Annotated in this window: 47 protein-coding genes (1 of these 47 running past the window's edge); 18 read left to right on the forward strand and 29 right to left on the reverse strand. The window is 70.2% G+C overall.

From position 1 onward, the window contains the following. Window positions 1–169 (reverse strand): NAD-dependent epimerase/dehydratase family protein (locus VM685_RS00740; RefSeq protein ID WP_414693330.1); only part of this gene is annotated, 169 nt, incomplete at its 3' end. Window positions 170–274: 105 nt separating this feature from the next. On the opposite strand from VM685_RS00740, the gene VM685_RS00745 reads away from it, so the two are divergent. Further along, window positions 275–2,539: a family 1 glycosylhydrolase gene (locus VM685_RS00745; protein WP_325458191.1), complete on the forward strand. Its 2,265-nt coding sequence runs from the start codon at window positions 275–277 to the stop codon at window positions 2,537–2,539. Window positions 2,540–2,548: 9 nt separating this feature from the next. On the opposite strand, the gene VM685_RS00750 is transcribed toward VM685_RS00745, so the two are convergent. The 6 genes from VM685_RS00750 to VM685_RS00775 all read right to left on the reverse strand — a co-directional run bounded on the left by VM685_RS00750 (window position 2,549) and on the right by VM685_RS00775 (window position 7,447). Next, window positions 2,549–2,761, reverse strand: coding sequence for a hypothetical protein (locus VM685_RS00750; protein ID WP_325458192.1), 213 nt, complete (start codon window positions 2,759–2,761; stop codon window positions 2,549–2,551). A 47-nt stretch (window positions 2,762–2,808) separates the two neighbouring features. Continuing rightward, complete coding sequence (locus VM685_RS00755) at window positions 2,809–3,432, reverse strand: 2-dehydro-3-deoxy-6-phosphogalactonate aldolase (RefSeq protein ID WP_325458193.1); 624 nt, start codon at window positions 3,430–3,432, stop codon at window positions 2,809–2,811. After that, complete coding sequence (locus tag VM685_RS00760; RefSeq protein ID WP_325458194.1) at window positions 3,429–4,346, reverse strand: 2-dehydro-3-deoxygalactonokinase; 918 nt, start codon at window positions 4,344–4,346, stop codon at window positions 3,429–3,431. The genes VM685_RS00755 and VM685_RS00760 overlap by 4 nt, the downstream gene beginning before the upstream one ends. Then, window positions 4,346–6,070 carry an IlvD/Edd family dehydratase gene (locus VM685_RS00765; RefSeq protein ID WP_325458195.1) on the reverse strand — a complete coding sequence of 575 codons (1,725 nt, stop codon included), beginning with the start codon at window positions 6,068–6,070 and terminating at the stop codon, window positions 4,346–4,348. The genes VM685_RS00760 and VM685_RS00765 overlap by 1 nt, the downstream gene beginning before the upstream one ends. Window positions 6,071–6,166: 96 nt before the next feature. After that, window positions 6,167–6,532, reverse strand: a complete 366-nt coding sequence (locus VM685_RS00770; RefSeq protein WP_325458196.1) for a hypothetical protein — start codon at window positions 6,530–6,532, stop codon at window positions 6,167–6,169. A 78-nt stretch (window positions 6,533–6,610) separates the two neighbouring features. After that, window positions 6,611–7,447 (reverse strand): SMP-30/gluconolactonase/LRE family protein, encoded by an 837-nt coding sequence (locus VM685_RS00775; RefSeq protein WP_325458197.1) that lies wholly within the window; start codon window positions 7,445–7,447, stop codon window positions 6,611–6,613. A gap of 173 nt (window positions 7,448–7,620) precedes the next feature. Here VM685_RS00775 and VM685_RS00780 point away from each other — a divergent pair, with 173 nt between their 5' ends. The 4 genes from VM685_RS00780 to VM685_RS00795 all read left to right on the forward strand — a co-directional run bounded on the left by VM685_RS00780 (window position 7,621) and on the right by VM685_RS00795 (window position 10,656). Then, a complete protein-coding gene (locus VM685_RS00780; RefSeq protein WP_325458198.1) occupies window positions 7,621–7,860 on the forward strand; it encodes a hypothetical protein in 240 nt (79 codons plus the stop codon). Between the two features lie 124 nt (window positions 7,861–7,984). Beyond that, the gene (locus tag VM685_RS00785) at window positions 7,985–9,271 is read left to right on the forward strand and encodes a family 1 glycosylhydrolase (protein WP_325458199.1); all 1,287 of its coding nucleotides are present in this window, start codon (window positions 7,985–7,987) and stop codon (window positions 9,269–9,271) included. 3 nt (window positions 9,272–9,274) lie between these two features. Further along, window positions 9,275–10,345: an aldose 1-epimerase gene (locus tag VM685_RS00790; protein ID WP_325458200.1), complete on the forward strand. Its 1,071-nt coding sequence runs from the start codon at window positions 9,275–9,277 to the stop codon at window positions 10,343–10,345. Window positions 10,346–10,386: 41 nt separating this feature from the next. Then, window positions 10,387–10,656 carry a hypothetical protein gene (locus tag VM685_RS00795; protein ID WP_325458201.1) on the forward strand — a complete coding sequence of 90 codons (270 nt, stop codon included), beginning with the start codon at window positions 10,387–10,389 and terminating at the stop codon, window positions 10,654–10,656. A gap of 1 nt (window position 10,657) precedes the next feature. Here the strand turns inward: VM685_RS00795 and VM685_RS00800 are convergent, their stop codons facing one another. Beyond that, entirely contained in the window at window positions 10,658–12,724 is a 2,067-nt protein-coding gene (locus VM685_RS00800) for a response regulator (RefSeq protein ID WP_325458202.1), read from the reverse strand. A 1-nt stretch (window position 12,725) separates the two neighbouring features. Beyond that, window positions 12,726–18,599, reverse strand: a complete 5,874-nt coding sequence (locus VM685_RS00805; RefSeq protein ID WP_325458203.1) for a HAMP domain-containing protein — start codon at window positions 18,597–18,599, stop codon at window positions 12,726–12,728. Between the two features lie 411 nt (window positions 18,600–19,010). Between VM685_RS00805 and VM685_RS00810 the strand changes: the two genes are divergently transcribed. Continuing rightward, window positions 19,011–19,790, forward strand: coding sequence for a hypothetical protein (locus VM685_RS00810; protein ID WP_325458204.1), 780 nt, complete (start codon window positions 19,011–19,013; stop codon window positions 19,788–19,790). Then, entirely contained in the window at window positions 19,774–20,535 is a 762-nt protein-coding gene (locus VM685_RS00815; RefSeq protein ID WP_325458205.1) for a metallophosphoesterase family protein, read from the forward strand. The genes VM685_RS00810 and VM685_RS00815 overlap by 17 nt, the downstream gene beginning before the upstream one ends. On the opposite strand, the gene VM685_RS00820 is transcribed toward VM685_RS00815, so the two are convergent. Further along, window positions 20,532–21,074, reverse strand: a complete 543-nt coding sequence (locus tag VM685_RS00820) for a DUF1003 domain-containing protein (protein ID WP_325458206.1) — start codon at window positions 21,072–21,074, stop codon at window positions 20,532–20,534. The two genes, VM685_RS00815 and VM685_RS00820, sit on opposite strands and share 4 nt — an antisense overlap. Window positions 21,075–21,168: 94 nt before the next feature. Here VM685_RS00820 and VM685_RS00825 point away from each other — a divergent pair, with 94 nt between their 5' ends. Beyond that, a complete protein-coding gene (locus tag VM685_RS00825; RefSeq protein ID WP_325458207.1) occupies window positions 21,169–22,257 on the forward strand; it encodes a CgeB family protein in 1,089 nt (362 codons plus the stop codon). 5 nt (window positions 22,258–22,262) lie between these two features. After that, complete coding sequence (locus VM685_RS00830; RefSeq protein ID WP_325458208.1) at window positions 22,263–23,003, forward strand: nucleotidyltransferase family protein; 741 nt, start codon at window positions 22,263–22,265, stop codon at window positions 23,001–23,003. Here VM685_RS00830 and VM685_RS00835 read toward each other — a convergent pair. Genes VM685_RS00835 through VM685_RS00880 form a run of 10 tightly spaced genes read right to left on the reverse strand, consistent with a single transcriptional unit; the run spans window position 22,987 to window position 33,586 of the window. Then, complete coding sequence (locus VM685_RS00835; RefSeq protein ID WP_325458209.1) at window positions 22,987–24,204, reverse strand: MFS transporter; 1,218 nt, start codon at window positions 24,202–24,204, stop codon at window positions 22,987–22,989. The two genes, VM685_RS00830 and VM685_RS00835, sit on opposite strands and share 17 nt — an antisense overlap. A gap of 31 nt (window positions 24,205–24,235) precedes the next feature. Beyond that, window positions 24,236–25,669 (reverse strand): phosphomannomutase/phosphoglucomutase, encoded by a 1,434-nt coding sequence (locus tag VM685_RS00840; RefSeq protein WP_325458210.1) that lies wholly within the window; start codon window positions 25,667–25,669, stop codon window positions 24,236–24,238. 13 nt (window positions 25,670–25,682) lie between these two features. Next, window positions 25,683–26,690 carry a UDP-glucuronic acid decarboxylase family protein gene (locus tag VM685_RS00845; protein ID WP_325458211.1) on the reverse strand — a complete coding sequence of 336 codons (1,008 nt, stop codon included), beginning with the start codon at window positions 26,688–26,690 and terminating at the stop codon, window positions 25,683–25,685. A 54-nt stretch (window positions 26,691–26,744) separates the two neighbouring features. After that, window positions 26,745–27,836 (reverse strand): CgeB family protein, encoded by a 1,092-nt coding sequence (locus VM685_RS00850; protein ID WP_325458212.1) that lies wholly within the window; start codon window positions 27,834–27,836, stop codon window positions 26,745–26,747. Further along, entirely contained in the window at window positions 27,833–28,927 is a 1,095-nt protein-coding gene (locus VM685_RS00855; RefSeq protein WP_325458213.1) for a CgeB family protein, read from the reverse strand. The genes VM685_RS00850 and VM685_RS00855 overlap by 4 nt, the downstream gene beginning before the upstream one ends. Beyond that, entirely contained in the window at window positions 28,927–30,036 is a 1,110-nt protein-coding gene (locus VM685_RS00860) for a CgeB family protein (RefSeq protein ID WP_325458214.1), read from the reverse strand. Before VM685_RS00860 ends, VM685_RS00855 begins: the two co-directional genes overlap by 1 nt. Beyond that, entirely contained in the window at window positions 30,033–31,163 is a 1,131-nt protein-coding gene (locus VM685_RS00865) for a glycosyltransferase family 4 protein (RefSeq protein WP_325458215.1), read from the reverse strand. Before VM685_RS00865 ends, VM685_RS00860 begins: the two co-directional genes overlap by 4 nt. Beyond that, window positions 31,160–32,230: an SDR family NAD(P)-dependent oxidoreductase gene (locus VM685_RS00870; RefSeq protein ID WP_325458216.1), complete on the reverse strand. Its 1,071-nt coding sequence runs from the start codon at window positions 32,228–32,230 to the stop codon at window positions 31,160–31,162. The genes VM685_RS00865 and VM685_RS00870 overlap by 4 nt, the downstream gene beginning before the upstream one ends. Next, window positions 32,227–33,339 (reverse strand): NAD-dependent epimerase/dehydratase family protein, encoded by a 1,113-nt coding sequence (locus VM685_RS00875; protein WP_325458217.1) that lies wholly within the window; start codon window positions 33,337–33,339, stop codon window positions 32,227–32,229. Before VM685_RS00875 ends, VM685_RS00870 begins: the two co-directional genes overlap by 4 nt. A gap of 7 nt (window positions 33,340–33,346) precedes the next feature. Then, window positions 33,347–33,586 (reverse strand): hypothetical protein, encoded by a 240-nt coding sequence (locus tag VM685_RS00880; protein WP_325458218.1) that lies wholly within the window; start codon window positions 33,584–33,586, stop codon window positions 33,347–33,349. Between the two features lie 286 nt (window positions 33,587–33,872). On the opposite strand from VM685_RS00880, the gene VM685_RS00885 reads away from it, so the two are divergent. From VM685_RS00885 to VM685_RS00920, 8 genes are all read left to right on the forward strand, one after another. Continuing rightward, window positions 33,873–34,994 carry an inositol-3-phosphate synthase gene (locus VM685_RS00885; protein WP_325458219.1) on the forward strand — a complete coding sequence of 374 codons (1,122 nt, stop codon included), beginning with the start codon at window positions 33,873–33,875 and terminating at the stop codon, window positions 34,992–34,994. Next, a complete protein-coding gene (locus VM685_RS00890) occupies window positions 34,991–35,587 on the forward strand; it encodes a histidine phosphatase family protein (RefSeq protein ID WP_325458220.1) in 597 nt (198 codons plus the stop codon). The genes VM685_RS00885 and VM685_RS00890 overlap by 4 nt, the downstream gene beginning before the upstream one ends. Next, the gene (locus VM685_RS00895; protein ID WP_325458221.1) at window positions 35,584–36,384 is read left to right on the forward strand and encodes a TIGR04290 family methyltransferase; all 801 of its coding nucleotides are present in this window, start codon (window positions 35,584–35,586) and stop codon (window positions 36,382–36,384) included. The genes VM685_RS00890 and VM685_RS00895 overlap by 4 nt, the downstream gene beginning before the upstream one ends. Next, on the forward strand, window positions 36,381–37,304 hold the full coding sequence (locus VM685_RS00900) for a beta-xylosidase (RefSeq protein WP_325458222.1): 924 nt from the start codon (window positions 36,381–36,383) through the stop codon (window positions 37,302–37,304). The genes VM685_RS00895 and VM685_RS00900 overlap by 4 nt, the downstream gene beginning before the upstream one ends. 4 nt (window positions 37,305–37,308) lie before the next feature. Then, window positions 37,309–37,833, forward strand: a complete 525-nt coding sequence (locus tag VM685_RS00905; protein WP_325458223.1) for a protein-tyrosine phosphatase family protein — start codon at window positions 37,309–37,311, stop codon at window positions 37,831–37,833. Window position 37,834: 1 nt separating this feature from the next. Further along, window positions 37,835–39,355: a hypothetical protein gene (locus tag VM685_RS00910; protein WP_325458224.1), complete on the forward strand. Its 1,521-nt coding sequence runs from the start codon at window positions 37,835–37,837 to the stop codon at window positions 39,353–39,355. 44 nt (window positions 39,356–39,399) lie between these two features. Continuing rightward, entirely contained in the window at window positions 39,400–39,570 is a 171-nt protein-coding gene (locus VM685_RS00915) for a hypothetical protein (protein ID WP_325458225.1), read from the forward strand. Window positions 39,571–39,698: 128 nt separating this feature from the next. Continuing rightward, complete coding sequence (locus VM685_RS00920) at window positions 39,699–40,256, forward strand: DUF4142 domain-containing protein (protein ID WP_325458226.1); 558 nt, start codon at window positions 39,699–39,701, stop codon at window positions 40,254–40,256. Between the two features lie 4 nt (window positions 40,257–40,260). Here VM685_RS00920 and VM685_RS00925 read toward each other — a convergent pair whose 3' ends face one another. The 9 genes from VM685_RS00925 to VM685_RS00965 all read right to left on the reverse strand — a co-directional run bounded on the left by VM685_RS00925 (window position 40,261) and on the right by VM685_RS00965 (window position 56,338). Continuing rightward, window positions 40,261–41,712: a glutamate synthase subunit beta gene (locus VM685_RS00925; protein WP_325458227.1), complete on the reverse strand. Its 1,452-nt coding sequence runs from the start codon at window positions 41,710–41,712 to the stop codon at window positions 40,261–40,263. 25 nt (window positions 41,713–41,737) lie between these two features. Beyond that, window positions 41,738–46,390: a glutamate synthase large subunit gene (gene gltB / locus VM685_RS00930; protein WP_325458228.1), complete on the reverse strand. Its 4,653-nt coding sequence runs from the start codon at window positions 46,388–46,390 to the stop codon at window positions 41,738–41,740. Between the two features lie 175 nt (window positions 46,391–46,565). Next, entirely contained in the window at window positions 46,566–48,191 is a 1,626-nt protein-coding gene (locus VM685_RS00935) for an alginate O-acetyltransferase AlgX-related protein (RefSeq protein ID WP_325458229.1), read from the reverse strand. A 3-nt stretch (window positions 48,192–48,194) separates the two neighbouring features. Continuing rightward, entirely contained in the window at window positions 48,195–49,637 is a 1,443-nt protein-coding gene (locus VM685_RS00940; RefSeq protein WP_325458230.1) for an MBOAT family O-acyltransferase, read from the reverse strand. 24 nt (window positions 49,638–49,661) lie between these two features. After that, window positions 49,662–50,366, reverse strand: a complete 705-nt coding sequence (locus tag VM685_RS00945; RefSeq protein WP_325458231.1) for a hypothetical protein — start codon at window positions 50,364–50,366, stop codon at window positions 49,662–49,664. 216 nt (window positions 50,367–50,582) lie between these two features. Then, entirely contained in the window at window positions 50,583–51,854 is a 1,272-nt protein-coding gene (locus VM685_RS00950; protein WP_325458232.1) for an MFS transporter, read from the reverse strand. Between the two features lie 54 nt (window positions 51,855–51,908). Further along, on the reverse strand, window positions 51,909–54,143 hold the full coding sequence (locus VM685_RS00955) for a TonB-dependent receptor (protein ID WP_325458233.1): 2,235 nt from the start codon (window positions 54,141–54,143) through the stop codon (window positions 51,909–51,911). Between the two features lie 177 nt (window positions 54,144–54,320). After that, window positions 54,321–55,568 carry a serine hydrolase domain-containing protein gene (locus tag VM685_RS00960; protein WP_325458234.1) on the reverse strand — a complete coding sequence of 416 codons (1,248 nt, stop codon included), beginning with the start codon at window positions 55,566–55,568 and terminating at the stop codon, window positions 54,321–54,323. 80 nt (window positions 55,569–55,648) lie between these two features. Beyond that, window positions 55,649–56,338, reverse strand: a complete 690-nt coding sequence (locus tag VM685_RS00965; RefSeq protein ID WP_325458235.1) for a TetR/AcrR family transcriptional regulator — start codon at window positions 56,336–56,338, stop codon at window positions 55,649–55,651. 107 nt (window positions 56,339–56,445) lie between these two features. Here VM685_RS00965 and VM685_RS00970 point away from each other — a divergent pair, with 107 nt between their 5' ends. Next, window positions 56,446–57,431 carry the 5' portion of a tetratricopeptide repeat protein gene (locus tag VM685_RS00970; RefSeq protein WP_325458236.1) on the forward strand. The gene runs 166 nt beyond the window's last position, so only the first 986 of its 1,152 coding nucleotides appear in the window; the start codon lies at window positions 56,446–56,448; its stop codon lies off the right edge, out of view.

A 57,431-nucleotide genomic window follows, 5' to 3' on the forward strand; every position in this document is an offset into this window, starting at 1 on the left:
GCACGAACGCGCCCCAGCGGACGGCCTCTCGGAAGCCCGAGCTCAGGCTGTCGTAGACGACCGGAAAATAGCCCTGCTCGTGCAGGGCTTTTGCGGTGTGTGCGCCGATGTAGCCGGCTCCGCCCGTGACCAGCACGGCGGACTTAGATCCCCGATCCATGAGGTTCATAATTCACCGCCCGGAGAACCGTTCCAGCATCAAAAGCAAGGCGGTGGAACGATTTGCTGAAACCACGGCTTTAGTTTTCGGGCTGTGACGGGAAAGCCAGGGTGTATGCCTGAACTTGAGCTGTGGGGCGGTCACGAATGCACGGTGAACCGTGTGGGCGGCGCCTTCCACGACCAGACGATCCGCTCCGGCCACCAGCACCGTCCCGAGGACCTGGAGCGCTTCGCAGCGCTCGGCCTCAAGGCGCTGCGTTATCCGGTGCTGTGGGAGCGCGTAGCGCCGCAGCGGGACCGCTTCGACTGGAGCTGGACGGACGAGCGACTCCCCCGGATCCGTGACCTCGGGATGCGACCGATCGCGGGCCTGCTGCACCACGGCAGCGGCCCACGGTACACGAGCCTCGTGGACCAGGGCTTCGTCCCGGCCTTCGCCGCCTACGCCCGGGCCGCCGCCGAGCGGTACCCGTGGATCGAGGATTGGACGCCGGTCAACGAGCCGCTCACCACCGCCCGCTTCTCCGCCCTCTACGGCCACTGGTATCCGCACCTGGCCGACGAGCACATGTTCTGGGTCGCGCTGTTCAACCAGATCGACGCCACGCGGCTGGCCATGCGTGAGATCCGGCAGGTCAACTCCGCCGCCCGGCTGATCCAGACCGAGGATCTCGGGCGCACCTATTCCACCCGCGCGGTGAAGCACCAGGCGGACTTCGACAACGCCCGGCGCTGGATGACCTGGGACCTGCTGGCCGGCCGGGTCACGCCGGGCCACCTCCTGTGGGACCGGCTGGAGAGCTTCGGGTTCGGCGACCGGCTCCGGGCGATCGCAGACGATCCCTGCCCGCCGGACGTGGTCGGGGTGAATCACTACCTGACCTCCGACCGTTTCCTCGACCACCGGCTCGACGACTATCCGCCCGAGCGGCACGGCGGGAACCAGTACATGGCCTTCGCCGACGTGGAGGCGGTGCGGGTCGCCCTGCCGGCTCCCGGCGGACTCGAAGGCGTGCTCGACGAAGCCTGGACGCGCTACGGCCTGCCGCTGGCCGTCACCGAAACGCACAACGGCTGCACGCGCGAGGAGCAGGTGCGCTGGCTGCGCGAGGCCTGGGAGGCGGCGCACCGGCTGCGCGGCCGCGGCGTCGACCTGCGCGCGGTCACCGCCTGGGCGCTGCTCGGGACCTACGACTGGAACAGCCTGCTCACCCGCCACATCGGCCACTACGAGGTGGGAGCCTTCGACGTCCGGGCCGAGCCGCCGCGGCCGACCGCGCTCGCCGCCGAGCTGACGCGACTGGGTTCCGGCGCCGAAACGCCGCATCCCGCCACCCTCGGCCCCGGCTGGTGGCGACGTGACATCCGTATGGAGTTCCGGCCCGTGTTCCGCACCGTCGACTCTCCCGAGCCTCGCCCCGAGTGGCGCACCGGCCAGGCGCCGGCGCGGCCGCTGCTGATCGCCGGCGCCACCGGCACCCTGGGCAAGGCCCTGGCCCGGGCCTGCGAATGGCGCGGGATCGACTACCGCCTGACCGGCCGGGGCGAGCTGTCGCTCGCCGATCCGGACTCCATCGCCCGCGTGCTGGACGCCTGCGAGCCCTGGGGCGTGATCAACGCGGCCGGCTGGGTGCGGGTGGACGACGCGGAGGCCGAGACGGCCGCCTGCCTCGCCGCCAATGCGGAGGGCGCGATCCAGCTGGCCCGGGCCTGCCGCGATCGCGGCATTCCCTTCGTCGGCTTCTCCAGCGACCTGGTGTTCGACGGCCGCTCCGACCGGCCCTATGTGGAGAGCGACGCGCCGGCCCCGCTCAACGTCTATGGCCTCAGCAAGGCCCGGGCGGAGTGTGAGATCCTCGACCTCGGCGGGCGGCCCCTGATGGTCCGCACGGCGGCCTTCTTCTCCCCCTTCGATCCCTACAACTTCGCCGCCCATGTGCTGCGCACGCTGGCCGCGGACCAGGACTTCCACGCCGCCGACGACCTGGTGGTCTCGCCGACCTATGTGCCCGACCTGGTCGATGCGACCCTGGACCTGCTCATCGACGGCGAAACCGGCATCCGCCACCTGGCCAACGGCGGGGAAGTCTCGTGGGCGGAATTCGCCCGCCGCGTCGCCGCCGCGCTGAACCTGGATGCGCGCCGGGTCATCGGCCGCCCGGGGCGCAGCTTCGGCTGGCCCGCGCCGCGGCCCGCCTACGCCCCGCTGGGCACCGAACGCGGTCTCGTGATGCCGACGCTGGAGAACGCCATCGGGCGCTACGCCGCCATCGTCACCGAGGCGGAGTTCGCGGCCGAGGCCGAGGCCATGGTGGACGGCGCGCCGCCCGACCTGTTCATGCGCGCCGGCCGACGCCAGCCGCGCGAGGACGCCTAGCCTGAGCGGCTAGCCCAGCGGCTTCTGGTAGGTTGGGGCGTCGTCCTCGACCTCGAACAGTTCCTCCTCGTGCTCGGAGAGCAGGTCGTCGAGGGCGTCGATGACGGCGTCGAGCTGTTCCGGGGAGGCGGCGAATTCGTGCTTGGTCCCGGAATCGTCCTCCAGGGTCAGCAGGAAGTCCTCGTCGCGAACGTCGATCGCGAAGCGGGTGAGCTGTTTCATCGGGTGTCCCTCCGTTCAAGAGCTAAACCCGCAGGCCACGCCGAGGTTCAGCCCAGGGCGCGGGCGGCCTCGACCACGCGGCTGGCCTTGTCGCGCGTCTCCGCCACGGACTGGCCGGCCCTGTAGAGCTCGCCGCCAAGACCGAAGGCGCGCGCTCCCGCCGCCCACCATGCCTCCATGCTGTCGGGCCCGACGCCGCCCACCGCCCAGACCACCGCCTCCGGCGGCAGGACGGCCCGGAGCTGCTTCACGTGCGAGGGCCCGTAGGTCACCGCGGGGAACAGCTTCAGATGCCGCGCGCCCGCGTCGATGGCGGCGAAGGCCTCGCTCGCCGTGGCGAAGCCGGGCGCAGGCTCCAGGCCCAGTTCCACCGACCGGCGGATCACGGACGGCTGGGTGTTCGGCGAGATGACGATCCGCCCGCCGGCCCCCGCCACCGCCTCCACCCGCTCGGGCGTGAGCACGGTGCCGGCGCCCACGACCATCCGCACGCCGAACTCGGCGGCCAGCCTGCGGATGCTCTCGATCGGGTCGGGGGAATTCAGCGGCACCTCGACGCCGAACACCCCGGCCTCCAGCAGGACCGTGGCATGGTCCAGCACCTCGTCGGGCTTCACGCCGCGGACGATGGCCACCACCGGACAGTGGGCGAGCGCTTCGTCGAGGGTCATCGGGCCGCTCCCAGGCTGTAGAGGGCGAAGAGGCCGGCCACCGCCGCCGCCTCCCCGTCGAAGGTCTCATGCGCCACGCCGCGCCGGGCAAGCGCTCGGGAGTAGAGGCTGCAGAGCCTCTCGTCGCCCAGCAGGACCACCGGCTCGTGGGCAGCGATCCCGAGCAGGCGCGGCACGGCGGCGACCTCGGCCGCGATCAGCAGGCCCGACAGGTAGCTCGGCGTGCTTTCAGCGGACGCACCGCCGCCGACCACCCGCGAGCGGGCGGTGAACAGGCGTGCGGCCAGGGCGTCGCCCTCCCCCGCCGCCACGAGCCCCATCTCAAACGCCGGTATGTCATTCGCCGGGGCCTCGCTCTTCAGGACGCTGTGCTTGCCCAGGACCGCGAACAGCTCGCCGGTCATGGCGGTGACGAAGCGGACCAGCCGGCCGTCCTCCACCAGCATCCACTTGGCGTGGGTGCCGGGGTGGCAGATGACCCGCCGCCCTGAGCGCCGGTCCGGGTGCTCGGCAAGCCAGCCCATCAGCTGGGTCTCCTCCCCGCGCATCACGTCCGGCGCGCCGGCGAGGCCCTGGCTGCGCACGCCCGGGACGATGCGGGCCCAGGCGCCGTGCGCCTCCACCGGCGCCAGGCAGGCGGCGAGCTCATCGAGGCCTACGGGGCAGTCGGCGTAGGGCGCGACCGTCCAGCCGAGGTTGGAGCCGACCATGCCGCAGAGGATCGCCGGCAGCCCCTGGGCCCCGAACGCCGGCTGCACCTCCGCCTCGAAGCGCTTCGCCGCCTCGCCGGGCGCCAGCCGGGAGACGCCGAGGTCGAACTCCTTGTGCGCCACCACCTGCCCATCCGCGTCCAAGGTCCAGGCGCGCAGGTTCGTCGTTCCCCAGTCGCAGGCCAGGAGCGCCGGCTTGCCCATCAGTGGCTTTCCCGGGTGACCTCGCTGGAGGACTTGCCCACCAGGAAGTCGAGGTCGGCCCCACGGTCGGCCTGCATCACCGTGTCGATGTAGAGACGGTACCAGCCGCGCTGGAACTCGGAGGGCTTTCGCGCCGCCTCCCAGGCCTCGCGGCGGCGGCGCAGCTCGGCGTCGTCGACCAGCAGCTCGAGCGTGCGGTTCGGCCCGTCGAAGGCGATCTCGTCGCCGTTCCGCACCAGCGCCAGCGGTCCACCCGCCTCGGCTTCCGGCGAGACGTGCAGGATCACCGTGCCGTAGGCCGTACCGCTCATCCGCGCGTCGGAGATCCGCACCATGTCGCGCACCCCCTTCTGCAACAGCTTCGGCGGCAGGGCCATGTTGCCCACCTCCGGCATCCCGGGATAGCCGCGCGGCCCGCAGCCCTTGAGGACGAGGATCGACGTCTCGTCGACCTCCAGGTCCGGGTCGTCGATGCGGGCGTGGTAGTCCTCGATGTCCTCGAACACCACCGCGCGACCCCGGTGGGTGAGCAGCTCGGGCGAGGCGGCGCTGGGCTTCAGGATCGCCCCGTCGGGACACAGGTTGCCGCGCAGCACCCAGACGCCCGAGGACGGACCGATCGGGGCGTCGCGCGTGCCGATCACCTCGCGGTTCCAGACCTCGGCCGCGTCCGCGATCTCGCCCTGGCTGAGACCCGACACGGTGAGCGCCTCGCGCCGCAGCACCGGACCCAACTCGTTCATCACCGCCGGACAGCCGCCGGCGTAGCAGAAATCCTCCATCAGATAGCGGCCGGACGGCATCAGGTTCACCAGCAGCGGGACCTCCCGGCCGATGCGGTCGAAATCCTCCAGCGTCAGGTCCACCCCGACCCGGCCGGCGAGGGCCAGCAGGTGGACCACCGCATTGGTGGAGCCGCCGATCGCCGCGTGCATCAGGATGGCGTTCTCGAAGGCCTCCCGGGTCAGGATGTCCGACGGCTTCACGTCCTCCTTGACCAGCTGGACGATCCGGTTGCCGGTCAGATGGGCAAGAGTCTTGCGCCGGCTGTCCACGCCCGGCAGGGCCGCGTTGTTCGGCAAGCTGATGCCCAGGGCTTCGATGAGGCTGGCCATGGTCGAGGCCGTGCCCATGGTGTTGCAGACCCCGTGGCTGCGGCTCATGCCCGCCTCGGCGGAGAGGAAGTCTTTCAGGCTCATCTCGCCGGCCCGCACCGCCTCGGAGAAACGCCAGACGTCGGTGCCGGAGCCGATGTCCTTGCCCTGCCACTTGCCGTTCAGCATGGGGCCGGAGGAGACCACCATCGCCGGCAGGTCGACGCTCGCCGCGCCCATCAGCTGGCCGGGGGTGGTTTTGTCGCAGCCGCCCAGCAGCACCACCCCGTCGATGGGATTGGCGCGGATCGACTCCTCCACCTCCATGGCCAGCAGGTTGCGGAACAGCATGGCCGTCGGCCGCATCTGGGTCTCGGGCAGGCTCATGGCCGGGAACTCGATCGGCACGCCGCCGGCCTCCCAGACGCCGCGCTTCACGTACTCGGCGAGGTCGCGCAGGTGGAACTGGCAGGTGACCAGCTCCGACCAGGTGTTGCAGATGCCGATGATCGGGCGGCCGTCGAAGACGTGGTCGGGCAGGCCGGTGCCCTTGATCCAGCTGCGGTGGATGAACCCGTCCCGGTCAAGCTTTCCGTAGCTCTTCTGGCTGCGCAGCGGTTTGTCGGCCATGCGCCTGGACCCTCGATTTCCCCGGAGATGCCTCACCTTAACCCCTGAGCGGCGGGGTCGGTTCAGGCGTTTCACCGACGGTCGGGGGTGCGGCCGCTACGGCAGGGTAAAGGAGGCCGTCCCCTCGCAGACCTGCCCGGGCATGACGTCCTCGTAGAGCTGTAGGCGCTTCATCTTGCTGATGCCGCGGTCGAGGTAGCAGCCCACCAGGTAGACGCCTTCGCCGTTGAACGGGATGCGGAACCGCCAGGAGAGGTTCAGCGTCGCCTTCGGCTCGTGCCAGCCCAGCGCGATGATAATGCCCTGCTGGCCGGGGAACTGCGCCTCGCTCCAGATGGTGACTGGCTGCCCGTTCAGCGTCAGTTCGTCGAAGTGCGCGTCCGGGTAGGCAGGCCGGTGGCCGAGCACCAGCGACACATGGATGAGCTTCAGGTCCTCGTCGCGCGCCGAAAGTTCGTCCACTGAGCGTCCCCTGTCTGGAACGAGCAGCTAAGCTTGGCCTGCCGCGGGGCGCAAGTCGGGACGACGCCGTTATGCGGTCTACCCGGCGAACTCCGGCAGCGGCATCCCCGTCACCCCGGGCTCGAAGGCGAACAGGCCGCCCGCCAGGGGCTGCTCGGCCCTCTGCTGAGGGAACAGCTCGTCCCAGGCGCTGGTGACGTAGAGGGTGGAAAGGTCCGGGCCGCCGAAGGCGCAGCTGGTCGGCTGTTCCACGGGCACCCGCACGATGCGGTCGATGCGCCCGTCGGGGGCGTAGCGGACGATCCGCCAGGCGCCCCACTGGGCGTTCCACAGGTAGCCCTCGGCGTCGATGGCCGAGCCATCAGGCGATCCGGCCTCGCCGCGGGTGTGGGCGAACTCGCGGACCTGGTCCAGCCGGTCCACGTCGTGCGCGAACAGGGTCTGCAGCTTCGAGTCGGCCATGTAGAGCGTCCGGCCGTCCGCGCTGACCGAAATGGTGTTGGGGATGTGGATCCCCGTCAGCACCCGCACCGTCTTCATGTCCGGGCCGGTGCGGAACACGGCGCCCGGCCGCTTCCCGCCATCGTCGTCCATGGTGCTCCACCAGAACCGACCCTGAGGGTCGATCTTGCCATCGTTGGTGCGGAAGCCCGGGCCAAGGTCGTAGGGTTGGACGATCGCGAGGGTCCCGGCATGCGGGTCACAGACCGCCAGGCCCTTCTCGGTGGCCAGGAGCAGCCCGCCTTTGGCCCTTGGGGCTGCGGCGCTAGCGCGCACCGGCAGGGCGAACGACCCACGCGCATCGGTGGAGGGCTCGTACCAGGACAACCTCAGGCCCTTGATGTCGAACCAGTACAGACGGCCTTCCCGCGCCGCCCAGACGGGCCCTTCTCCAAGCTGATCAGAGGCTTGCACCACACAGCGCACGTCCAAGGCCTACTCCTGCGGTCAAGGCGTCCGCGAATCGTGTGAAGGTTCCGCGAACACTGTTGTCTATCGACTGCGACATCCTGACGTCCGCGTTTGGCTTACGTTCAGAGTCTGGGGTCTACTATCTTAGACGACAGAATCGGGAGGGGATCCCACAGATGTCGTTGTCCAGTTATTCCGACGTTTTCTCTATCAGCCACGAGCGCGAGTACGAGGAGGATATCCAGGCGGGCGACCTCGTCCGGACCGGTCCGAACCTCTTCCCGCACTTCGAGGTGGTCGCCGTCCACGGCGACAAGGCCTGGGTGCGCAACGTCGTGAACGGCGCTGACCATCTGGCGCTCCTCTCGCGCTGCCGCAAGATCAACGGCCAGCCGCTCGCGGAAGCCGCCGAATAGGCCTTCCCTCCGCCGGAGCCTCGGCGGAAAATACTGAACCCAGCGTGCGCCCCGGAGTTCTACCGGCTTCGGGGCGCCGCCATTTAAGCGCGGCAGTTCGGAGGAACTCGCCATCTCCGCCTTCATGTTCGCCACCGGGATCGAGAACAGCATCCCGAAGATCAAGAACGGCCGCGTGCGCGTGGACCAGATGGAGTCCTGCGGCCATTACCGGCACTGGCGCAAGGACTTCGACCTGGTCGAGGAGCTGGGCCTCCGGTTCCTCCGCTACGGGCCGCCGCTGCACACCAGCCTGCTCGGCCCGGACAAGTACGACTGGGAGTTCTCCGACGTCACCTTCGCCGAGCTGAAGCGGCGGGACATCGTGCCGATCGTCGACCTCTGCCATTTCGGCGTGCCCGATTGGATCGGCGACTTCCAGAACCCGGACTTCCCCGAGGTGTTCGCCCGCTACTCGGCGGCCTTCGCCCGGCGCTTCCCGTGGGTGCAGCTCTACACCCCGGTCAACGAGATGTTCATCTGCGCCCAGTTCTCCGGCAAGTACGGCTGGTGGAACGAGCAGGGCACGACGGACCTGACCTTCGTCACCGCGCTCAAGCACATCGTGAAGGCGAACGTGCGGGCCATGCAGGAGATCCTGAAGGTCCGGCCCGACGCCATCTTCATCCAGAGCGAGTCCTCGGAGTACTTCCACGCCGAGAACCCGGCGGCCATCAAGCCGGCCGAGATCGAGAACTCCCGGCGCTTCCTGTCACTGGACCTGAACTACGGGCACCGGGTGGACTCGGAGATGTACGAGTACCTGCTCGACAACGGCATGACCCGCGAGGAGTACCACTTCTTCCTCGGCAACGCCCTGCACCACCACTGCATCCTGGGCAACGACTACTACTGGACCAACGAGCACCGCGTGGCCGCCGACGGCTCCAGCCGGGCCTCTGGCGAGATCTTCGGCTACAACGAGATCACCCGGCAGTACTACAACCGCTACCGCCTGCCGGTGATGCACACCGAGACCAACATCGCCGAGGGTCCCAACGGCGACGAGGCGGTGAACTGGCTGTGGAAGGAGTGGGCCAACGTGCTGCGCGTGCGCAACGATGGCGTGCCGACCGTGGGCTTCACCTGGTACTCGCTTACCGACCAGATCGACTGGGACACCGGCCTGCGCGAGGACAACGGCCGGGTCCATCCGGTTGGCCTCTATGACCTCAACCGCGAGATCCGCCCCGTGGGCCGCTCCTACAAGCAGCTGATCGCCGACTGGGGCGAGGTGCTGCCGACCCAGAGCGTCTGCCTGTCGGTGCCGATCGTGATGCCGTCCGAATACGAGGAGCCGGCCGCCGAGCGCCACCGGCAGGAGGCCCGCCACCTGCGCGCGGTGGAGCTGACCGTCGGCGAGAGCGGCTAGGCCGTGTCCGGGGGGCTCCGGATCGGCGGCGCGCCGCTCGTCACCCTGCGGGCGCGGGACCTGCCGCCCGAGGGCCCCGCCTTCACGGAAGCCCAGGTCCTGCCCGGCCGCGGCATGATGCTGCTGCAGGCGCGGCTGCGGATGCCCGACGGCCGCATCGTCGACGGCCTCTTCGCCCCAGAGCCGGAGGACGCCGCCCGGGAGCTTTCCGGCGGCCCCGACGACTTCGCCGGAAACCGCGCCTTCGCCTTCGGCGGCTGCCTGCTCGCCCCCTACGCCAATCGCATCCGCGGACGGGCGCTGGCGGACTCGCGCGAGATCGAGACGGTGGTCGACGGCCGCGCGGTGCGCCTGCCGCGCAACTGGGGCGGCAAGGCCCCGGGCGCCGAGCAGTACGCCATGCACGGCCTGATCCTCGACGCCTGTGTCCCGTTCGAGGCCTCCGAGGACGCCGTGACCGGCCGCCTGGACGCCGGTGACTTCGGCGGCCGCTGGCCCGGACAGCTGCAGCTCGAGATCGCCTGGGCCCTGCGCGGCGGCGCGCTCCTCCTCTACGTCACCGCGCGGAACACCGGCTCCGAGCCCCTGCCCCTGGGCCTCGGCTGGCATCCCTACTTCCAGCTGCCCAGCGGCGACCGCGCCCAGGCCCGCCTGCGCCTGCCGGCGCGCCTGCGCTGCGAGAACAACGACTATGACGAGGTGCTTCCCACCGGACGGCTGCTGCCCGTGGCGGGGACGCCCTACGACTTCAATGGCGGAGCGGCGCTGGGCGACCTCTATCTGGACGACTGCTTCACCGATCTCGTGCGGCAGGAAGGCCAGACGGTGGTCGAGGTGCTGGATCCCGCCGCCGGGATCGGCCTGCGTATCGCCTCCCCGACACCGGAGGTGAAGGCCGTGCAGATCTATGCGCCGCCGGACAAGCCGTTCGTGGTGGTGGAGCCGCAATTCAACCTTGCCGAGCCCTTCGCGGCCATCTGGCCGCCCGGGACGGACACCGGAATGGCCCGGCTTTCGCCCGGCGCAACCCTCGCCTACGAGGTCCGCCTCGCGGTCTTCGCCTTAGGAACCTGAGTTAGGTCGAGGGGTTACGAGGAGCCGACGACGAGGGCTCCATGGAACGTGCGCAACGACCGGCCGAGCCGAAAGGCACGGCCGACATCATCGATTTCGAAGAGGCCCTGCTCGACGCCTGTCCGGCGGAGCTGCGGGCCGATCTCCTGACCGAAGCCTCCATGCTGGCCGACGCCTTCGCGCCCGAGGGCCGGGCCGAACAGCTCGAGGCCATGGCCACCGCCCTCTCCTCCGGAGAGCGTGACGCGGAGATGGGTCGGACGCGGGCCCGCCGGCTCGCCGCGGCCCTGCGCCGCCTGGCGCGGACCTGACCTACTCGGCCGCCGCCGCGCCCTCGCGCTGCTTCTTGCGCCGCCCGGGCTTGTCGAGGAGCTTGCGCAGCTTCGCCGCCAGCAGCGCCGTCTCGTAGGGCTTGTCGAGCAGCGGGAACTCGGCGTTCTCGATGACCGCCCCCTCGCCCACGAAGCCCGAGGTGAGGAGCACGCGCAGGTCCGGACGGATTTCCCGCGACGTCCGCGCGAGGCTGACCCCGCTGACCCCGCCCGGCATCACCACGTCCGTGAACAGCAGGTCGATCTTGGCGTCGGAGTGGACGACTTCCAGCGCCTCGGCGGCGTTGGTGGCGGTCGTCACGTCGTAGCCCAGGCCGGTCAGCATATCGAGGGTGAGCGCCAGGACCGTGGGATCGTCCTCGACCAGCAGGATCTTCTCGTCGCCGCCCTCGATGGTCTTGGCGCGCTCGGCCGGCTTCACGACCTCCGCCGGAGTCGACGACGCCGGCAGCAGGAGGCTGAAGGTCGTGCCCTTGCCGGGCGTGCTCTCCAGGCGGACCTCGCCCTCGGACTGCTGAACGAAACCGTACACCTGCGAGAGGCCCAGGCCCGAGCCCTTGCCCACCTCCTTGGTGGTGAAGAAGGGCTCGAAGACGCGGTCGCGGACGTCCTGCGACATGCCCACGCCCGTGTCGGTGACCTCGACGCCGATGCGCTCACCGTCCCGGCGGGTGGCGATCTCCAGCAAGCCGCCGTCCGGCATGGCGTCGCGGGCGTTGACCGCCAGGTTGAGCAGCGCCGTCTCCAGCTGCGTCGGGTCGACGTGCGCGCAGAGCATCTCCTCGGCGAACTTGAGGTCCACCGTCACGGCTTCGCCCACGGCCTGGCGCAGCAGCGGCGCGAAGTCGTGGATCAGGGCGTTCACGTCGATGGTCACCGGCGTCAGGTGCTGGCGGCGCGAGAAGGCCAGGAGCTGGCGGGTGAGGTCGCGGCCGCGCTCGGCGGCCTGGCGGATGGCCTCGATCCGGCGCGTTCGGCGGGCCTCGTCCTCGGCCTTGCGGGCCATGATGTCGACGTTGCCCAGGACGACCGTCAGCAGGTTGTTGAAGTCGTGCGCCACGCCGCCGGTGAGCTGGCCCACGGCTTCCATCTTGCGGGCCTGGGCGAGCTGCTCCTCCAGGCTGTGGCGGTCCGTGGCGTCCAGCATGACGCCGAAGATCTCCCGCGGCTCGCCGTCGACGCTGGGCGCGATCACGCCCTGATCCTGCAGCACCTTGTACTGGCCGTCGGCGCACAGCCAGCGGAACTCCACCGAATAGCGGCCGGTCTTCACCGCCCGGCCGATGGAGTCCACGACCCGGTCCAGGTCGTCGGGGTGGATGCGGCTGGAGCCGAACTCCGCCTCCTCCACGAATCGCGACGCCGGGAAACCGGTGATGTCCTTGATCGACTCCGACACGAACTGCGGGGCGAACGGCGGCTCGATGCTGCGCGAGGTGAAGACGATCGGCAGGGACTGCAGGATCGCCTCCTGCCGCGCCTCGGTGCGCCTGAGCGCCTTCTCCGTCTGGGCCTTCTCCGCCTTCACCCGCGCGTGCTCGTCGAGCAGCCACTGCTGGTAGGCGGACTGCCGCTTCACCTCCTCGGTCTTGAGATAGAGGTCCGTCAGGACCGTCACCTTGGACTTCAGGATGAAGGGGTCCACGGGCTTGAAGACCACGTCCACCGCCCCGGCCGAATAGGCCTGGAAGACGTGGGCCTCGTCCCGGAAGATCGCCGTCAGGAAGACGATCGGGGTGTCCTTGGTCCGCTTGCGCGTGCGGATCAGCTCGGCCGTCTCGTACCCGTCCATGCCCGGCATGTGCAGGTCGAGCAGGATGAGCGCAAAATCCTCGGTGAGCAGGCGCCGCAGCGCCTCCTCGCCCGACCGGGCGACCACCAGCTCATGGCCCAGCCCCTCAAGCGCCTGCACGGCGGCGAACGCGTTGCGCTCGTCGTCGTCGACGATGAGGATCCGGGCCGTGAGCGGCGTCTCCAGGTCGGGCGGCGCCGGAGGCTCCGCCCGCCAGGCTCGCGTCACGACGCTGGCGGGTGAGACTCGGGTCACGTCAGCTCGCTTGCGGCATCAGGGACACCACCGTGTCGCTGGCCAGCTTCATGGCGTCCGCCCGCTGGATCGACACCCGCAGGACCGAGACCAGGTGGTCGATGTCCACGGGCTTGGAGACATAGTCGGACGCGCCGGCCTGGATGCACTTCTGGCGGTCGCCCTTCATGGCCTTCGCCGTCACCGCCACGATAGGCAGGTCGGCCAGGTGCTGCCTGGCGCGGATTTCGCGGATCGTCTCGTAGCCGTCCATGTCCGGCATCATGATGTCCACAAGAACCACGTCCACATCGGGCTTCGCGTCCAGCACCTCAAGCCCCGCGCGGCCGCTTTCCGCATAGCTGAGCTCTATCCCATACTCCTCGAGGGCCGACGCCAGCGAGAAGATGTTGCGGATGTCGTCGTCGATGACGACGACCTTGCGGCCGGCGAGCACGGCGTCGTCGTGCTTGCTCTGGCTGAGCTTGGCCTTCGCCGGGGCGGACATCCGCTCCAGCGGCTCGTGCAGCAGCAGGCTTGCCTGGTCGATCAGCTGGTCAGGCGTGCGGGCGAGGCGGACAAGGCCGCCGAAGACCGCAAGCCGGAGCCTGCGATCATCTTCGGGCTCCAGCTCTTCGGGCGCATAGACCACCGCGGGCACCATCCGGCCGTCGCTCTGCTTGAGCTGCTCGACCATCTCCGGGATCGCCGTGGCCTGGGCCTCGATCATCAGGCCGTCCGGGCGGTCGGCCGCCGGCCGCGCCAGGACCGAGGCGAGGTCGTCCACCACCTCCACCTGAGTGAAGCACTGACGCAGGAGCTCGGCGGCCTCGCCGTCGGAGCCCACAAGCACGATCCGGCGCTCCGCCTTGTCGACGAAGCTCTTTACGCCCTGCAGGGTCGAGACCACCACCTCGCGCTCCACCGGCTTGTGGGTAAAGCCGAAGGCGCCCATCGACAGCCCAAGGCCCTTCTGGTCGTCGGCCGAGATGACGTGCACCGGGATGTGCCGGGTCTCGGGCGTCCGCTTCAGGAGGTCGAGCAGGGCCAGGCCGTCCATGTCGGGCAGGCCGATGTCGAGCATGATCGCGTCAGGCCCGAACCGGCGCGCCAGCGACGGCGCCGCCCCGCCCTCGCCGGTGACCACGCCCTTGAAGCCGGACTCGTGGACCAGGCTGAGCAGGATCGAGGCGAACCGCGGGTCGTCCTCGACGATCAGCACCACGCTGTCGCCCGACGAGATGCTGTCGCGATCGTCCGCCACGGCTTCCACCGGCTCGTCGGAGAAGGCCGACGGCAGCATCATCGGCCGCGCCAGGGTCGGCGTGGTCGAAGCCGGCCGCGCGCTGGGCTGGGCCGGGCTGAAGTTCAGCGGCAGGTAGAGGGTGAAGGTCGAGCCCTTGCCGGGCTTCGACTCCACCTTCAGCTCACCGCCCAGCAGGCGGGTGATGTCGCGGCTGATCGAGAGGCCGAGGCCCGTGCCGCCGTACTTGCGGCTGGTGGTCCCGTCGGCCTGCTGGAAGGCCTCGAAGATGATCCGCTGCTTGTCGTCGGGGATCCCGATGCCGGAATCCTCCACCTGGAAGGCCAGCACCTGGCCCGCGGTGTTGAGGTGGTCGTTGATCGGGCTCCAGCCGCCGTGGGCGCGGGAGACCTTCAGCTTCACATGGCCATGCTCGGTGAACTTGAAGGCGTTCGAGAGCAGGTTCTTGATGATCTGCTGCAGCCGCTTGTCGTCCGTGTACATCGACCGCGGCAGCGCCGGGTCGAGCTCCACCTGGAAGTCGAGCTTCTTGTCGAGGGCGACCTGGCTGAACGTCCGGTCCACCTGATCCCGCAGGCTGGCGAAGGACATCTCGCCGATGTCGAGGGTGACGGTGCCGGATTCGATCTTCGACAGGTCGAGGATGTCGTTGATCAGACCCAGCAGGTCGGTGCCCGCATCGTGGATGTTGCGGGCGAACTCGACCTGCTTCTCCGTCAGGTTGCCCGCGGCGTTGTCGGCCAGGAGCTTGGAGAGGATCAGCAGGCTGTTCAGCGGCGTCCGCAGCTCGTGGCTCATGTTGGCCAGGAACTCGGACTTGTACTTCGACGTGAGGGCCAGCTGCTCGGCCTTGTCCTCCAGCGCGATCTTCGCCTGCTCCACCTCGCGGTTCTTGGCTTCCACCTGCTGGTTCTGGATCGACAGCAGGTGCGCCTTCTCCTGGAGCTCGGCGTTGGTCTGCTGCAGCTCCTCCTGCTTGGTGCGGAGCAGTTCCTCCGACTGGCGGAGCGACGCGGCCTGCTGTTCCAGCCGGTCGTTTGTCTTCTTCAGCTCTTCCTGCTGGGCCTGCAGCTCCGAGGTCAGGAGCTGGGACTGCTTCAGCAGGCCCTCGGTCCGCATGTTGGCGGCGATGGTGTTGAGCACGATGCCGATGGATTCCATCAGCTGGTCGAGGAACTGCTGCTGGGTCTCGTTGAACTCGCCGAAGGTGGCCAGCTCGATCACCGCCTTCACCTCGCCTTCGAACAGGGCGGGCAGGACGATGATGTTGGCCGGCGGCGCCTCGCCGAGGCCCGACGAGATCTGGACGTAGTCCTTGGGCACGTTGGTCAGCAGGATGCGCGACTTCTCGTAGGCGCACTGGCCGATCAGGCCCTCCCGCAGCTTGAACTGGCTGGCCAGGTGCTTGCGGTTGTTGAAGGCGTAGGAGGCCGCCAGGTTCAGCACCATCTGGCCCTCGTCGTCACGGTCGGTGACGTAGAAGACCGCGTGCTGGGCGTTGATCAGCGGCGCCAGTTCCGAGAGCACCAGGTTCGACACGGTGGACAGGTCGCGCTCGCCCTGCAGCATCCGGGTGAACCGGGCCAGGTTGGTCTTCAGCCAGTCCTGCTCGGTGTTCTTCAACGTCTGATCCTTCAGGTTCCGGATCATCTCGTTGATGTTGTTCTTCAGCTCTTCCACCTCGCCCGACGCCTCGACGGTGATCGACCGGGTCAGGTCGCCCTTCGTCACGGCGGTGGACACCTCGGCGATGGCGCGCACCTGGGTGGTCAGGTTGGCGGCCAGTTCGTTCACGTTGTCGGTCAGGTCGCGCCACAGCCCGGCGGCGCCGGGCACCCGGGCCTGGCCGCCGAGCTTGCCTTCGGAGCCCACCTCGCGGGCCACGTTGGTCACCTGGTCGGCGAAGGTGGCGAGCGTCTCGATCATCCCGTTGATGGTGTCGGCGAGCGCGGCGATTTCGCCCTTGGCGTCCAGGGTCAGCTTCCGCTTCAGGTCGCCCATGGCCACCGAGGTCACGACGTCGGCGATGTTCCGCACCTGACCCGTCAGGTTGGCGGCCATCATGTTCACGTTGTCGGTGAGATCCTTCCAGGTGCCGGCGACGCCGGGCACCTGCGCCTGGCCGCCCAGCTTGCCCTCGGTGCCCACTTCCCGCGCCACCCGGGTCACTTCCGAGGCGAACGAGTTCAGCTGGTCCACCATGGTGTTGATGGTGTTCTTCAGCTCCAGGATCTCCCCGCGCACGTCCACGGTGATCTTCTTGGAGAGGTCGCCCTTGGCCACGGCGGTGGTCACGTCGGCGATGTTACGGACCTGGCCGGTCAGGTTGGCGGCCATCAGGTTCACGTTGTCGGTGAGGTCCTTCCAGGTGCCGGCGACGCCCTTCACCTGGGCCTGACCGCCGAGCTTGCCTTCCGTACCCACTTCCCGCGCCACCCGGGTCACTTCCGAGGCGAACGAGTTCAGCTGGTCCACCATGGTGTTGATGGTGTTCTTCAGCTCGAGGATCTCGCCCCGCACGTCCACGGTGATCTTCTTGGAGAGGTCGCCCATGGCCACGGCGGTGGTCACCTCGGCGATGTTACGGACCTGGCCGGTCAGGTTGGCGGCCATGAAGTTAACGTTGTCGGTGAGGTCCTTCCAGGTGCCGGCGACACCCTTCACCTGGGCCTGACCGCCGAGCTTGCCTTCCGTACCCACTTCCCGCGCCACCCGGGTCACTTCGCTCGCGAAGGCGTTCAGCTGGTCCACCATGGTGTTGATGGTGTTCTTCAGCTCGAGGATCTCGCCCTTCACGTCCACGGTGATCTTCTTGGACAGGTCGCCGTTGGCCACGGCGGTGGTCACCTCGGCGATGTTCCGCACCTGACCCGTCAGGTTGGCGGCCATCAGGTTCACGTTGTCGGTGAGGTCCTTCCAGGTGCCGGCGACGCCCTTCACCTGGGCCTGGCCGCCGAGCTTGCCTTCCGTACCGACTTCCCGCGCCACGCGCGTCACTTCCGAGCTGAACGAGTTCAGCTGGTCCACCATGGTGTTGATCACGTCCTTGATCTGCAGGATCTCGCCCTGCACGTTCACGGTGATCTTCTGCGTCAGGTCGCCGTTGGCGATGGCGGTGGCCACCTTCGACACGTCCCGCAGCTGGACGGTCAGGTTGCCGGCCATAAGGTTCACGTTGTCGGTGAGGTCCTTCCAGGTGCCGGCGACGCCCTTCACCTGGGCCTGGCCGCCGAGCTTGCCTTCCGTACCCACTTCCCGCGCCACGCGGGTCACTTCCGAAGCGAAGCCGTTCAGCTGGTCCACCATGGTGTTGATGGTGTTCTTCAGCTCGAGGATCTCGCCCTTCACGTCCACGGTGATCTTCTTGGAGAGGTCGCCGTTGGCCACGGCGGTGGTCACCTCGGCGATGTTCCGCACCTGACCCGTCAGGTTGGCGGCCATGAAGTTCACGTTGTCGGTGAGGTCCTTCCAGGCGCCGGTCACGCCTTCCACTCGGGCCTGGCCGCCCAGCTTGCCCTCGGTGCCCACTTCCCGCGCCACCCGGGTCACTTCCGAGGCGAAGGCGTTCAGCTGGTCCACCATGGTGTTGATGGTGTTCTTCAGCTCGAGGATCTCCCCGCGCACGTCCACGGTGATCTTCTTTGAGAGGTCGCCCTTGGCCACGGCGGTGGTCACCTCGGCGATGTTCCGCACCTGGCCGGTCAGGTTGGCGGCCATCAGGTTCACGTTGTCGGTGAGGTCCTTCCAGGTGCCGGCGACGCCCTTCACCTGGGCCTGACCGCCCAGCTTGCCTTCCGTACCCACTTCCCGCGCCACCCGGGTCACTTCGCTCGCGAAGGCGTTCAGCTGGTCCACCATGGTGTTGATGGTGTTCTTCAGCTCGAGCACCTCGCCCTTCACGTCCACGGTGATCTTGCGGCTCAAGTCGCCGTTGGCCACGGCGGTGGTCACCTCGGCGATGTTCCGCACCTGGCCGGTCAGGTTGGCGGCCATGAAGTTCACGTTGTCGGTGAGGTCCTTCCAGGTGCCGGCGACGCCGCGCACCTGCGCCTGGCCGCCCAGCTTGCCCTCGGTGCCCACTTCCCGCGCCACCCGGGTCACTTCCGAGGCGAAGGAGCCCAGCTGGCCCACCATGGTGTTCACGACCCGGCCGATCCGGAGGAACTCGCCGCGCAGCGGCCGGTCCTCGTTCTCAAGGTCCATGGTCTGGGAAAGGTCCCCCTTGGCCACCGCGCCGATCACGCGGGCCATTTCGGCGGTCGGGTGGACCATGTCGGCGATCAGGGTGTTCACCGCCTCGACGGAGGCGGCCCAGGACCCCTGCGCGGCCGGCAGCCGGGCGCGGTGGTTGATCTTGCCCTGGCGGCCCACGGTCTCGCCGAGCCGCTCGAACTCCTTGGTCATGCGGTCGTTGAGCTCGACCACGTCGTTGAAGGCCTCGGCGATCTCGCCCGCGGCCCCCGTCAGGCCCCGCGGCAGCCGAACCGAGAAGTCACCGCGCCGGAACGCCCGCAGGACGGACAGAAGCTCCGCGGTGTCCAGCTCGCTGCCGCCGCGCGGGCTGCGCGCCTTGGCGCTGGCTTTGGCTGACGGCTTCGCAGGCTTCGGCGAGGCGGTGACGGATGCGGCCATGGTTCCCCCGGGAACGAACGTGTGGTGCGGTCGCAGGGGACATGCGTTGCGGCCGACCCCGACCACAAGACACACCCCCGCCCTGACGGACGAACGGGCGAACTTGCGGTCCGGTTCCAGCTTTGCTGCAAAAATTTTGTGGACGGTATCTGAGGCGCAAGCCACGGGGGCGCCACGGGCCCTAAGTCCACAGGGTGGCGCAAAACGCAAGCCAGATCAACAGCTAAGCTGCTGTCTCCGGCCGGCCGCCCGCAACACGCCCGCGTCTGGGATCCGCCGTAGAAAGATGATCCCGCGCGCCGCCGGAAAGCCCGCGACGGCGGCCGCGCGGCGGCTGGCCGGAACCGGCTGCAGGGGCTGCCGTTTGGGGCAAGGGGCGCACCGCCCTTCCAGCCCCTGAGCCCCTGACGCATGTCGCACGCCTATGACGCCGCCGCCTTCGAGCCCCCGCCCGAGGCGGAAGCCTTCTACGCCGAAAGCCTGAAGCTGCTGACCGAGTCCGGCATCCCCTTCCTGCTGTCCGGGACCTATGCGGTCACCGCCTACACTGGCATCGTCCGGCCCACGAAGGACCTCGACGTATTCTGCAAGGCCGGCGACTACCCGAAGATCCTCGCCTTCTTCCAGGAGCGCGGCTACCGCACCGACGTCGAGGACGAGCGCTGGATCGCCAAGGTCTGGCAGGACAACCACTTCTTCGACGTGATCTTCGCCATGTCGAACGGCACCGCGCCGATCACCGACGAGTGGTTCGAGGGCAACGACACCATCTGCGTCTACGGCACGGAGGCGAAGATCACCCCGCCGACCGAGCTGATCCTGTCGAAGATGTTCATCCAGGACCGCTACCGCTACGACGGCGCGGACGTCGCGCACGTCATCCTGCGCGCCTCCGACCGGATCGATTGGCAGCGCCTGCTCCGCTACATGGAGCCCTACTGGGAGGTGCTGCTCACCCACCTCCTGAATTTCCGTTTCATCTATCCGACCGAGCGCGACACCATCCCCACCTGGGTGATGGAGGAGCTCACCAGCCGGCTGCACGCCCAGGTGGGCCTGCCCGCGGCGCGGGTGAAGGTCTGCCGCGGGCGGCTGTTCAGCCCGCGCGACTACGTCACCGACATCACCGAATGGGGCTTCGCCGATGTGGTCGGCAAGGGCCTGGAGGAGCGGCATGAGCCTATCGCCTGATCCGGAAACCGCGCCCGGGGGACCGTCGAACGGCCACCTGAGGCTCGCCGCGATCGGCGACCTGCACGTGGGCGAGAACCATCCCCACCCCTACCGGGACCTGTTCAGCCGCATCAGCCAGGAGGCCGACGTGCTCGCCCTGTGCGGCGATCTCACCAACTTCGGCAAGACGCCGGAGGCGGAGATCCTCGCCGAGGACCTGCAGGCCCTGTCGATCCCGGTGGTCGGCGTGCTCGGCAACCACGACTTCGAGTGCGGCCAGCCGCAGGAGGTCGCGCGCATCCTGCACGAGGCCGGGGTCAAGCTGCTGGACGGGGAGGCCTACGAGATCGACGGCGTCGGCTTCGCCGGCTGCAAGGGCTTCATCGGCGGCTACGGCCGCTACATGCTGAGCGCCTTCGGCGAGCCGGAGATCAAGGCCTTCGTCCAGGCCTCGGTGGACGAGAACCTCAAGCTCGAAAGCTCGCTGCGGATGCTGCGCACCGAGCGGACCGTGGTGGTGCTCCACTACTCGCCGGTCCAGGACACGGTGATGGGCGAGCCGCCGGAGATCTTCCCCTTCCTGGGCTCGGCGCGCATGGGCGAGACCATCGACCGCTTCGACGGCGTGAAATGCGTGCTGCACGGCCATGCCCACCGCGGCGCCTACGAAGGCCGAACGCCGCGGGGCACGCCGGTCTACAACGTCGCCAAGCCGGTGCTGAACCGCGACCTCGGCATCGAGTACGCCCTCTTCGACGTCTAGGGCCGGTCCTTCAGCTCCTCGTCGAGCTCCTTCAGGACCGCCTCGGGCGCCACCTCGCGGGTGATCTCCTCGAGCTCAGGCGGCGGGACGCCTTCGACGCCCACCTTTTCGGCGATGGCGCCCACGAGTTTCGCGAGCTGGGTGATCTCGTATTCGGCCAGCAGGTTGATCTGCAGGTCCAGCGCCGCACGCTTCTCGGCCAGCGCCGCGATGCGGTTCTGGCTGATCAGCACGAAGGTGGAGAGGAAGATCGCCTCCACCGACGCCACCGTCGCCAGGATCACGAAGGTGCGGTCGAAGCGCGGCACGCCCGGGACGAAGCCCAGGTTCACCGCCACCCAGACCGCCACCAGGGCCACGTGCAGGTAGACGAAGGTCAGCGAGCCGGTGAAGCCGGTGATGCTCGACGCCAGCCGCTCGCCCCAGGTGGCCTCCGCCGCCTCGCGCTCGCGCTCGCCCCGCATCGCCTCGATGTTCCGGCGGAGCACCGCGGCCATGTCCTGCTGCGGCTTGTCGGTGAGGTGGCGCATGTCGTCCATGCCCGCCGAACCCGTGGGCGGCCGGCTCGTTCCGGCCGCCCTGTCGGAACCTTCGCCGTGGTGCGCCGGTTGAGGTCGCGAGGGAAGCCAGACGATGAAGCTCGTGATCTTCGGCCTGACGGTGAGCTCATCGTGGGGCAACGGACACGCCACCCTGTGGCGCGGCCTGATCCGGGCCCTGGCCGGCCGCGGCGCGCAGGTCGTCTTCTTCGAGCGCGACGTCCCCTACTACGCCCGCCACCGCGACCTTCCCGCCCTGCCCCAGGGCGAGCTGGTGCTCTACGCCGACTGGGCCGACGTCGCCGAGCGGGCCCGGGCCGAGACGGCCTCGGCCGACGCGGTGATGGTCACCTCCTACTGCCCGGACGGCCGGGCCGCGGCGCGGCTGGCCACGGAGCACGGGCGGCGCTCGGTCTTCTACGACATGGACACGCCGGTGACGCTCGCCAGGCTGGCGGCCGGCGAGACGGTGGACTACCTGCCGGCGGAGGGGCTCGGCGGCTTCGACCTCGTGCTCAGCTACACCGGCGGCGAGGCCCTGATCCGGCTGGAGCACGACCTTGGCGCGCGGCGCGCGCTTCCGCTCTACGGGCACGTCGATCCCAACCACCACAGGCCGGGCGCGCCCGATCCCCGGTACGCCTGCGACCTGTCCTACCTCGGCACCTACGCGGCCGATCGGCAGCCGGCGGTGAACGCCCTGTTCGCCGAGCCCGCCCGGCTGCGTCCGCGCCAGCGCTTCCTGCTGGGCGGGTCAGGCTACGACGACGCCTTCCCCTGGAGCTCCAACATCTACTTCCTGGATCATGTAGCGCCGCCGGAGCACGCCGCCTTCTTCGCCTCCTCCCGGCTCACCCTGAACGTCACGCGGCGCGACATGGCCCAGATGGGCTACTGCCCGTCCGGCCGATTGTTCGAGGCCGCGGCCTGCGGCTGTCCCATCCTCACCGACACGTGGGAGGGCCTGGACCTGTTCTTCGAGCCGGGCCGGGAGATCCTGACGGCGACAGATACCCAGGGCGCGCTCGCCGCCTTGGATCTCGACCCGGGCGACCTGGCCGCCATCGCAAGGGCGGCGCGGGCGCGGACGCTGGACGAGCACACCAGCGATCACCGCGCCGCCGAGCTCCTGCGGATGCTGGAGGCCTCCCCCGCGCCGCCGCGCGACCTCGAGGAGGCCTGACCGCCATGTGGGGGATCATCCCGGCCGCCGGACAGGGCACGCGGATCCAGCCGCTGGCCTTCTCCAAGGAGCTCCTGCCGGTGGGCGTACGCCGCGACGGCGGAACGGAGCGGCCACGGGCGGTGAGCGAATACCTGCTGGAGCGCCTGGCGCTCGGCGGCGCGACCAAGGTCTGCCTGGTGATCAGCCCGCACAAGGCCGACATCCTGCGCTACTACGGCGACCGGGTGGACGGGGTGGATATCGCCTATGTGGTGCAGCCGCGCGCCGCGGGGCTGTGCGACGCCCTCTTCCGCGCCTGCCCGCTGGTCGGCCCCGACGAGCCGGTGGCCGTGGGCCTACCCGACACCATCTGGTTCCCGGAGGACGGCCTGGCGCGCCTGCCCGACGACCGCTTCTCCTTCCTCACCTTCCCGGTGGACCAGCCGCAGCACTTCGACGCCGTGGTGGCCGGGCCGGACGGCCGCATCTCCCAGATCCAGGTGAAGGCGCCGGAACCCGCCTCGCGGTGGATCTGGGGGGCGTTCAAGATGCCGGGCCGGACCTTCCACGAGCTTCATGCGCTGTGGCGCGAGCGCGACCGCGAGGACGAGTACCTCGGCACCCTGGTGAACGCCTGGATCGCCCGCGGCGGCGAGGCCTGGAACGCGCCGCTCGGCACGGGCTACGTCGATGTCGGCACCCTGCACGGCTACCGCGAGGCCCTGACGCTGCTGGGCGCGCTGGAGCCTACAGGCCGGCCCTGATCCGCAGCTGGCGCCCGGCGCGCCAGGCCAGCCAGGCGGCGGGGATCATTCCCAGGCCCGCGAAGACGATCGGCGCATGCGGGCTGATCTCGGAGAACATCAAGCCTGCGATCACCGGGCCGGCGACCCGCGCCGCTGAGCCCGCGGCGTTGTTGGCGCCCAGGATCGCACCCTGCCGCCCCGGCGAGGCGGCGCGGGAGATCAGGGCGCTGGTCGCCGGCTGGCTCAGGGTGTGCCCGGTCACCGCTGCAGTCATCGCCACGACGCACAGCCAGATGAACGGCGACACCGCCTGGACCAGCAGGAAGCCGCCCGTCAGCAGGAGCCCCGCCGTGATGGTGGTCACCTCCCCGATCCGGCGCACCACGATGCCGGAGAAGACGCTCTGGCTGAGCGCGGCCGCGACGCCGGTGACACCCATGACGAAGCCGATCTCCTTCGGCCCCCAGCCGAACCGCGCCTCGCCCCACAGGCCGAACACCGACCACATCGCCGAAAAGGCGGTGAAGCCCATGAAGGTCATGGCCAGCAGCCGGCGCAGGACCGGATCGGCCCAGGCCTCGGAGAGCGCCGCCAGGGGACCCGGCCGGCCGAAGTTGCGCCCTTCGCTCCGCAGGCTCTCGCGCACGAACAGCAGCACGCCGACCGTCGCCAGCACGCAGAGACCGGCGGCGACCAGTAGCGGGGGCCGGAAGCCGGCGGCGCCGAGCTCCGGCTGCGCCAGCACGCCGCCCAGCCAGGGCCCCACGACGAAACCGATCCCGAACGCCCCGCCGACGAGGCCGAGACGTCCCGCCAGCCGCTCCGGCGGCGTCACGTCAACGATGTAGCCCTGGATCGCCGAGATGTTGCCGCTGAAGAATCCCGCCAGCCCGCGGACCAGCACCGCGATCCAGATGTTCGGAGCGAAAGCGAGCGCCACGTAGCCGCCCGCCGACGCCAGGATGGTGATCAGCAGGACGGGCCGCCGGCCGATCCGGTCGGAGAGCCGTCCCCAGGTGAGCTCGCCCAGGAAGCCGCCCGCCGAGAAGGCCGCGAACATCAGGGTGACCTGCCAGGGCGCGGCGTCGAAGACGCTGGCGTAGAACGGCAGCAGCGGGATGACGACGCCGAAGCCGATCAGGCTGACGAACACCAGGAGCAGCAGGACCGGCACCGCCAGGCGGGCGTCGGGCGGCGCGGAGGATCGTCGCGGAGGCATGAGAGCGAGTACCGCCGGGCGGCGCGGATAGCTAGACGTCGATCTCGAGGCCGCACGCCGCCAGCCGGCGCCTCAGCTCCCCCCGCAGCCTGTCGAGGCCGTCAGGATGCAGCGCCTCGCAACGGCAGGTGAGCTTGGGCTCGGTGCCCGAGGCCCGCAGCAGCCACCAGCCGTCGGCGCTCTCCACACGCAGGCCCAGGCGGGGATCGAAGACCGCGCCCTCGTCGGCGAGCGTCCGGGCGACCTCGGCCACCACCTCCGCCTTGCGCGCCTCCGGACAGGGGATGCGCAGCTCGGGCGTGGCGAAGCTCGGCGGCAGGCTCTCCCGGAAGGCGGCGAGTCCGCCGGAGAGTCGCGACACCGCCAGGAAGGTCTGCACCGCCGCATAGACCGCGTCGTCCACCCCGCCCCAGCCGTCGGCGAAGAAGATGTGGCCGGAGAGCTCGCCGCCGAGCAGCGCCCCTTCCGCCTGGATGGCCTCGCGGACGTGGACGTAGCCGGAGGGCGAGATCACCGCCCGGCCGCCGGCCGCGGCCACGCCGTCGAACAGCACCTTCGAGCACTTCACGTCGGCCACCACCGCCGCGCCCGGCCGTCGAAGAAGCAGATCGCGGGCCAGCAGCAGGATGAGCTGGTCGGCCCAGAGGATGCGCCCCTGGGCGTCGACGACGCCGATCCGGTCGCCGTCCCCGTCGAAGGCCACGCCGAGGTCGCAGCCCTGCGCCATCACGGCCTCCGCCAACTGGGACAGGTTGGCGGCCACGGCCGGGTCGGGATGGTGCGCCGGGAAGCGGCCGTCGACGTGTGTGTTGATCAGGTGGTGCTCGCCGGGCAGGCGACGCGCGAGGCGCTCCACCACAGGGCCGGTGGCGCCGTTGCCGCAGTCCCAGGCCACCTTCAGCGGCGCCATCTCCGCCGCGGCGCGGGCGAGGTCGGCCACATAGGCGTCCAGGATGGAGACGCGCCGGGCGGATCCGCACGGATCGCGCAGGCATGGCCCCTCCACGAGCGCGTGCAGCCGCTCGCCGTGGACGCGCTGGTCGCCCAGCAGGATCTTGAAGCCGTTCTCGCCCGGGGGGTTGTGGGAGGCGGTGACCATGATCGCCCCGTCGAGCGCCAGCTCGCGGGCCGCGTAGCCGAGCATGGGGGTCGGTCCCAGGCCGATCCGCTCGACCTTGAGTCCGCCGTCGATCAGGCCCCAGACCAGGGCCTGCTCCAGGCTGGGCGAGCTCAGCCGGCCGTCCCGCCCGACGCCGACGCGTTCGAGGCCGGCGCGGCGGGCCGCGCTGGCGTAGGAGAGGCCCAGGGCGTAGGCCCCCGGCCGGTCGATGTCGCGTCCGACCTGGCCGCGGATGTCATAGGCGCGGATCGCCTCGCGCCGGATGCGCGACACGCCTGCGTCGCCGGGTCGCTCCGTTGTCCGGAGGCCCTCCTCCGCCGGGTGCTGCTCCGCCTCGAGGCTCATGGCGCTCTCCGGCTCAGGCTGACAGCCGGACCTCCTCGTCGGCCGCGCGGCCGCCGCCCCCGAGGTTCGCCTCGAACCAGGCGATGGTCGAACGCAGGCCCTGCTCCAGGGAGGTCACAGGGCGCCAGCCGAGCACCCGCTCGGCCTTGGAGATGTCTGGCCGGCGGCGCTTGGGGTCGTCCACCGGCAGCGACTGGTGGATCACCTCCGAGTTCGAGCCCGTCAGCGTCAGCACCAGGTCGACCAGCTCCATGATCGTGCGCTCGACGGGGTTGCCGATGTTCACCGGACCGGGCTGCGGACCGTCGTGTTCCATCAGCCGCACGAGACCGTCGACCATGTCGTCCACGTAGCAGAAGGACCGCGTCTGGGAGCCGTCGCCGAAAACGGTGATGTCCTCGCCCGTGAGCGCCTGGTGCACCACGTTGGAGACCACCCGGCCGTCGTCCGCCGAGAGCCTGGGCCCGTAGGTGTTAAAGATGCGGGCGACCCGCACCTCCGCCCGCTTCAGCCGGTCGTAGTCGAAGCACAGGGCCTCGGCGGCGCGCTTGCCCTCGTCGTAGCAGGCCCGCGGACCGGTGCAGTTGACGTGGCCCCAGTAGGTCTCCGCCTGCGGATGCATCTCCGGATCGCCGTAGACCTCGCTGGTCGACGAGATCAGGAACCGGGCCCCGGTCGCCTCGGCCAGCCGCAGCAGGCGCTGGGTGCCCAGCACGCTGGTCAGCATCGTGTGCTCGGGGTCCGCCTGGTAGAGCGGCGGCGAGGCCGCGCAGGCCAGGTTGTAGATCCGGTCGAACTTGCGGCGCGTGACCCGCGCCGGAAGGGCGTCGACGATGTCGGCCTTCACGAACTCGAAGTCGTCGCCCCGCTGAAGGCGGCTCAGGTTCTCGCGCTTGCCCGTCTGCAGGTTGTCCAGGCACACGACGTGCGCGCCCTCGTCGATCAGGCGTTCGCAGAGGTGGGAGCCGAGGAACCCGGCGCCTCCGGCGACGAGGACCTGCAGTTGCCGACCGTTCTTCATGTGCGTCCCTTCCAAACTCAACGCTCCCCTGCGGCCTGCCCCGGCCGTCTCATCTCAGGCTGTCACCAGGTCGTCCTTCGCCGCGGCGGCCATGGCCTCGGCCAGATGCGCCTCGAGCTCGGCCGCCCGGTGGGCCGCGGTGTGCTCGGCCAGGATGCGGGCGCGGGCGCCTTCGGCCATGGCCTGACGCACGGGCTCCGGCGTCTCGCGCAGGGTGCGGAGGACCTCGTCGGAGCCCAGCGCCAGGACGATCTCCCGCCCCGGCTCGAACAGCGTCTCCAGGCCGTCCCAGATGTCGGAGATGATCGGCGTGGCGCAGGCGGCGGCCTCGAAAAGGCGCACGCTCGGCGAATAGCCGGCGTCGATCATGTCGGCCCGGGTGACGTTCAGGGTGTAGCGGCTGGCGGCGTAGAACGCCGGATGGTCCACGGGCCCCACGTGGTCCAGCCGCTCGACGTTGGCCGGCCAGTCGATGTCGTCCGGGTACTGCGGCCCGGCGACACAGAACCTCAGGTCCGGGGCGCGCCGGGCCGGCTCCAGCAGCAGCCGCTCCAGGGTCGGCTGGCGATCGGGGCTGTAGGTGCCCAGGTAGGACAGGTCCCAGCGCTTCGGCTCGGCCAGCGGCCGGTAGGCCTCGGCGTCCACCGAGCAGTAGAGCGCGCGCGCGGCGGGCGAGCCGTAGCGGCGCATGAGCCGCTCCAGCGTCGGGCCGCCCGTGAAGGACAGGTAGGCGTCGTAGCCGGGGATCAGCTCCGGCGTCAGGTACTCGTGGTCGCCCGCGGCGAGCTTGGCCAGCGTCACCGGCGTGTCGATGTCGTAGAAGGCCGTCGCGCCTCGCGCGGTCTTCTGCACCCAGCGCCCGACGGCCACGCCGTCCGGCACATAGGAGCCGACGATCACCGCATCGGCCTGCTCCACCGTCTCGCGCCAGGCGAGGTGCAGGGCGCCCAGGTCGCCGTAGAACCGCAGGTCGCAGAAGTCGGGCCGCGCCAGGTCACGATGGGCCGCGTACCAGGGGACGTCCCGCTCCAGGAACAGCACCTCGTGGCCGCGGGCGGCGAAGGCCCGCAGCAGCGCGCGATAGGTGGTGGCGTGGCCGTTGCCCCAGGAGGACGATAGCGAGAGGCCCAGGACGACGAGCTTCACGCGAGGCTCCTTTCCCGCTTGGCGGCGGCCTCGCGGCGGATCAGGGCGTCGGCTTCCGCCGCCCGGCGGGCGTAGGTGTGCTCGGCCAGGATCCGCTGGCGGGCGGCCTCCCCGATCGCCCTCGCCCGCTCGGGCGTGAGGGCGGCCACGTGCTCGGCCACGTCCTGGCCGTCCCGGGCGACCAGCACCTCCTCGTCGGGGGTGAGGAACAGTTCGATCCCCTCCCAGGCGTCGGTGATCAGGCAGGCGCCCGCCCCGGCCGCCTCGAACACCCGCGTGGCCGGCGAGAAGCCGACGTCGGCCATGGAATCCCGGGCGACGTTCAGCACCGCCAGCGGGGAGCAGTTGAAGGCGTTGTGCTCGGCCGTGCCCACGTGGCCGATCCGCCGCACGTTGGCCGGCATGGCCTTGTCGTCCCAGCCGTTGCCGCCGATCAGGAACCGGCGCTCCGGCAGGCGGGCGGCGGGCTCCAGGAAGAACCGCTCCACCCGCGCCTCGCGGTCCGGCAGGCGGTTGGCGAGGAAGTTGAGGTCGCCCTCGAACCTCGCCTGCGCCGCCACCGGATGGTGGGTCGAGGCGTCGAGCGCATTGTAGATCGGCCGGCACAGCCGCGCGCCGGCGGCCTGGTAGGCGGTCACCACCGGCGGTCCGCCGCCGTAGGTCAGCACCAGGTCGAGCTGCGGCAGGACGCGGTGCATCACGTCGCCGGGATTGGCCCGCAAGTGGGCGAGCGTCGCCGGCGCGTCCACGTCCCAGAAGATCTTCACCGCGTGCGGCCGGGCCAGCGACATCACGCCTTCCAGCAGCTCGTCGTCGAAGACGCCGACGCCGCTGGCCTTCACCACCACGTCCGCCTCGGCCGCCGACGCGATCACGGTCTGCAGCGCGGTCTCGGTGGCCGGATAGACGACCACCCTGGCGTAGTCCGGCGGCTCGATGTCCTTGTGCTGCTGCCGGTCGAAGGCGTCGGGCTCGTAGAAGGTGATGTCGTAGCCGCGCTGGGCCAGCTCCGCGAGCAGGCCGCGGTAGTAGGTGGCCGCGCCGTTCCAGTAGGCGGAGAGCAGGCTCGAGCCGTAGAAGGCGATCTTCATCAGACGGTCTCCAGGGCGTTCTGGGGCGCGAGCTTCGCGGCGACGGCCATCAGCTCGTCCACGCGGTGCGCGCAGGTGTGGCGGGCGCGGATGGTCTCCAGGCCCGAGGCGACGAGCGACGCGCGGAGGTCCGGCTCGTTGGCGATGGCCCTGAGCTGGCGCTCCATCTCGGCGCCGTCGCGGGCGAACAGGAAGTCCTCGCCGGGCCGGAACAGGCCCTCGCTGTCGCTCCATGGCGCGGACACCAGCGGGATGCCGCAGGCCAGGGCCTCGAAGACGCGGATCGTCGGGATGCCCGGCAGCACCTCCACATAGAACCGACGCGGCACGTGCACGGTGGCGAGCCGGCGGGCGAACACCTCCGGCGCCCGGGCGTTCGGCAGCCAGCCGCGGTAGTCGACGCCGTAGCGGGCCAGCAGGGCCCGCGCCTCGTCGGGGTAGCGGACGCCGTAGATCTCCAGCGGCAGGCCCGCGCGCCGGGCCGGCGCCATCAGGAACTGCTCGAGCTCGGCGGTGCGCTCTCCGTCGCCCCAGTTGCCGATCCAGACCAGACCCTCGCGCTGACCCTCCTCCGCCGGCGGATGGAACAGCGCCGTATCGGCGGCCTCGTGCCAAACGAACACCCGCTCGCCCCAGCCCCAGCGGCGGTAGACCTCAGCCAGCGTCTCGCCGAACGCCAGCACCCCGTCGTAGCCGGAGAGGTCGAAGGCGCGGATGGCCTCCGGATCGCTCACCGCCCGGTGGTGGGTGTCGTGGAAGAGGAGCGTGAACCGCCCGCCCGCCGCGCGCGCCCGGCCCACGCGGGCCACCAGGGCCGGGTCGTTCCACTCGTGGACGATGACCAGATCCGCCCCGTCCAGCGCCCGGTCGAGGTCGAGGTCCGCGCCAAACCGGGTGGAGTTCAGCTCGGGATAGGCCTGGCGGTAGGCCCCCAGCCCCGCCTCGCCGTGGTCGGCCAGCAGATTCTGCAGGCTCCAGGCGTCGGCGGGCTCGAAGACCTGCACCGCCTCGCCGCGGCGGACCAGCTCGCGCAGCACGCCGCGCAGGAAGTGGGCGTTACCGTGGTTCCAGCAGGAGGCGAGCGAGTGGGTGAAGTAGACGACCTTCACGCCGCGACCTCCGCCGCCATGGGCGGGAACAGCTGCGGCTGGTAGTGGCGGTAGAGGTCGAGCACCCCCGCCGTCATGGCCTCGACCGTGTAGCGGCCGGCCCGCGCCTTGGCCTGCTGACCCCGCCGCTCGGCGTGCACCGGGTCGGCGAGCAGGTCGCGGAAGGCGGCGGCGAAGGCCTCGGGGCTCTCGGGGTCGCAGAACACCGCGGCGCCGTCCCACAGCTCGCGGAAGGTCGGGATGTCGGAGAGCACCAGGGCGCACCCCGCCTGGGCCGCCTCCAGGACCCCCAGCCCGAACGGCTCGTAAAGCGCCGCGGACGCGAAGATCGGCGCCCGCGCCAGCCAGCGGCCGACGGCGTCGTTGGACAGCCGGCCCAGCGCCTGGGCGTGTCTCAGCACCACCGGGCCGCCGCTCGGCCCCTGCAGCGGGCCCGCGGCCTGCAGCGGCGCGTCGATCAGGGCCGCGGCGCGGTCGAGGACGGCGATGTTCTTGCCCTCGTCCCACAGCCGGCCGGAGGTGAACACCATCGCCTCGCGCGCGGCGAGCGCCGGCGGGGCCGGACGCCGGCCGTTGTGGACCACGACGGGCCGCGGGATCTCGTAGGCCCGGGCGGTGTCCTCGGCGAAGGCCGCCGTCGGAGCCACCAGGACGTCGCAGGCCAGCATCCCCTGCCACAGCGCCTGGGAGCGCCAGCGGAAGTCGTGCGGCATCGGGCCGTCCTTCACCGCCCCCCACCAGGTGGCCAGGCAGGAGTGGCAGGCGCCGACCACCGGCACGGTGAAGCCGCCCTCGGCCGCCAGCGCCGGGCTGTTCAGGTGGACGATGTCCGCGCCGCTGCCGCGGGCGAGGCCGCGGACGGCCGCCCCGACTTCCAGCACCTCGGCCAGCTCGCTGGCCATCCAGTCGAGCGGCAGGCAGGTGTCGACCAGCGTCAGGTGCGGCACGGCGTGGGCCTGGGCGACCTGGTCCGGCGTCGGCGAGGGGCCGAGCACCACAAGCGTGGTCTCCGCGCCCGCGCGGGCAAGCCCCTGGGCGAGGTCGATCGAATAGGTCCAGACGCCCCCCACCGCGTCCGTCGTCATCAGCACGCGGGGCCGCGTGGGCCGGGCGAGGCCCACCTTCATCCGACGGCCTCGACGCGCTCGCGCCGGCTCGGCGGCGCGCTCCGCTCGGCGGCCAGCCACTGGGCGAGCGCCGCCACGCCGGTGCGCCAGTCCAGGGACTCGCCCAGCGCCAGCTCGCGCCGCGCGGCCGAAGGGTCGGAGACGTAGTAGCGCTGGTCGCCCGCCCGCCAGTCGGAGAACGACAGCTCCACCTTCCGGTGCAGCAGCTCCTCGATGTAGCCGATGAGCTGGACCAGGCTGACGGCGTTGTTCGGCCCACCGCCCAGGTTGAAGGCGCGGCCGCTGACGCGGTCGATCCGCCGCCAGGCGGCCATGTAGGCCTCCACCGTGTCGGCCACGTTCATGATGTCGCGCACCTGCCGGCCGTCGCCGTAGATGCTGATCGGCTGGCCCTCCAGGGCCCGGATCAGGAAGTGGGCGACCCAGCCCTGGTCCTCGGTGCCCATCTGGCGGGGCCCGTAGATGCAGCTCATCCGCAGGACGCAGGTCGGCAGGCCGAAGCTGCGCGAATAGTCCAGCACGTACTGGTCGGCCGCGCCCTTGGAGCAGCCGTAGGGGGTGTGGAAGTCCAGCGGCCGGCTCTCGCTGACGCCGCGGACGCGCAGCGCCGGGTCCGTCGGGCGGTAGGCGTCGCCCGCCAGCTCCAGCGGCACGTCGGCCAGGTCGCCGTAGACCTTGTTGGTGCTGGCGAAGATCACCGGAGTGTGGCCGCCCTTGCGCCGCGCGGCCTCCAGGATGTTCAGCGCCCCCTGGACGTTGATCTCGAAGTCCTCGACCGGGTCGGTCAGGCTGGTGGTCACCGCGACCTGGGCGGCGAGGTGGAACACCGCCTGGGCTTCGCGCACCGCCTCGTCCACCGCGCGGCGGTCGCGGGTGTCGGCGGCGAGGTGCGTGATCCGGCCGCCGTGGCGGGATTTCAGCCAGGCCAGGTTCCGCTCGACGCCCTCGCGCATGAGGGCGTCCTGCACGATCACCGCATGGCCCTCGGAGGCCAGCCGGTCGGCGAGGTTGGAGCCGATGAACCCTGCCCCGCCGGTCACCAGGACCGGAGCGCCGGCCCCGCTCATGCCACCAGCCCGCGCATCTCGAGCTCCTTGCGGGCTTCGACGACGCGGTCCTCGGCTTCCTGGCGCGCCACCCATTCGGCGAGCTCGGCCAGGCCCTCGGAGAAGTCCTCCTGGGCCTCGTAGCCCAGCACGGTGCGCGCCTTGGTCAGGTCGGGGATGCAGTGGCGGATATCGCCGGCCCGGGCCTTGCCGGCCAGCTCGGGCCTCAGGTCCGGACGGCCCATGGCCTGCGCCTGCAGCAGGGCCACCTCCTCCACCGTCCGGTCGACGCCGGAGCCCACGTTGAACACCTCGCCGTCGGCCTCGGCCTTGTCGAGGGCGAGCAGGAATGCCCGGGCAACGTCGCGGACATGGACGAAATCCCGCCGCTGCTGGCCGTCCTCGAACACCATCGGCGCCTGGCCGTTGGCGATGCGGCTGGCGAAGATGGCCAGCACACCGGTGTAGGGGTTGGAGAGCGCCTGGCCCGGGCCGTAGGCGTTCCACAGACGCAGCGCCGAGCCGCCCATGCCGTACTGCTTAGTGAGGGTCAGCGTCAGCCGCTCCTGCACGAACTTGCCGATCGCGTAGACCGACTTGATGCCGTTGTTCTTGCTCTCGGGCGTCGGCACGGGGATCAGCGGACGCCCCTCGTCGTCCAGCGGGTCCCAGGAGTCGTCGGGATTGCGGCCGCCGCGGACCACGTCCTCCATCAGCCGGCCGTCCCGGGTGCGGTAGAGCCCCTCGCCGTAGATCGACATCGAGGAGGCCACGACCACCCGCTCGACCGGATTGTCGATGAGCTGCTGGAACAGCACCGCGGTGCCGTAGTCGTTGACCGAGGTGTAGCGGTCGACGGCGTACATGCTCTGGCCGACGCCGACCTCGGCCGCCAGGTGGACCACCTTGTCCACGCCCTTCAGCGCCTTCAGCACCATGGCCTCGTCGCGGACGTCGCCCACAAGGAGCTCCACGTCCTCGGCGAGCTCGGTCGGGCGCTGCCGGGTGGGGTGGACCTGCTCGATCAGGCTGTCGAGGACGCGCACCCGCGCGCCCCGCTCCAGCAGGGCCTGGGCCAGGTGACGGCCGATGAAGCCGGCCCCGCCGGTGATGAGGATCTGTTCGGACATGGCGCGGCTAACCTTTCCGCCGGGCGGCGGACTGCGCGCGGAGCGCGATCGCCGGAATTTCGAGGAATTCAGGGTGGCGGGCGGAGGAATAGGCCGCGAGCCGCTCGGACAGGTCGTGAATCGCCAGGCGCAGACGCGCGGCGAACCTTGCGGCTGGTTTTCCGTTTACCCGACTGGCCTTGGGCCAATGGGCCAGGGCCGGGGCCCGCGCCTTGATGCGGGCCTTCAAGTTCTTCGCTCGGCTCATGGCGGTCCCTCGCCGTCACACCCGCCAAGCTAACCCTTCATCTTCATGTAAGTTCCCTGAGACGGCCAAGTATTGGTTCCACCGACGCAGTTGTCCGCGCAACCAAATTCTCGTGAGCGGAACCGGCACATCATTTGATAGCTGAGTTCCAAGAATTCGCCGCGACGAACACTGTTATCGTCCGACAATCGGGTTCCCACTGCACAGGTTGAAGGAACAAAGCTCAGGCCAAGCTGTTTCAGAGGTACTTACCTCGCCCGGGCCGGCCGCGGCGGAAGGGGGACGCATGAGCCGCAAGAAACTGAGGGTGGGCATCGTGGGCGTGGGCAACTGCGCCTCGTCGTTCGTGCAGGGCCTGACGCACTACGCCCAGGCCAGCTCCAACGAACCACCGCCCGGACTGATGCACGTGGAGCTCGGCGGCTACCACGTGGGCGACATCGAGGTCGCGGCGGCCTTCGACATCCACGCGGGCAAGGTCGGTCGCGACGTGGGCGAGGCGATCCTCGCACCGCCCAACAACACCTACGTCTTCGAGCGCCCGAAGAAGACCGGCGTGACGGTCCAGCGCGGACCCACCCTGGACGGCATCGGCCGCTACATGGAGGGCGACATCGAGGAGGCGGAGGCGCCGCCCGTGGACGTGGCCGAGGCGTTGAAGGCCTGCGGCGCGGACGTCCTCGTCTCCTACCTGCCGGTCGGCTCCCAGCACGCCACCGAATACTACGCCCAGCAGGCGCTGGAGGCGGGATGTGCCTTCGTCAACTGCATACCGGTGTTCATCGCGTCGAACCCGGTGTGGGCCAAGCGTTTCGAGAAGCGCGGCCTGCCGATCATCGGGGACGACATCAAGAGCCAGGTGGGCGCCACCATCATCCACCGGGTGCTTGCCAACCTGTTCCGCGAGCGCGGCGTGCGGATCGACCGCACCTACCAGCTCAATTTCGGCGGCAACTCCGACTTCAAGAACATGCTCGAGCGCGAGCGTCTGACGTCGAAGAAGATCTCCAAGACCCAGGCCGTGACCAGCCAGCTCGACGTGCCGCTCGACGAGGGCGACATCCACGTGGGCCCCAGCGACTACGTGCCGTGGCTCACCGACCGCAAGTGGGCGCACATCCGGGTCGAGGGGACCACCTTCGGCGGCGTACCCCTGAACGTGGAGCTGAAGCTGGAGGTCTGGGACAGCCCGAACTCCGCGGGCATCGTCATCGACGCCGTCCGCTGCGCCAAGCTGGGCCTCGACCGCCGGCTGGGCGGCCCCCTCCTCGGCCCTTCCAGCTACTTCATGAAGAGCCCGCCCGAGCAGTACACCGACAACGAGGCCCGGGAACGGACCCTGCGCTTCATCGAGGGCGAGGAGCCGGCGGCCCCGAAGAAGCGCGCAGCGGTGCAGCTGGCCTCGTGACCACGACGGTCTTCCTCGTGCGCCACGGATCCACCGACCACCTGGGCCACGTGATCTCCGGACGGATGGACGGGGTGGCCCTGAACGACGCCGGCCGACGCGAGGCCGCGGCCGCCGCCGGCCGCCTGCGCCACGAGCGGATCGAGGCGCTCTACACCAGCCCGCTGCAGCGCACGCGGGAGACGGCGGCGGCGATCGGGGAGGCCCTCCGGCTGGAGCCGCGGGCGGAGGACGGTCTCCTGGAGATCGACTTCGGCGACTGGACGGGCGCGCGGTTCGCGGACCTGGACGGCGACCCCGTCTGGCGTCGCTGGAACGACGAGCGGAGCGCCGCCCGCGCGCCGCGGGGCGAGACCATGGCCGAGGTGCAGGAGCGTCTGGTGCGCTGGGTGGAGACGGTAAGGGCGCGGCATCCGCAGGGCCGCATCTGCGCCGTCAGCCATGCGGACGTGATCAAGGCGCTGCTGGCCCATGTGCTCGGCTTCTCGCTGGACCGCCACGACGCGATCGAGGTCGGACCGGGGTCGGTGAGCGTTCTTTGTGCGGGCGACTGGGGAATGAAGGTGCTGAGCGTGAACGAGGCTTGCCGATGACCACCCTGACGGCGGACCAGATCCGCGAGCGCGCCGCCGCGCTCGGCGACTGGTTCCACAACATCGACCTGGACGGCGTCCAGACCGCGCCTAACCACTTCCTGAACGACTATCCGAACGTGAAGTGGCGGACCTTCCAGCACGTGATCCCGGAGGATCTCACCGGCAAGACGGTGCTCGATATCGGCTGCAACGCCGGCTTCTACTCCATCGAGATGAAGCGCCGCGGCGCCGACCGGGTGCTGGGCGTCGACTTCGACGAGCGCTACCTCGAGCAGGCCCGCTTCGCCGCCGAGGTGAAGGGCCAGGACATCGAGTTCCGGCAGCTCTCCGTCTACGACGTGGCCGAGCTCGGCGAGCGCTTCGACATCGTGCTGTTCATGGGCGTGCTCTACCACCTGCGGCACCCGCTGCTGGCGCTCGACCTCATCCACGACAACGTCTGCCGGGACCTGCTGATCTTCCAGTCGATGCAGCGCGGCAGCGCCGAGGAGCTGCCGGTCCGGGCCAACTACGACTTCTTCGAGCAGGACCACTTCAACGAGCCCGGCTACCCGAAGATGCACTTCATCGAGCACGAGTACGCCAACGACTGGACCAACTGGTGGGCGCCCAACGCCGCCTGCTCGGCGGCCATGCTGCGCAGCGCCGGGTTCGAGATCCTCGAACACCCCGAGGAGGAGGTCTTCGTGTGCCGGCGCACCGAGCGGCCGAAGCCGATGGGGGCCGTCTATCCGGCCAGGCCCCGGACGAACGGCGCGACCAGCGGCAAGGGCAACGGAAGGGGTCACGCATGATCGAAGCGGCGAAGATCTGGAACGAGCCGAACAACAAGAGCCACTGGGACCCGAACCTCGATCCCGAGTGGGACCTGTTCGCCGGCATGACCAAGCTGGCCGGCCAGGCGATCGCGGCGGAGAACGGAAGCCTCACCCGGGTGCTGGGCGGCATGAGCCCGATCGATCCGCATTTCGTGCGCCGGCTCGATGATAAGGGCGTGCTCGACCACGTCGACGTGGTGGCGGTGCACGGCTTCCCGCTCGACTGGAACCTCTGGTCGATCGACGAGTGGCCCGCCAAGGTCGACGAGATCCGCGCCGTGACCGACAAGCCCATCTGGATCACCGAGGTGGGCGTCTCCTCGTTCGGCTCCGAGGAGGTCCAGGCCTGGGGCGTGAAGAAGACCGCCGACCTGCTGGTCGGCAAGGTCCCGCGCCTGCACTGGTATTCGCTCTACGACCTGCCGAAGACCTGGGAGGCCACCACCCGGCACAAGGAGGCCGAGGGCTCCTCCTACTACCGGCACTTCCACATGGGCCTGCTGCGAGAGGACGGCTCGCCGAAGCCGGCCGTGGAGGCCTATGCGCCCTACGCCGCCGACATGGGCCTGTGTCAGTGGTTCCACTTCGAGGACCACCGGCTGGACGACGCCGTCGCCTGGATGCGGCGTCTCGGCGTGAAGCACCTGCGCACCGGCCTGTCCTGGGCCGACAGCTTCCGCCCGGACGCGGACCGCTGGTTCGACCGGCAGATGGAGGCGCTCGCCGACTTCGACGTCACGGTCACCTTCTGCTTCACGCCGGAGCACCGCGGGATCGAGCCGCACCACACCAGCCCGCCGCAGGTCGCCGAGGAGTTCGCCGAGTTCTGCGGGCGGATGGTTCGACGCTATGCGCCGGCCTCGAGCGCCGCCCGCCGGGCGGTGGCCGCGGAGTAGCTCCATGGACGGGGCGTGGACCCCGAACCTGAGCTGGGTGGCGGCCGGCCTCGCCGTGGGCGGCAGCTTTCCGGCCGGCCGCGCCGGGGACCTCGCCAGGGCACACGGCGTGGGGGCCGTGATCGACGTCCGGTCCGAGGCCTGCGACGATCCCGACGAACTCGCCGCCTGCGGCCTGCGCTTCCTGCACCTGCCGACGCCCGACCACCATGCGGTGGCCCAGCCCATGCTGGACCTCGGCGTCGACTTCGCCGGGCAGGCCAAGGCGGACGGCCTGAGCGTGCTGGTCCACTGCGAGCACGGCATCGGCCGCTCGGCCCTGGTGGCGCTGTGCGTGCTGGTGGACCGCGGCCTGGGCCCCCTGGAAGCGCTGGCCCGCGCCAAGGACGCCCGGGCGCTGGTCTCCCCCTCGCCCGCGCAGTACGACGCCTGGGTGGCCTGGCTGGGCCGCCGCTCGCCCGACGCGCGGATCCCCACCTTCGACGCCTTCAAGGCCATCGCCTACCGCCACCTCCACGTCAGGTCCTGAGATGCTGGTCTACGGCGACCAGCCCAGGCGCGAGCGTCCCCGCGACAAGCTCGCGGCGATCGAAACCGCGCTGGCCTCCGGCGACCGGACCCGCGCGCTGATCGAGGCCGGCGAGCTGGCGCAGGGACTGGCGGACGCGGAGTTCGCGGTCCTCGGTTTCGACCACGACACCCCCATCCAGGCTGCGGCCATGGCCCTCTGCGTCGCCGTGGCGGGAGGCCGTCCAGGCGGGGCCGCGGCGGCCCGGGTGGACGCTTTCGACCTGCCCTCCGAGGTGTCGGTGAAGACGCCGGAGGGCTACGCCTTCTATGGGCTCTATCCGGAGAGCTACGACCTCGCGGCGCGGTCGTACGCCTGGCCCTCGCCGCCGTTCGTTATTGGCCTGCGCAGCATCGGGACCAGCCTCGCCGCCGTCGTCGCCGCCGCCACGAGCGCGGCCGAGGTGGTCAGCGTCCGCCCCATCGGCCATCCCTTCCGCCGGGAGCTACGCCTGTCGGCCGCCGTGCGCGCGCGGCTGGCCGCCCACGTCGGCCCCTTCGCCGTCGTCGACGAGGGTCCCGGCCTCTCCGGCAGCTCCTTCGGCGCGGCGGCCGACGCCCTCGAGTCGCTCGGCGTCGCGGCCGACCGGATCGTCTTCCTGCCCGGCCACGGGGGCGACCTCGGGCCGGAGGCCTCGCCCCGCCACCGCGCCCGCTGGGCTGCCGCCACCCGCCTCGTGGCCCAGGCCCCCTGCCCCGTCGCCGACTGGTTCGCCGACCTGACCGGCCCCGTTGTCGATGCCGGCGACCTGCCGGGAACCACCTGGAAGGTCCGTCTCGGCGACGGCTTCGTGGCCCGCTTCGCGGGCCTGGGCGCCATCGGGGAGCACAAGCTGGCCCGCGCCCGCGCGCTGCACGCCGCCGGCTTCGGCCCCGAGCCGCTCGCCCTGCGCCACGGCCTGCTCCTGCAGCGGTGGGTCGACGGCGAGGTCCGGCCCCCCTCGCTCGACCGGCTCGGCCGCTACCTCGCCTTCCGCCGCGAGGCCTTCCCCGCCCGCCCCGGCGCCGATCCTGCCGCCCTGATCGAGATGGCCCGGGTGAACGTGGCCGAACTGCTCGGTGAGCCTGCCGGCCGCGAGACCGCCCGACGGCTTCAGGCCCTGCCGCTCGACCTGGCCCGCCCCCGGCCCATCCACGTCGACGGCCGGATGCACCGCGAAAAGTGGATCGCCGGCGTGAAGCTGGACGTCCTCGACCACTCCGAGGCCCACGACCTCGTCGGCGGCCAGGACATCGCCTGGGACGTCGCCGGCGCCGCCCTGGAACTCGGCCTTTCGCCGGCAGAAACCGCCGGTCTCGCCCGCGCGGCGGACGCGGACCCGGTCATGCTGGCCCTGTTCGAGACCTGCTATCCGGCCTTCCAAGTCGGCCTCTGGACCATGGCCGGCGACCCCGCCCGCGCCGCGCCCTACCGCGACCGGCTGGCTCAGCTGATGGGGGCGAGCGGCGCGGCCGAAAAGGCTGCGCACGCGACCCAGGCCTGAACTGCGGGCATGCATCGGCGGTTCTTTCCGCGGAGGACATCGCCATGCCCGAGCAGCCCGACCTCAACCCCGGCGACGAGGTGACCCCCGGCACGCCGCAGAGCGGCGAGGCCGTCTGTCCCGCCTGTCAGGGCACAGGCCGTGAGGACAGCGGCGACGCCTGCCTGCAGTGCGGCGGGTCGGGCAAGATCATCGCCCTCGTCGGCGACGCCTAGCGGCGCGCGGCGCCCTCCGCCGCCGGTAGAGGCCGTTATGCAATTGACGCGATGGGGAACGGCGTTCTTCAGCCTCCCGTTGTGGGCATCAGCGGCCGCCCGACGTGGCCGGCAAAGAGGGATGCCCAATGAAGACGATCTGGATGGCGGCCGCCGCAGCCGGTGCGCTCGGCCTCGCCGCCTGCGCAGGCGGCATGAACGACGGGTCCGCCCCATCAGCTCTGGCGAGCGGCTCACCGGCCGCCGCGGCGGCCCCGACCACGGCCACGGCGTTCATGGCCGAGGCCGCGCGGAGCGACATGTATGAGATCCAGTCCAGCCAGCTGGCGATGACCCGCGGCGCGTCGCAAGGGGTGAAGGACTTCGCCCAGATGATGGTGCGCGACCACACGAATTCGACCCAGATGGTCATGGACGCCGCGCGCTCGGGCGGCATGACGCCGCCGCCGCCGCCGCCGCTTGACGCCCGTCGCGCCGGGATGCTCGACCAGCTGCGCGGCGCCTCGGGCGCGGCGTTCGACCGGCTGTACCTCAGCCAGCAGCGGATGGCCCACCAGGAGGCGCTGGCGCTGCACAGCGGCTATGCCCAGAACGGCGACAACGCGGCCCTGCGCGGCGGAGCCGGCAAGATCGCGCCGATCGTGCAGCAGCACCTGACGCACGTGCAGCAGCTGCAGCCGGGCTAGAGCCCTAGCGGGGCAGCCGGGTGGTCCCCATCAGGAACTCGTCCACCGCACGGGCGCACTGGCGGCCCTCCCGGATCGCCCAGACCACCAGCGACTGGCCCCGCCGCATGTCGCCGCAGGTGAAGATGCTGGGGACCGAGGTGCGGTAGTCGACCACGTTGGCCTTCACGTTGCCGCGCGGGTCGAGGTCGACGCCGCCCTGCTCCACCAGGCCCGCATGGCGGGGCCCGACAAAGCCCATGGCCAGGAGGACCAGGTCCGCCTTCAGCTCGAAGGTGGAGCCCTCCACCTCCTGCATCTTCAGCCGGCCGTCGGGACCCGGGACCCACTCCAGGCGCACGCATTCAAGCGCGGTGACCTTGCCGTCCTTGCCGACCACCCGCTTGGTGGCCACGGCGAAGTCGCGGTCGCAGCCCTCCTCGTGGCTCGACGAGGTGCGCAACTTCAGCGGCCAGTCCGGCCAGGTGACGGCCTTGTTCTCGCGCTCCGGCGGGCGGGGCATGATCTCCAGCTGCACCACCGAGGCTGCCCCCTGGCGGTTGGAGGTGCCGATGCAGTCGCTGCCCGTGTCGCCGCCGCCGATCACCACCACGTGCTTGCCGGCCGCCGACAGCGTGCCCTGCGGCGCAGCGATGGCTTCCGGGTCGCCGGCGTTGCGCTTGTTCTGCTGGACCAGGAACTCCATGGCGAAGTGGACGCCCTCCAGCTCGCGGCCGGGGACCTCCAGGTCGCGGGGCGCCTCGGCGCCGCCGGCGAAGACCATGACGTCATAGTCGTCCAGCAGGCGCTGAACCGAGACCGTCGCGCCGACCTCGAAGTTGGTGCGGAAGATGACCCCCTCGGCCTCCATCTGCCGGATGCGCCGGTCGATGAGGTGCTTCTCCATCTTGAAGTCGGGGATGCCGTAGCGGAGCAGGCCGCCGATGCGGTCGCTCTTCTCGAAGACGGTCGGCGCATGGCCGGCGCGGGCGAGCTGCTGGGCGCAGGCCAGGCCCGCAGGCCCGGAGCCCACCACCGCCACGCGCTTGCCGGTGCCGCGGGGCGACGGCTCGGGCCGGATCCAGCCCTCGTCCCAGCCGCGATCGACGATCTGGCACTCGATCGTCTTGATGGTCACCGGCGTGTCGGGGATGTTCAGGGTGCAGGACGCCTCGCACGGCGCGGGGCAGACGCGGCCAGTGAACTCCGGGAAGTTGTTGGTCGACTGGAGGTTCTCCAACGCCGCCTGCCAGTGGTCCCGGTAGATCAGGTTGTTGAAGTCCGGGATCTGGTTGTTGACCGGGCAGCCCTGGTGACAGAACGGGATGCCACAATCCATGCAGCGGGCGGCCTGCTGGCGCAGCTCGCCCTCCGGCAGCGGGTGGACGAACTCCTTCCAGTGCTTCAGGCGCGCTTCGGGCGGGTCGTAGCCACGGTCGTGGCGCTCGATCTCGAGGAAGCCGGTGGGCTTGCCCATCGGGGAACTCCGGAACTCTGAAGGGTTATTCGGCGGCGACGGCGGCGGCCGTCTCGCGCTCGGTGGCGAGCTCCAGGAGCGCGCGGCGGTAGTCGGTGGGCATCACCTTCACGAACGAGCCCAGCGCCTGGTCCCAGTTGTCCAGGATCTCGGCCGCCCGGGCGGAGCCCGTGTGCAGCTTGTGGCGCTCGATCAGGATGCGCAGGCGTTCGGCGTCGAAGCGTAGCATGTCGCCCATGCCGTTGTTCTCGACGCTCAGCGCCCGCTGGCTCGGCCGGAACGGTTCGTCCGCGGCGTTGGCGGGACCGGGCGTCGCGGGCTGCACCGCTTCCAGGTCCACCATGGCGGTGTTGCAGAGCTCCCGGAACTTGCCGCGGGGGTCGTAGACATAGGCCACCCCGCCGCTCATGCCGGCGGCGAAGTTGCGGCCGGTGTCGCCCAGGACCACGACCACCCCGCCGGTCATATATTCGCAGCCGTGGTCGCCCACGCCCTCCACCACCGCCACGGCGCCGGAGTTACGGACCGCGAACCGCTCGCCGGCCACGCCCTCGAAGTAGGCCTCGCCCGCGATGGCGCCGTAGAGCACGGTGTTGCCGACGATGATGTTGCGGGTCGGCTCGCGCCGGGCCTCCGGCGGCTGGCGCACGACCACCCGGCCGCCCGACAGGCCCTTGCCCACATAGTCGTTGGCGTCGCCCACCAGCTCCAGGGTCACGCCCCGGGCCAGGAAGGCGCCGAAGCTCTGGCCGGCGTTGCCCTTCAGCTTCAGCGAGATGGTGTCGTCCGGCAGGCCGGCGTGGCCGTAGCGGCGCGCCACCTCGCCCGACAACATCGCGCCCACGGTGCGGTTGATGTTGCGCACGGGGTATTCGCCGCGGACCGGCTCGCCGTTCTCCAGCGCCGCCCTGGCGTCGGCGATCAGGGTGTGGTCGAGGGCGCGGCCCAGGCCATGGTCCTGCCGGTCCATGTTCCACAGCCCCTTCCGGCCCTCGGCGGGCGCGGCGTAGAGGATGCGCGACAGGTCGACGCCGTGCGCCTTCCAGTGGTCCAGCGCCGGATCCATGTCGAGGCGATCGACGCGGCCGATCATCTCGTTGAGCGTGCGGAAGCCCATCTCGGCCATGATCTCCCGCAGCTCCTCGGCCACGAAGAAGAAGTAGTTGATCACGTGCTCGGGCTGGCCGGTGAAGCGTGCTCGAAGCACCGGATCCTGGGTCGCCACCCCCACCGGGCAGGTGTTCAGGTGGCACTTGCGCATCATGATGCAGCCGGCGGCGATCAGGGGCGCGGTGGCGAAGCCGAACTCGTCCGCGCCCAGCAGGGCGCCGATGGCGACGTCGCGTCCAGTGCGCAGGCCGCCGTCCACCTGCACGGCGATGCGGGTGCGCAGGCCGTTGAGCAGCAGGGTCTGCTGGGTCTCGGCCAGACCGATCTCCCAGGGCGAGCCCGCGTGCGTCAGCGAGGTCAGCGGCGAGGCGCCCGTGCCGCCCTCGAAGCCCGAGATGGTCACATGGTCGGCTCGCGCCTTGGCCACGCCCGCGGCCACGGTGCCCACGCCAACTTCAGACACCAGCTTCACGGAGATGCGGGCGCCGGTGTTGACGTTCTTCAGGTCGTGGATGAGCTGGGCCAGGTCCTCGATAGAATAGATGTCGTGGTGCGGCGGCGGCGAGATCAGGCCGACGCCCGGCGTGGAATGCCGGACGCGGGCGATGTTCTTGTCGACCTTGTGCCCGGGCAGCTGGCCGCCCTCCCCGGGCTTGGCGCCCTGGGCCATCTTGATCTGGATGTCGTCTGCGTTGACCAGGTACTCGGTCGTCACGCCGAAGCGCCCCGAGGCCACCTGCTTGATCGCCGAGCGCATGGAGTCGCCGTTCGGCAGCGGCTTGAAGCGGTCGCTCTCCTCGCCGCCCTCGCCCGTGTTCGAGCGGCCGCCGATGCGGTTCATGGCGATGGCCAGCGTGGTGTGCGCCTCACGGCTGATCGAGCCGAAGCTCATCGCGCCGGTGGAGAAGCGCTTCACGATTTCCGACGCGGGCTCCACCTCGTCGAGCGGGATCGGCTTGTCGGCCGGACGGAAGCGCATCAGGCCGCGCAGCGTCAGCAGGCGCTCGGACTGCTCGTTGATGGAGGCGGCGAACTGCCGGTACTCGTCGGGCAGGTTGGCGCGCACCGCGTGCTGCAGGCGCGACACCGTCTCCGGGCTCCAGGCGTGGGACTCGCCGCGCAGCCGCCAGGCGTACTGGCCGCCCACGTCGAGCATGGTCTTGTAGATCGGGTTGTCGCCGAAGGCGTCGCGGTGACGGCGGACGCACTCCTCGGCGATCTCCGCCAGGCCGACGCCCTCGATGGTCGTGGCGGTGCCGGTGAAGTACCGGTCGATCAGCGCCGACGAGAGGCCAACGGCGTCGAAGATCTGGGCGCCGCAATAGGACTGGTAGGTGGAGATGCCCATCTTGGACATCACCTTCAGCACGCCCTTGCCCACCGCCTTGATGTAGTTCTTCCGCGCGTCGTAGGCGGAGACCGGGAGGTCCTGGCGGGCGCGCAGTTCCTCGATCGTCTGGAAGGCCAGGTAGGGGTTCACGGCCTCCGCGCCGTAGCCGGCGAGCACGCAGAAATGGTGCACCTCGCGCGCCTCGCCGGTCTCGATGACGAGGCCGGTCTGCATGCGCAGGCCCTGACGGATCAGGTGGTGGTGCACGGCCGCAGTGGCGAGCGCTGCCGGGATCGGGATACGGTCCGGCGACACGGCCCGGTCGGACAGGATCAGGATGTTGACGTCGGCCAGGACGTTGTCCGTGGCCTCCCGGCAGATGCGGTCGATGGCCTTCTCGAGGCCGGCCGCGCCCTCTTCCGCCGGCCATGTCGTGTCGATGGTCGCGGTGCGGAAGGCGCCGTCCAGGAGGTCATGGATCGAGCGGATCTTGGCCAGGTCTTCGTCGGTGAGGATCGGCTGGGAGACCTCGAGGCGCTTGTGCGTGCCGGCCTGGCGGCCGAGCAGGTTCGGACGTGGCCCGATCATCGAGACTAGGCTCATCACCAGCTCTTCCCGGATCGGGTCGATCGGCGGGTTGGTGACCTGGGCGAAGTTCTGCTTGAAGTATTCGTAGAGCAGCTTCGGCCGCCGCGAGAGCACGGCGATCGGCGTGTCCGAGCCCATGGAGCCCACGGGGTCGTCGCCGGCCCGCGCCATGGGCTCCAGGAAGAACTTCAGGTCCTCCTCGGTGTAGCCGAAGGCCTGCTGGCGATCGAGCAGGGTGTCCGGATCGTTGGTGCGCGGCGCCTCGTCCTCGGGCGCGAGCGCGAGTTCCTCCAGCTTGAACTGGGTCTCGGAGAGCCACTCCTCGTAGGGCGCGGCTTCGGCGAGGGTGCGCTTCAGCTCCTCGTCCTCGACGATGCGGCCCTCTTCCATGTCGATGAGCAGCATCTTCCCGGGCTGCAGCCGCCACTTGCGGACGATGCGCTCCTCGGGGACCTCCAGGACGCCCGACTCCGAGGCCATGATCACGTGGTCCTGGTCCGTGATGATGATCCGCGCCGGGCGCAGGCCGTTGCGGTCCAGGGTGGCGCCGATCTGGCGGCCGTCGGTGAAGGCCACCGCGGCCGGGCCGTCCCAGGGTTCCATCAGGGCGGCGTGGTATTCGTAGAAGGCCCGCCGCTCCTTGCTCATCAGCGGATTGCCCGCCCAGGCTTCCGGGACGAGCATCATCATGGCGTGGGCCAGCGGGTAGCCGCCGGCCACCAGCAGCTCCAAGGCATTGTCCAGGCAGGCCGTGTCGGACTGGCCGTGCGGAATCAGCGGCCACATCTTGTTGAGGTCCGGCCCCAGCAGGTCGCTCTCCATGGAGCGCCGGCGGGCGTTCATCCAGTTCACGTTGCCGCGGACCGTGTTGATCTCGCCGTTGTGGGCGATGAACCGGTAGGGGTGCGCCAGCCGCCAGGAGGGGAAGGTGTTGGTGGAGAACCGCTGGTGAACCAGCGCCAGCGCCGACTCCGCGCGCTCGTCCAGGAGGTCCTTGTAGAAGGTCCCCACCTGGTGGGCCAGCAGCAGGCCCTTGTAGACCACCGTGCGGGTGGACAGCGACGGCATGTAGAAATCGACCACGCCCGGCAGGTCGCGCTTGGCGGCCAGTTCGCGCAGCGGGTTCTGGGTCTGCTTGCGGACGGCCAGCAGCTTGCGCTCGTGGGCGGCCTGATCCTTCACGTTCGGCCCCCGGCCGATGAAGGCCTGGCGGACCACCGGCATGGAGGCCAGCACGGCCTCGCCCAGCCCCGTTGTGTCGACCGGCACGTCGCGCCAGCCCAGCAGGGGCTGCTTCTCGACCCTCAGGAAGTGCTCGAACTGCTCGACCACGGCCGCGCGGGAGGCCTCGTCCTGCGGCAGGAAGCACATGGCCACCGCATATTCGCCGAACGGCGGAAGGGCCACGCCGGCGTCGGCCGCCCAGGCGCGATAGAGGGTGTCCGGAATCTGGATCAGGATGCCCGCGCCGTCGCCGACCAGCGGGTCGGCGCCCACGGCGCCACGGTGGTCCAGGTTGACCAGGATCTGCAGCCCGGCCTCGATCACCTCATGCGATTTGCGGCCCTTGATGTTGGCCACAAAACCCACGCCGCACGCATCGTGCTCGTTCGCCGGATCGTACAGTCCTTGCCGCTCGGGCAGCCGCATATGCTTCTCTCACGCAAACACGCCGATACGCGGCCGTTCCTCCACCTCCGAGGGGGCCGTGACGTGCATTCGCGGGCATTTACCCGGCAAGATCAGCCCTTGTCGATGGGCTGGAAGCTCGGCGGCTGGAAGATTTTTCCAATCACCGCGCCGTGGACGTGAGAATGCGTCGCACTCAGGGCGGGGTAAGCGCCTGCGGTCCGCGACAGACCATCCAGCCGCTCGGTGTCCGCCGGTAGACGAGCGGGGTGTAGGTTCCGGGCTTCAGCGCGCTGACGCGGTAGACGGTGCTGAAGCCGCTCGCCTCGGCGGCTTTGGGCGCCTTGAAGTGGGTGGCCACGTCGGGCCGGGGCTGGTCCACCCGAAGAGGCGCAGCGTAGTCGCCGTCCGGACCTTGCAGGCGCGCCCAGCCCAGGGGTGAGGTGTTGCGGCGGGCCAGCTCCGAAATCCAGCCGTTGATCGACAGGTCCAGGCCCTCGGGCGCCGCGACGAGGGTCGCGATCTCTAGGTTGCAGCTCGGCGTCGGGAGAGCCGCGTCCAGCAGGGCCGCGGTGGCGGGCGTGATGGGCGCCATCACTGGAAGCTGCGCCGGTGGCGACGGCGCGGCGGCCGCGGAGGCGGCCCCCGGCGCTGCGGTCAGCGGAACCGCTTGGGCGATGCGGGCGGTCGCCTCCGCAGACGCCGCCGGGGCCGGGTTGAGGGCGTAGCCGAGGCCGGATTCCAGCACCTCCAGCACCACCGCGTCCGGATCGAACCGGGCGATCAGGTCCTCGCGCCAGGCGCCGTCCTGGGTGTGCGAGAGCACGATCCGGCTGAAGTGGGTGTAGAGGAAGGGCACGAGAGCGTTGGAGAAGGAATCCATCGTCATCATGAGCACCGGCTTTCCCGTCTCGCCGGTCTCGATGACATGCGGCTTGGTCCAGTCATGGACGGGATCCAGCCAGGTGATCGTGGACCGCGCCTCCGCCGCCGGATCGCCGAGCTCGAGGTAGTCGACGTCCACGAAGCTCGCGACGCCGAGCATGAGCGCCAGGTTGCGCGGCTTGTTGGGGTGCCCAGGCCGCAGTTCCTGGAAGTCGGAGACCGGCCGCGGGTCCTCGGTGACGACGCCCAGCGCCTTCAGCCGGCGCATCAGGGCGGCGTAGCCCTCCCAGGCGCCAGGACCGGTCCAGTGGGTGTCGTGAAGGCTGTAGGTCTTCACGCCCCGGCGCGTGGCCGCGACCATCGCCTCGTGCAGGTAGATGACGTCGCCGGCGCCGGTCGTCCGGGCAAGCTCAGCGAAACGGACCGCGCGGCGATCTGGATTGAGCCGGTACCAGTGGGGCGCGTGCTGCGGATAGACCGCCTCCTGCATCGGCGGGACGAGCACGAGGTAGGGGACGCCGCGCGCCCTGAGCGCCTCGGTGCGGCCGGCCAGGCCGCCGAGCCAGGCGCGCGTGTCGGCCGGCGCTGGGGGCGGATCCCGGCTCGCGGCCATGTGGTCCCCGCCGTCGAAGAACAGCCAGCCCTCGCGGCCCACCACCACCCGCGGCGAGCCGGAGACGCCGAACACCATGCGGGCGCGGTTGAGAAGTCCGATCAGGTGCGGGCGGACCGGGAACTTGTCCGCCACGTACTTGTCCGCCTCCTTACGGAAGGCGCGGAAGCCGGCGAGGTCCTTGGGCCAGGCGGGGCGCGAGGCGAGCACGCGGTTCTCGTCGACGTCCGGCGCGCGCACGAAGCGGGGCGCGACGAAGGCCGCCGCCATCATCAGCAGGACGGTCGCGATCAGGATCCGCCAGTGGAGACGCGAGGCCAGCACCGATCAGAACCGGAAGTAGAGGAAGGGGTTGAGCGTCGAGCCCACGAGGAAGGCGATCGACAGCGCGAAGCCCACGGCCAGCAGCGGCGCCGGCAGGGCGTGCACCGAGCGGGTGTCGAGGCGGGCCGGCAGCACCTCGGAGGGCGCCTCGGCCCGCGCCGTGCGCAGGCGCTCCATCACCCAGGGCAGCGCCGGGAACGCCAGCACCGAGCCGACCACCAGGGCCGCGATCACCTGGGCGTCGAGCAGGATGACAAGCGGGACGTCCGGGGCCGCGAGGCGGGCCGGATCGAACATCGCCTTCAGGTAGGTCAGCGCCTCCGGCAGCGTTTCGGCCCGGAAGAAGACCCAGCCGACCATGACCACCAGCAGGGTGTAGCCGTGGCGCGCGGGCCCGGGCAGGCGCTCAAGCAGACGGCCGAGACCGAACCGCTCCAGCATCAGGAAGGCGCCGTGGTAGAGGCCCCAGACAACGAACTGCCAGGCCGCGCCGTGCCACAGGCCGGTGAGGAAGAAGACGACCATCAGGTTCCTGACCGTCTTCAGCTGGCCGTGCCGGTTGCCGCCCAGCGGGATGTAGACGTAGTCGCGGAACCAGGACGACAGACTGATGTGCCAGCGCCGCCAGAACTCAGTGATCGAGCGCGCGACGTAGGGGTAGTCGAAGTTCTTCGGGAAGGTGAAGCCCAGCATGAAGGCCAGGCCGATCGCCATGTTCGAATAGCCGCAGAAGTCGAAATAGATCTGCAGGGTGTAGGCCCAGATCCCCAGCCAGGCGGCCGTCGCGGTGAGCGCGGTCCCCTCCAGGCCGAAGGCGTGGTCGGCCAGCGCCGCCACCGTATTGGCCACCAGCACCTTCTGGGCGAGGCCGACGATGAAGTACTGCACCCCCAGGCCGATGTGGCCGCTCTTGCGGCGATCGGCGTGCATCTCGTCGCGGATGTCGGCGTAGCGCACGATGGGTCCCGCGATCAGGTGCGGGAACATCAGGATGTAGGCGGCGAAGCGCAGAGGGTCGCGCTCCACCTTCACCGTGCCGCGGTGGACGTCCACCACATAGCTGACCAGCTGGAAGGTGAAGAAGGAGATGCCGAGCGGCAGGGTGGTCTCGATCGCCGGCAGCGGGTCGGACGGCAGGGCGCGATTGAGGTTCTCGGCGATGAAGCCGGCGTACTTGAACCAGCCCAGCACCGCAAAGTCGGCGACCACCAGGGCCACCAGCAGGGCGATCCTGCCGCGGCGCGTCCTGGCGGCGTCGATGGCCAGCGAGCCCGCGTAGTTCAGCGCGATCAGGGCGCCCAGGAGGAAGACGTAGGCGCCCTCCCCCCACACGTAGAAGGCGGCGCTGCCGACCAGGAGGGCGCCCGCGCGCCAGCCGGACGCGTAGTAGCCTACCAGGAAGACCGGCAGGAAATAGAAGATGAAGATGACTGAACTGAAGACCATCCGCCGCCCCCCGACGCCGGACCTTTAGGGTTTGGGCGCCGGCGTGGGCGTTCCGGCGGGCGGTGTTGCGGCCGCGGCGGCGGCCGGGTCGGCGGGCGGCGGGTTCGGGTTCTCCGCGATCGCCACCTGGTGGATCACGAAGCGACCACCGGGCTTATCCTCGATGTCCAGGCGGATCTGGTCGATCACCGACTGGGTCCAGTCCGGTCCGCCCTGCGCCTGACGGCTCATGTCGTAGACCAGGGTGACGGTCTCGTTGAGCTTCGGCGCCTCGTTATCGATCGGCTTACCGAGCCAGCCGATCCCCTCGCCATGCGCCGCGGTCGAATAGTAGAGCGCGCCGTCCCAACCTTCGCCGCCGCCCACGCGCGTCAGCCGCACGATGACGAGCGGATACTGGCCGCCGGGAATCGCCAGGCCGCTCGGCGAGCGAACCGTCGGATCGGCGATGGTGACGGCAAGCCCCTGCCCGTCGGCGGGCGCCAGCTGGCTGCCGACGCCGGTGAAGCCATCGGTAGATCCATCGAAGGTCCAGACCTTGGCGGTGCGGAGGGCGGCGCCTCCCATCTCGAACGCACCCGCCGTGGGATTCCAACGCACGGAGGCCGCCCTTTCCGTCGTGGGCGCAGCAGGGCCGGCGGGCGCCGGGGCCGCAGGCGCGTCGGCCTTGCGGTCGCACGATGCGAGGAGAACGGCGGCGAGGCTCAGGACGATCAGGCCGGATTTCACGAAGGGCTCCTCGGACGAGCGGACTCACCCTGCGGTTTAGCACGCCGCGGCCTTCCGCCGCCACGGCTCCGCCGCAGGCAAAAAAAAGCCGCGCCGTTGCGGGCGCGGCCAGTTCATAGGGAGGAAACGCCCCGAAGGGCGAGATCCACATTCACGCTGCAGCGCACAAAATCAAGCGAAATTTCATCTGAAGCGGAATTCCTGCGACATCCTGCCCTAGGCAACCCAGTCCCGGCGCAGCCGGAGCGCGGCCAGGCCGAACAGAGCGGCGCTGAGCACATAGAAGCCCAGGCCCGAATAGATGGCGTAGCGAAGGGCTTCCGTCCCGAACCGCGGCGTCAGCGCATCGGACACCGCCCCGAAGAACCAGGTGCCGAGGCCGAGCCCGATCAGGTTGTTCACGAACAGGAAGCAGGCGGAGGCCGTGGAGCGCTGCGCCGCAGGCACCAGGTGCTGCACTGCAGTGATCACCGGCCCCAGCCACACCAGATTCAGCCCCGTGGGGATCAGGAACAGCACGAAGGCGATGGGCAAACTGGTGGCCTGGACGGCCAGGAAGAAGCACGGCAGGGCGATCAGGAAGGCCACGGCCGGAACCAACAGATAGGCCTGCGGCCTCGCCTGCCCCAGGCGATCGCCGAGCCAGCCGCCAGCCCAGACGCCAATGACCCCGCCGACGAGGGTCATCGAGCCCAGGAAGAGGGAACGGTCGACCAGGCCCATACCGAGGCTGCGCTCGAAGAAGGACGGCAGCCAGAAGGCGACGCCGTAGCCGCAGACCGAGGAGGCCGCGGCGCCCAGCGAGATCAGCCAGAAGCTGGGCTTGGCGAGCAGGCGGCGCAGACCACCCGTCGCGGGGGCGGCCACCGCCGGCGCTTCGTCCATGCCCCCGCGCGGCGGCTCCTTGACGATCAGCTTGAAGACGGGCGCGAGCAGCACCCCCGCCAGGCCCACGATGATGAACGCCGCGCGCCAGTCGATGGAGGCGGCGATCAGGCCGCCGAACAGGATGCCCAGGGCCGAGCCGATGGGGATGCCGAAGGAATAGGCCGCGAGCGCCCGGGCCCGCTGGGCCTTCGGAAAGTAGTCGGCGATCAGGGAGTAGGCCGGCGCGACGCCGCCCGCCTCGCCCACGCCCACGCCCATGCGGCAGAAGAAGAGCTGCCAGAAACCGCCGGCGAAGCCGCACAGGGCGGTGAAGCCGCTCCACAGGGTCAGGGCGCCGGTCATGATCCACGTGCGGTTGCCGCGGTCCGCCAGCCAGGCGATCGGGATGCCGAGGCCGGTGTAGAACAGGGCGAAGGCCAGGCCGCCCATGAGGCCGAGCTGGCTGTCGGTGAGGCCCAGGTCCTTCTTGATGGAGCCGGCCAGGATGCCGAGGATCTGCCGGTCCAGGAAGTTGAAGGTGTAGGCCAGGATCAGGATGGCCAGCACCAGGATGCCGTAGCGGCCCGCGCGGGGGTCGGCGGGCTGAACAATGGTCGTCATGCAGGTCCCGGAAAAGGAAAACGCCCGGCTCTCGGGGAGAGCCGGGCGCTTAGCCTAGAACTTCGCTTCGAGCGAGACGGTGACGGTCCGCGGCGGGCCGTAGAACGCGTTCACCGAGTTGCCGAACAGCACGCCCGCCGACTGCGGGAAGTTGTAGCCGCCGACGCGGTAGGTCTCGTCGCCCAGGTTCTTGCCGTGCAGGCCGACCCGGTAGCGATCGTCCGCCGAGGTCCAGGTCAGGCTCGCATCCAGCAGCCAGTAGCTGTCCTGGTCGAGGATCGAGGGGATCTCGAACATCGAGAAGGACGAGCGGTACGACGCCGTCGGGATGAAGGCGATCGTCCCGTTGTCGCCCAGGTCGCGGGTGTAGGTCAGGCCAACCGCGCCGGTCCATTCCGGGGTGTTCTGGAACACCCGGCTGTCGGCGAAGTCGCGGATCGCCGGCGGCGTGGTCGTCAGGTCGAGCGCCCGGTATTCGTCGAACTCGGCCTTGATGTAACCGAGGGCGAAGTTGGCCGAGAGGTTGTCCGTGAAGGTCGCCACGCCCTCGAGCTCGACGCCCGTCATGTGGCTTTCGCCGACGTTCAGCACCTGGGAGGCGATGGAGGCGCCCACCGGGGTCTGGAGCGTGACCTGCTGGTCCTTGTACTTGGCGTAGAAGACCGCCGAGTTCAGGGTCAGGCGGCGGTCGAAGAAGTAGCCCTTCAGGCCGCCTTCGTAGGAGTCCACCGTCTCCGGGTCATAGCCGTTGACGGAGGTCGGCGTCAGGATCGCGTCGGCCCGCATGTCGAAGCCGCCGGACTTGAAGCCCTGGCTGTAGGAGACATAGCCCGTCAGGTCCGGGTTGAACTCGTAGCGGGCGCTGACCCGCGGCGTGAACTTCTCGTAGGTGTCCTCGCTCGTGAAGTTCGAGCGGACGAGGCCGGGGACCGCCACGGCGTTGCCGAACAGCGGGCTGCGGATGCCCGTGAAGTTCTGCCGGTAGACCCGGCCCTGCTTCTCGTCCCGCGTGTAGCGGCCGCCGACCGAGACCGACAGGGCGTCGGTGACGTCGAAGCTGACGTCGGCGAAGGCCGAGTAGCTCTCGGTGTCCACGTGCCCGGCGGTGGCGATGGTCAGGTTGGCCTGGCCCACGACGGTGTCGAAGGCGCCGGCGGCGGTGGCGTTCAGGTAGAACAGGCCGGCCACGGCCTGCACCCGATCACCCGTGTAGAGCAGCTGCAGCTCCTGGGTGAACTGGTGGTCGTTGTAGCGGGCCGGGATGTCCAGCAGGGACTGCGGCAGGGTGTCGAAGTCGATCGTGCCTTCGGTTTCGCCCGCCCGGTAGGCGGTGATCGACTTGAAGGTCAGGGTCTCCGACATGTCCCACTGGCCGAGCAGCGACACGCCGCGGGCTTCCACCACGTTGTGGTCGCCGGAGCCGGCGCGGGTGTCGTAGACGTCCGGAAGCACCTCGCCGCCCGGGATCGGCTGGCCGAGCACGTTCAGGGCCGGGACCTCCCGGTGTCCGTGGCGGGGGTTGGACCGGTCGGTGACGATGTCGCCCGACAGGCGGAAGAACAGGTCGGCCGAGGGCTCGAACTCAAGCGTCGCACGGGCGGCCGAGACATCCTTGTTGTAATGCTCCGCGCCGGTGGTCAGGTTCTCGCCGAAGCCGTCGCGGGAGAACTTGGCCCAGGTGAGGCCGACGCCCACGGTGTCGGTGATCTTGCCCTTGGCCGAGGCGATCACGTCGCGCTGGTCGTAGGAGCCGAGCTGGCCCTTGAGCTTCAGCTCAGGCTCGCCGGTGATCTTAGCGGTGACGTACTTGATCGCGCCGCCGATGGTGTTGCGGCCGTAGAGGGTGCCCTGCGGCCCGCGCAGCACTTCCATCCGCTCGATGTCGAAGATGTCGAGCACGGCGGCCTGCGGACGGGCCACGTAGACGTCGTCGATGTAGAGGCCGACGCCGGGCTCGAAGCCCCACAGCGGGTCCTGCTGGCCGACGCCGCGGATGAAGGAGATCAGGGTGGAGTTGGAGCCGCGGGCGACCTGCACCGTCAGGTTCGGGGTCGTCTGCTGCAGCGTGGTGATGTCCACCGCGCCGGTCTGTTCCAGGCGCTCGGCGGTCACGGCGGTGACGGCGACGGGGACGTCCTTCAGGGTCTCCTCGCGACGCCGCGCGGTGACCACCAGTTCTTCGACCACGCCCACCTCGTCGGCGGGCGCGACGTCCTGCGCCAGGGCCAGTGTCGGAATGACAGACCAAGCCGCGCCCGCGAGGAGCGCCGCCTTCATGAGAGCTTTCATAAGATCCTCCCGGCGCCGCCATCCGCCCCCCATGGAACCGGCGGTCGGCGCAGAATTCATCGCAATGCGAATTATGGCCCTATGTGCCGCAGTTCGGGGGACCGGCGCCAGCGGCGGGAGCAGCCAGCTGCGCTGTTTTTAATCAGGTGATGAAATTGCGCCACAGTGACGCTGCGGTCACGTGGTGTGGGTTCTCAGGGCGGCGTAGACCGCCTTCGCCGAACTGGCCCGAACCTCCGGCGTGCCGGCGCCGGGCACCGAGCCCCGCACGTTCTGGATCATGCCGACGAAGAGGACCTCGTTGGTCGGGTCGATCCAGAACCAGGTCCCGAAGGCCCCGCCCCACCAGTAGCTGTCGAGCCCGTGCGGCAGGCCGCTCTCGGCCGGACGCCTGTGCACGGCGAAGTCCATGCCGAAGCCGAGGCCCTCCTGGTTCGGGCCGTAGAGGTCGATCTTCACGCCCGGCTTCAGGACGTCCTGGCGCATCAGCCGGACGGTCTCGGGCTTCAGGATCCGCGCGCCTTCCAGCTCGCCGCCGTTCAGCAGGGCCTGGCAGAAGCGGAAGTAGTCGGGGGCCGTGGAGTAGAGCCCGCCGCTGCCGGCCAGGAAGCGCGGCGGCGTCGTCTGGACACGGCTCTCGGTGGGCGTGATGCGCCCCGCGGCGTCATAGGTGTGGATCTTCGAGACCCGGTCGGCCTTCGATGGATCCACCCAGAACTGGGTGTCGGGCATCTTCAGCGGCGTGAACAGGTGATCCTGGAAGTAGCGGTCGAGCGACTTGCCGGACATCTTCTCCACCAGGTAGCCCTGGATGTTGACGACGGGGCCGTAAGCCCAGTCCGTCCCCGGCTGGCTGAACAGCGGCAGCCTCGCCAGCTTGTCGACCATGCCTTGCAGATCGGTCTCGGCGAGATTGTCCCTCTCGTAGGCCGCGCTCACGCCGAAGCCGGCCGTGTGGCTCATGAGCTGGGCCATGGTCATCGGGCCGGACTGCCCGACCAGTTCGCCGCTCGCCGTCCTCACCTTCAGATCCGCGAACTGCGGGATGTGCCGGGCGACGGGATCGTCCAGGCGCCACTTGCCTTGCTCGTAGAGCTGCATCATGGCGACGCCGGTGACCGGCTTGGTCATGGAGGCGATGCGGAAGATGCTGTCGGACCGCACCGGCGTACGGCTCGCCGCGTCGAGCGCGCCGTAGGCGTCGAGACTCACCACCTTCCCCTTGCGGGCCAGCAGCGTGACCACGCCGGCCAGCTTCTGCTGGTCGACCAGCGCGTGCATCTGGCTGTTCAGGGCCGCCACGCCCGCCGGGTCGAACTCCACCGACTGCGGCGGCGACAACGTCACGGCGGCTCGGGCCGATCCGGCGGCGGCGAAGGCGGCGGCGCCCGCCAGCAGGCTGCGGCGGGTGGCGAAGGTGGTCATGGAAACTCCTCCCGAGGCGTCGTTCTTGTCGTTGGGGAGCAGTCTCGCTTCTGAAGCTCCGGTACGCCAGAGCCCGATTGTCAGGCCTGTGGTTTCCGGCGAACGACCTCCTGCAGGCCGGCGGCGCAGTAGGCGTAGAGCCTGGCGCGGACCGCCTCCAGGTCGGTTGAGCGGCAGAGGCCGTCGGAGAGCTGGTCGATCCGGCCGGTCTCCGAGAGCGCCAGCATCATCGCCCCGGTGAGGAACTGGTAGCACCAGTAGAGGTCGCGGATCTCCGCCTCGGGGAGAGCGAGCTTGAGGGTGTCCACCAGCTGGTGCACCACCGGATCGAAGAAGCGGTGCATGGTCTCGCCGCCCCAGGCGGGGGTGTTGTTCACCAGCGCCACGAGGCGGAAGTAGTTCTTCCAGCCCTCGTCATTGGTCATGGACCGCTCGATGAGGGGGCCGATGAAGGCCTCGATCACGCCCTCCACCGTCAACCGGCCGCGGTGCGTGTCCGCGTAGACCTGCATGGCCTCCAGACGCGCATCGTTGAGGATGGCGGCCCGGCGGGCAAAGACGCTGTCGAACAGCTCCCGCTTGGCGCCGAAGTAGTAGTGGATCAGCGCGGTGTCGACCCCGGCCTCGGAGGCCACCTGGCGGACGGTGACGCCATAGAAGCCGTGTCGCGAGAACAGCGCCTCCGCCGCATCGAGGATCGCCTCCCGCAGGTCGGGCCCCTGCCCCTTCGGTCGCCGGCCCCTCGGCGAGGTCCCAGGATTTTCGCTCAACCTCGCCCCCGATCGCTGCCTTGGCCGCCGCCGTAGGATGGGACGATCCGCCGATCAAGCCTAGCGGCGCTTTGGGCTGGGCGCCGGCATGGGGTATGGGGCTCGGCATGGACGTCGATGAAGCCCTGCGCCTGGCGGTCGAGCGGCACCGGGCCGGAGACCTGGCGGCGGCGGAGGCGGGCTACCGCGCCGTACTGGCGGCGGGCGAGCCCCCGGGCGCGCTGCGCAACCTCGCCGTCCTGCTGGAGGCCACCGAACGCACCGACGAGGCGCGCAGTCTCTACGGCCGCTGGGCGGCGCGCGTGCCGGAGAGCGCGGCGGTCTGTCAGACACTCGGCAATTTCCACCGGTTCACCGGTGAACTGGAGGCGGCGGAGCGGGCCTATCGGCGCGCCCTGGAGCTGGATCCGGGGCTGCGGCAGGTCCAGGCGGACCTTGGCCTCGTGCTCCTGGCGCAGGGCCGATACGCCGAGGGCTGGCCGCTCTACGAACAGCGACCGCGACGGCTGCGCACCGCCGCGCGCCGCCTGAGCTTTCCCGAATGGATGGGCGAGCCGCTGGCCGGCAAGCGGCTCTTCGTCTGGTCCGAGCAGGGCTACGGCGACCAGATCATGATGGCGCGGTTCGTGCGCCAGCTCGGCGCGGCCCACGTCACCCTCACCTGCGCGCCCGGCCTGGCGCGGCTGTTCGCCCAACTCCCGGCCGAGATCGTGCCCCTGGCTGACGAGGTGCAGGCCTCGGCGCACGACTATTGGGTCCTGCCCATGTCGATACCGGCCAAGCTGGAACTCCAGGCGGCGACGATCCCGGGCGCCCCCTACCTGGCGGCGCGACCGAGGACTGGTGGCGGCATCGGGGTGATGGCGCGGGGCAACCCGACCTACGCCTGGGACCGCAGCCGTTCGCCGCCGCCCGCCATCCAGGCGGAGCTGCTCGCCCTGCCCGGGGCGATCAGCCTGGAGCCCGCCGACACGGGCGCCGCGGACTTCCAAGACACCGCGGAGCTCGTCGCCGGCCTCGACCTGGTGATCACCAGCGACACCTCCGTGGCGCACCTCGCCGGGGCGCTCGGCAGACCGACCTGGCTGCTGCT

This window comes from Phenylobacterium sp. (assembly GCF_035539035.1).
GTDB lineage: Bacteria > Pseudomonadota > Alphaproteobacteria > Caulobacterales > Caulobacteraceae > Phenylobacterium.

Excerpts from the sequence above, each read along its gene's own strand:
- VM685_RS00840 (WP_325458210.1), bottom strand. The coding sequence starts at position 25,669 with ATGAGCCTCGAGGCGGAGCAGCACCCGGCGGAGGAGGGCCTCCGGACA.
- VM685_RS00825 (WP_325458207.1), top strand. The coding sequence starts at position 21,169 with ATGAAGCTCGTGATCTTCGGCCTGACGGTGAGCTCATCGTGGGGCAAC.
- VM685_RS00910 (WP_325458224.1), top strand. The coding sequence starts at position 37,835 with ATGCTGGTCTACGGCGACCAGCCCAGGCGCGAGCGTCCCCGCGACAAG.
- VM685_RS00915 (WP_325458225.1), top strand. The coding sequence starts at position 39,400 with ATGCCCGAGCAGCCCGACCTCAACCCCGGCGACGAGGTGACCCCCGGC.
- VM685_RS00795 (WP_325458201.1), top strand. The coding sequence starts at position 10,387 with ATGGAACGTGCGCAACGACCGGCCGAGCCGAAAGGCACGGCCGACATC.
- VM685_RS00900 (WP_325458222.1), top strand. The coding sequence starts at position 36,381 with ATGATCGAAGCGGCGAAGATCTGGAACGAGCCGAACAACAAGAGCCAC.
- VM685_RS00780 (WP_325458198.1), top strand. The coding sequence starts at position 7,621 with ATGTCGTTGTCCAGTTATTCCGACGTTTTCTCTATCAGCCACGAGCGC.
- VM685_RS00755 (WP_325458193.1), bottom strand. The coding sequence starts at position 3,432 with ATGACCCTCGACGAAGCGCTCGCCCACTGTCCGGTGGTGGCCATCGTC.
- VM685_RS00880 (WP_325458218.1), bottom strand. The coding sequence starts at position 33,586 with ATGAGCCGAGCGAAGAACTTGAAGGCCCGCATCAAGGCGCGGGCCCCG.
- VM685_RS00765 (WP_325458195.1), bottom strand. The coding sequence starts at position 6,070 with ATGGCCGACAAACCGCTGCGCAGCCAGAAGAGCTACGGAAAGCTTGAC.
- VM685_RS00925 (WP_325458227.1), bottom strand. The coding sequence starts at position 41,712 with ATGGGCAAGCCCACCGGCTTCCTCGAGATCGAGCGCCACGACCGTGGC.
- VM685_RS00885 (WP_325458219.1), top strand. The coding sequence starts at position 33,873 with ATGAGCCGCAAGAAACTGAGGGTGGGCATCGTGGGCGTGGGCAACTGC.
- VM685_RS00845 (WP_325458211.1), bottom strand. The coding sequence starts at position 26,690 with ATGAAGAACGGTCGGCAACTGCAGGTCCTCGTCGCCGGAGGCGCCGGG.
- VM685_RS00815 (WP_325458205.1), top strand. The coding sequence starts at position 19,774 with ATGAGCCTATCGCCTGATCCGGAAACCGCGCCCGGGGGACCGTCGAAC.
- VM685_RS00785 (WP_325458199.1), top strand. The coding sequence starts at position 7,985 with ATGTTCGCCACCGGGATCGAGAACAGCATCCCGAAGATCAAGAACGGC.
- gltB (WP_325458228.1), bottom strand. The coding sequence starts at position 46,390 with ATGCGGCTGCCCGAGCGGCAAGGACTGTACGATCCGGCGAACGAGCAC.
- VM685_RS00855 (WP_325458213.1), bottom strand. The coding sequence starts at position 28,927 with ATGAAGATCGCCTTCTACGGCTCGAGCCTGCTCTCCGCCTACTGGAAC.
- VM685_RS00895 (WP_325458221.1), top strand. The coding sequence starts at position 35,584 with ATGACCACCCTGACGGCGGACCAGATCCGCGAGCGCGCCGCCGCGCTC.
- VM685_RS00810 (WP_325458204.1), top strand. The coding sequence starts at position 19,011 with ATGTCGCACGCCTATGACGCCGCCGCCTTCGAGCCCCCGCCCGAGGCG.
- VM685_RS00950 (WP_325458232.1), bottom strand. The coding sequence starts at position 51,854 with ATGACGACCATTGTTCAGCCCGCCGACCCCCGCGCGGGCCGCTACGGC.
- VM685_RS00835 (WP_325458209.1), bottom strand. The coding sequence starts at position 24,204 with ATGCCTCCGCGACGATCCTCCGCGCCGCCCGACGCCCGCCTGGCGGTG.
- VM685_RS00960 (WP_325458234.1), bottom strand. The coding sequence starts at position 55,568 with ATGACCACCTTCGCCACCCGCCGCAGCCTGCTGGCGGGCGCCGCCGCC.
- VM685_RS00820 (WP_325458206.1), bottom strand. The coding sequence starts at position 21,074 with ATGGACGACATGCGCCACCTCACCGACAAGCCGCAGCAGGACATGGCC.
- VM685_RS00905 (WP_325458223.1), top strand. The coding sequence starts at position 37,309 with ATGGACGGGGCGTGGACCCCGAACCTGAGCTGGGTGGCGGCCGGCCTC.
- VM685_RS00750 (WP_325458192.1), bottom strand. The coding sequence starts at position 2,761 with ATGAAACAGCTCACCCGCTTCGCGATCGACGTTCGCGACGAGGACTTC.
- VM685_RS00955 (WP_325458233.1), bottom strand. The coding sequence starts at position 54,143 with ATGAAAGCTCTCATGAAGGCGGCGCTCCTCGCGGGCGCGGCTTGGTCT.
- VM685_RS00940 (WP_325458230.1), bottom strand. The coding sequence starts at position 49,637 with ATGGTCTTCAGTTCAGTCATCTTCATCTTCTATTTCCTGCCGGTCTTC.
- VM685_RS00920 (WP_325458226.1), top strand. The coding sequence starts at position 39,699 with ATGAAGACGATCTGGATGGCGGCCGCCGCAGCCGGTGCGCTCGGCCTC.
- VM685_RS00745 (WP_325458191.1), top strand. The coding sequence starts at position 275 with ATGCCTGAACTTGAGCTGTGGGGCGGTCACGAATGCACGGTGAACCGT.
- VM685_RS00760 (WP_325458194.1), bottom strand. The coding sequence starts at position 4,346 with ATGGGCAAGCCGGCGCTCCTGGCCTGCGACTGGGGAACGACGAACCTG.
- VM685_RS00875 (WP_325458217.1), bottom strand. The coding sequence starts at position 33,339 with ATGTCCGAACAGATCCTCATCACCGGCGGGGCCGGCTTCATCGGCCGT.
- VM685_RS00870 (WP_325458216.1), bottom strand. The coding sequence starts at position 32,230 with ATGAGCGGGGCCGGCGCTCCGGTCCTGGTGACCGGCGGGGCAGGGTTC.
- VM685_RS00830 (WP_325458208.1), top strand. The coding sequence starts at position 22,263 with ATGTGGGGGATCATCCCGGCCGCCGGACAGGGCACGCGGATCCAGCCG.
- VM685_RS00865 (WP_325458215.1), bottom strand. The coding sequence starts at position 31,163 with ATGAAGGTGGGCCTCGCCCGGCCCACGCGGCCCCGCGTGCTGATGACG.
- VM685_RS00805 (WP_325458203.1), bottom strand. The coding sequence starts at position 18,599 with ATGGCCGCATCCGTCACCGCCTCGCCGAAGCCTGCGAAGCCGTCAGCC.